Source organism: Saccharopolyspora sp. NPDC045941, assembly GCF_056431445.1.
Genome location: NZ_JBWKKU010000010.1, coordinates 56,214 through 112,100 on the forward strand (window position 1 = coordinate 56,214; position 55,887 = coordinate 112,100).

Consider the following 55,887-nt stretch of genomic DNA (forward strand, 5'->3'; position numbering starts at 1 on the left):
CGACGACCCGCTGTACGCGATGATGGCCGCGCTCGACGACGCCGGGTACACCTCGGTCGTCGCGACCAACTGCGAGCAGACCTACCACCGGTACCTGCGGCACGGCGAGCAGCTCACCGTCACCACCCGGCTGGACGGCGTCGTCGGGCCGAAGAAGACCGGGCTCGGGGAAGGCTGGTTCGTCACCACCCGCAACACCTGGTACGTCGGCGACGAGCCGGTGGCCGAGATGCTGTTCCGGGTCCTGAAGTTCCGCCCGCCGGAGCGGAAACCCGAAGCGCCGCAACAACGGTCCGGCGCCGACGTGATCCGGCCGGCGATCGACCGGGACACCGCGTACTTCTGGGAAGGCACGGCGGCCGGCGAGCTGCGTATCCAGCGCTGCGGGCAGTGCGGGCTGCTGCGGCACCCGCCGGGGCCGATGTGCCCCGAGTGCGGCGCCACCAAGCGGACCTACCTGGTTTCCGAGGGCCTCGGCGAGGTCTACAGCTACATCGTGCACCACCACCCGCCGGTGCCGGGCAAGGAACTGCCGCTGGTCGTCGCGCTGGTCGAGCTCGACGAGGGCGTGCGGATGCTCGGCGAGCTGCGCGGCGTCGACCCGGCGGCGGTCGAGATCGGCCAGCGGGTCGTGGCCGACTTCCAGCGGATCGACGACGAACTGGTGCTACCCGGATGGAGGCCGAAGGCGTCATGACACTGGCTCGAACGCGGTCGCTCGCCGAAGTGGCCATCGGCGACGCGCTGCCGGAGGAACGCATCGAGGTCTCGCCGACCTTCGTGGTCAGCACCGCCATCGCCACCCGCGACTTCCAGGACGTGCACCACGATCGCGACCTCGCGGTGGCCAAGGGCTCCAAGGACATCTTCGTCAACATCCTCACCACCACCGGCCTGGTGCAGCGCTACGTCACCGACTGGGCCGGGCCGGAGGCCCTGGTGCGCGGGGTGGCGATCAAGCTGGGCGTGCCGTGCTACGCCTACGACGTGCTGACCATGCACGGCCAGGTCCTGGAGCGGGACGGCGACGTGCTCGTCGTGGAGGTGCTGGGCCGCAACAGCCTCGGCACGCACGTCACCGGCACGGTCCGGGTGGAACTTCCGGAGGTGGCGCGATGATCTCGGGTGAAGCGGCGATCGTCGGGATCGGCGCGACGGAGTTCTCCAAGGAATCCGGGCGCAGCGAGTTGCAGCTGGCCGCCGAGGCCGTCCGGGCCGCCCTCGCGGACGCCGGGCTGGAACCGTCCGATGTGGATGGCCTGGTGACCTTCACCATGGACAACAACACCGAGACGGCCGTCGCCCGGGAGCTGGGCATCCCGGAGCTGAGCTTCTTCAGCCGCATCCACTACGGCGGCGGCGCGGCGTGCGCCACGGTGCAGCAGGCCGCGATGGCCGTCGCCACCGGCGTGGCGGAGGTCGTGGTCTGCTACCGGGCGTTCAACGAGCGCTCCGGGAGCCGGTTCGGGCAGGTGCAGGCCGCGGCCGCCGCGGCACCGACCTCGTCGGGGCTGGACAACAGCTGGTCGTACCCGGTCGGCGTGGCCACTCCCGGCGCGCAGGTCGCGATGTTCGCCCGCCGCTACATGCACGACTACGGCGCCACCAGCGAGGACTTCGGCCGCGTCGCGGTGGCCGACCGCAAGCACGCGGCGACCAACCCCCACGCCTGGTTCTACCAGCGGCCGATCACCCTGGCCGACCACCAGGCGTCGCGCTGGATCACCGAGCCGCTGCGGTTGCTGGACTGCTGCCAGGAAAGCGACGGCGGGGTGGCGATCGTGGTGACGAGCCGGGCGCGGGCCGCGGACCTGCCGCACCCGCCGGCCGTCGTGGCCGCGGCCGCGCAGGGCAGCGGCGCCGACCAGTTCACCATGACCAGCTACTACCGCGACGACCTGGCGGCGCTGCCGGAGATGGGCGTGGTGGCCCGGCAGTTGTGGCGGCAGGCGGGGATCGGGCCGCAGGACGTCCAGGTCGGCATCCTCTACGACCACTTCACGCCGTTCGTCCTGGTGCAGCTGGAGGAACTGGGCTTCTGCGGGCGCGGCGAGGCGAAGGACTTCATCGCCGGCGGCGCGATCGAGCTCGGCGGGCGGCTGCCGCTGAACACCCACGGCGGCCAGCTCGGCGAGGCCTACATCCACGGCATGAACGGCATCGCCGAGGCGGTCCGGCAGGTCCGGGGCTCGGCGGTGAACCAGGTCGACGACGTCGAGCACGTCGTGGTCACGGCCGGAACGGGCGTCCCGACCAGCGGCCTGGTGCTATCGACGGCGTGAGCTTCGCAGTTGCGCCGTTTCCGCGCGAAAACGGCGTGGTCCGCGCCTGCGCTTTCACGCGAGAACGCCGCCCCGGGCGCCCTGCTAGCAGGACTCGCCGCACTTGGCGCAGATGCGGCCGCCGCCGCCCTGCTTCGGGACCGGCGCATGGCCGCCGCCGGCCGGGCATTCGTCCATGTTCGGGACGTGCGGGGGTCTGCATCGGAGTGCGATCCGGCCTCGGTACTGCGTGAGTTTGGCTCGGATTGCGCCGCCGACACCCATGGTTCACTCCTGATCTTCGTGCCCTCGGACTTCACGTCGGCCGAGATCGCGTCGAGGAAAAGGTGCAAACGGTCGGTTTCCCGGGGGAAATTCGGGCACTCACCGTGGTCGGCTACCCGGACAGCACGTCGAGCAATCGCCCGAGACGTGATCGCAGGTGATCGCGCAGGTCGTCCGGGGCGTCGATGGTGAAGTCGGCGTCGAGGACGGCCAGGTCGAGGACACGGCGGGTGATCGCGGGCAGCGCGTCCTCGCCGAGCCGCACGGTGCAGCTGTGCTCGTCGATCGGGGTGACCCGGTCCGGCAGCAGCGGGTGCAGGTGCTCGCGCACGGTCTCGGCGGGGGCCTGCACCGTGACCCGGGCGGAGTAGCGGTAGGGCGCGTCGATGATCGAGCGCCGGATGTGCGCGGCCGGGCTTTCCGCAGGTAGGGCTTGCGGTTCGAAGCGGCGGCCGGTGGCCAGCGGCCGGATCAGGCGGTCGGCGCGGAAGGTGCGCCAGTCCTCGCGATCGCGGTCGAAGGCGATCAAGTACCACAGGCCGCGCACCGCGACCAGGCTGTGCGGTTCGACCCGACGGGATTCCGTTGCGCCACCGCGCTTCTCGTAGTCGAAGGACAGCATCTCGTGATCGCGGCAGGCCGCCCCGATGAGCGCCAGCGTCCCGGCGTCGACCTGCGGGCCGTCGCGCACCACCACCGGCACCGTCGCGCCCGCGAGGGCTCCCACCCGGCCGCGCAGCCGGGCCGGGAGCACCTGCTCCAGCTTGGCCAGCGCGCGGATCGAGCTCTCCTCGATGCCGGTCACGCTGCCGCTCGCGGCGGTGAGCAGCCCGGCCGCCACCGCGACGGCTTCGTCGTCGTCGAGCAGCAGCGGCGGCAGGTTCTTGCCCGAGGCCAGGCGGTAGCCGCCCGCGGTGCCGGTGGTGCTCTCGACGGGGTAGCCGAGCTCGCGGAGCCGGTCGATGTCGCGGCGCACGGTGCGGCCGGTGACCTCCAGCCGGTCGGCGAGCTCGCCGCCGGACCACTCGCGGCGGCTCTGCAGCAGTGACAGCAGGCGGAGCAACCGGGCGGGCAGCGTCGTCGTCATGTTTTCAGGATCGCACACCCTTTAGGACAAGAACTGTCCTCAAGGACGGTTAGTGTTCCTGGCATGGCACCAAACGAATTCGCCGCGCTGACCGACCGCGTGCAGGGACCGGTGTTCCTGCCGGGAGACACCGACTACGACGCCGAACGTGCCGGATTCCTGGCCTTCGACCAGCGCCGACCGCAGGTCGTGGTGGGCGCGGTCGACGCGGAAGATGTGCGGGCGGCGGTCGAGTTCGCGGCGGCGCGGGACCTCCCGGTGGCGGTGCTGAGCACTGGTCACGGCATCGCCTCCGAAGTCGAGGGCGGGCTGCTGATCACGACCGGTCGCATGTCGGAGGTCCGGATCGACGCCGAGCGGCGCACCGCGTGGTTCGCCGCGGGCGTGCGCTGGGGCCAGGTGGTCGAGGCCGCGGCGGAGTTCGGGCTGGCGCCGCTGTCCGGCAGCGCACCGCACGTCGGCGCGGTGTCCTACACCCTCGGCGGCGGCCTCGGGCACCTCGGGCGGCGCTACGGCTACGCCGCCGACCACGTGCGCGCCATCGAGATCGTCACCGCCGACGGGCGGCTCCGCCGCGTCACCGCCGAATCCGACGCCGAGCTGTTCTGGGCGCTGCGCGGCGCGGGCGGCAACTTCGGCGTGGTGACCGGCATGGAGGTGGACCTGATGCCGGTCGCGAGCCTCTACGGCGGCGGCCTGTACTTCGACTCGCACCTGATCGGCGACGTGCTGCGGACCTGGCAGCAGTGGACCCGCGACCTGCCGGAGGAGATGACCTCTTCGGTCGCGCTGGTCCCGTTCCCGGACGTTCCGGCCCTGCCGGAACCGCTGCGCGGCCGCCACGTCGTGCACGTGCGCATCGCGTACGCCGGTGATCCGGCGGAGGGGGAGCGGCTGACCGAGCCGCTGCGGGCGGTCGGGCCGCGGCTGATCGACTCGGTGCGCGAGATGCCGTACCGGGAGGTCGGCTCGATCAACAACGACCCGGTCCAGCCGATGGGTTACGTCACGGACAACGCGATGCTGCGCGACTTCGACGACGCGGCGATCAAGACGCTGCTGGACCTGGTCGGCCCGGACGCGCCGCAGCGGTGCGTGGTCGAGGTCCGTCACCTCGGCGGCGCGCTGTCCCGGCCGGCGGGCAACTGCGTCGGGCACCGCGACGCGCCGTACGTCTTCGGCGTCAACTCCAAGGTCGACGAAGCCACCGTCGACGCGGCCCGCGAGCTGCAGAGCCGCGTCATGCGCGAGATGTCCCCGTGGTCGACGGGCGGCCGCAACCTGAACTTCCTGGCGGGCGGCAGCGCCAATCCGGAAGGCGTCCGCGCGGCCTACGATCCGGCCGACTACGAGCGGCTCGCTGCGATGAAGGCGAGCCACGATCCGAAGAACCTCTTCCGCCTGAACCACAACATCCCGCCGACCGCATGAGCACGGCTCGTGCGTGTTTTGCGTTGCTATAGCGATCCGAAACACGCACGAGCCGTGCTGGTCGGTTGAGGTCACCGCTCGCCGTGGCGGGCGCGGTAGTCGCTGGGCGACATCCCGCACTCCCGCCGGAAGTGCTCTACCGCAGCTACTGCGCGGAAGCGGAATCCGAGCTGGGCACCGGCGTCCAGGAGGTCCTCGGGCGGCCGCCGCGCTCGGCGTCGGACTTCGCCTCGGACGTGCTCACCGGAGCACTCACTCGTAGGTGATGTGGACCTCGTCGGTGATCGGGAGGGACTGGCAGGCCAGGATGATCCCGTCGTCGAGGTCTTCCTGGTCGAGGACCGAGTTCTGGAGCATCTTCACCTCGCCGCTCCGGATCCGGCAGGCGCAGGCGCTGCACGCGCCTTCGCGGCAGGAGAACGGCGCGTCCAGGCCCTTTTCCAGGAGCAGGTCCAGCAGGCGCTTCTGGCGTGGCCACGCGAACCGGTGGTGTTCGCCGTCGAGCTCGACCGCGATCGTCGCGGCGTCCTCGGCCGGTTCGGGCGCTTTGGGCCGCTTCTTCTCGAAGGGGTTGCGCTTCAGCGAGACGAAGCGTTCGACGTGGGTCCGAGCGCGCGGGACTTCCAGGTCCTTCAGCGCTTCCGCGGCGGCGTCCATGAAACCGCCCGGGCCGCACACGAAGCACTCGCGGTCCGCGAACGGCCTGATCAGCTCGCGGAGTGCGGGCACCGTCGGGCGGCCTTGCACCGATTCCAGCCAGTGCACCACGACGAGCCGGTCGGGATGCCGGGCGATCAGATCCCGGAGCTCGGCGGCGAAGATGACCGAATCCTCGTCCTGGTTGGCGTAGACGATCACCACGCGCCCGGTCCCGGCCGCCAGCACCGACTTCGCGATGGACATCACCGGCGTGATCCCGCTGCCCGCCGCGAGCAGCAGGAAGTCCTCGTCCAGCGAACCCGGCGTGAACGCCCCGCCGGGCGGCAGAACGTCCACAGTGGTCCCTGCGACGACGTTGTCGCACAACCAGTTCGAGCCGTAGCCGGCTCGCTTCACCGTGACCTGCCACGCCTCGTCGACGTGCGGCGAGCTGGACAGGGAGTAGCTGCGCGCCACCGAACCGGTGCGGTCGCTGGGGATTCGCAGGGTGAGGAACTGGCCGGGCCGGTAGGACCACTCCGGCGGCGGCTCGAACACCAGCGACCGGCTGTCCCGGGTCTCGTCGATGACCGCGGCGACCCGCAGTCGGGCGGGTTCGGGCATCACTGGCTCCTGGCGTCTGGTCCGCAATTTCCATTGAAATCGAACCTTCGATTTCAATGGAAATTGCGGTTCTGGGCTCCATCGGAATCCTGCGGCGACGTGGTGAGGTGGCCGTCGCGGGCCGCGGCGTCGACGCTCGCCAGCACGTCGGCGCAGGACTCGGCGACCTCACCCGGACGGTCGGCGAACGTCGCGCACCGGCGAGCGCCTTCGGCGGTCCACTGGATGCTGGTGTGCTGCGGGCTGTTCTTCTTCGCCAGCACCTGCACGCCGCAGCGCCCGCACTCCACCGGGCACAGCCCCGACCGCAGGTAGTCGGCCCGGTCGGCGGCCGTGTCCTCGCGCACCCTGGCCAGCGCCGCGGACCGGTCGGCCAGGTCCGGTGCCTTCGCCCAGGTCATGAGCTCTCCGCCTGCTTGCGCGCGAGGTTCTCCGCGACTTCCCGCTCCCACACCTCGTTCGCGCGGCTGGTGTCCACTTCGAACTCGAACCGCGCCACCATGTCCTCGCTGACGTCCTCGACGTCCACGTAGAACTGCTCGTACCAGCGGCGCAGCTGGTAGACCGGGCCGTCCTCCTCGCACAGCAGCGGGTTGTCGATCCGCGTCTTGTTCCGCCAGATCTCCACGTCCTGCAGGAACCCGACGCCGGTGTTCTTGGCGATCTTGGCCGCCAGCTTGTCCGCCTGCTCGTCGGAGAGCCCCGGCAGCTTCTTGACCAGCACGCCCCACTGCAGCACGAACGAGTCGGCAGTGATCGGGTAGTGGCAGTTGATCAGGATCGTCTCGATGGTGTAGCCGTGGTACTCGTTCCACAGCCGGTCGATCATGTACGACGGCCCGTAGTACGACGCCTCCGAGCGCACCTGGTTGTCGCTGCCGGAGTAGGTGCCCGCGCCGATGTCCGGGCGGCCCTTGGTGGTCAGGTACTGGCTGGCGATGTGGCCTTCGAAGACGTTCTTGAAGTACGTCGGGAACGCGAAGTGGATGTAGAAGAAGTGCGCCATGTCCACCACGTTGTCGACGATCTCGCGGCAGTTGGAGCCCTCGATGCGCACGGTGTCCCAGGTCCAGTTGCTCCACTCGTCGGAGAACGACTCCGGCAGGTGCGGGATCGTCACGTCCGCCGGGGGCGGGTTGCCCTGCGGGTCGTTCCACACGAAAAGCTGCTTGTTCTCCTCCATCGCGGGCCACGCCTTGGTGCGGGCGCGCAGCGGAATCCGCTTCGCGTAGGGGATTCCGGTGCAGCGGCCGTTGCCCGCCCAGCGCCAGTCGTGGAATGGGCAGGCGACCGCGTTGCCCTTGATGGTGCCCTGCGTGAGGTCGCCGCCCATGTGCCTGCAGTAGCCGTCGAGCACGTTGAGGCCGCCATCCTCGCCCTGGAACACGACGAGTTTGGTGCCGAACGCCTCCACGGCGTGCGGCCGACCGCCCTTGAACTGCTCGACCGGTCCGAGGCAGTGCCAGCCGCGCGCGAACCGGGTCGGTGGGGTCCCGACGTCGATGGTGCGCACCTCGTCGTTGTTTGCCGCCGTCATCTCGTCCCTTTCGCTCGTACCGCCTCGGTTGCCAGGTGTTGCGCGGCGAGATATCCGAAGGTCATCGCTGGGCCGAGGGTCGCGCCCGGCCCCGCGTAGGTTCGGCCCATCACGGCGGCGCTGGTGTTGCCAGCCGCGTAAAGGCCTTCGATGGGCGTGCCGTCTTCACGCAGCACCCGAGCGTGCACGTCGGTGCGCAGGCCGCCCTTGGTGCCGAGGTCGCCCGGCACGATCTTCACGGCGTAGAACGGCGCTACCTCCAGCGCGCCCAGGCTCGGGTTCGGCTTGTTGCGCGGATCGCCGTAGTAGCGGTCGTATCCGGAGCCGCCGCGCTGGAAGTCGGCGTCCACCCCGTTGCGCGCGAAGCCGTTGAACCGATCGATCGTGCGGCGCAGCGCATCGGCGGGCACGTCGATGCGCTCGGCCAGCGCTTCGACCGTCGCCGCCCGCTGGATGGCCCCCGTCTTGTACCAGCGGCCCGGGAACGGCTGCCGCGGGCCCAGGCCCGCGAACATGTACCGGTTGCGGTAGCGCTGATCGGCGATGAGCCAGGTGGGCATGTGCCGCCCGGGCCCGTCGCCAGGGCCGTACATGGCGTGCACCGCGTCGACGTACGGCGCGGCCTCGTTGACGAACCGCTCTCCGTCGCCGTTGACCAGGATGCAGCCGGGCAGGGTTCGTTCGGCGAGGCAGAACCACGGTCCGCCGGGCAGCGGGATCGACGGCCCCCACCACGCGTCGTCCATCAGCTCCGTCGCGGCACCGAGCCGCTGGGCGGAGACGATCGCGTCTCCGGTGTTGGCCTTCGCGCCCACAGTCCACTGCGTGCCGATCGGCTCGCGCTGGTGCTGCTTCCGCAGTTGTTCGTTGTGCTCGAAACCGCCTGCGGCCAGCACGACTCCGCGCCGTGCCGACAAGGTCCGGCGCTCACCGTCGTGCTCGACGACGACACCGGTGACCCGGCCGTCGTCGTGCTCCAGGTCGATCAGCGGGGTGTTCAGCCACACCGGCACGCCGGCGTCCCGCAGCGCGACCCGCAGGCCCGCGGACAGCGCTTGGCCGAGCGCAAGCAGACGCTGCCCGCGGATCCGGGCGATCAGCCAGCGCGTTCCCACCCGCAGGGCGCGCAGCGGGCCGCGCGGGTGGCGGGCGAGCAGGTTCAGCCACCGGAAGTCGGCCTGCGTGACGACCAGGTTCGCCGGGGACTTGCCGTAGCCGGGTTCGAGGTCGGCGAGCAGGTCGCCGAGCACCCGGCCGTCCAGCGGTGCGGCCTCGATGGATCGCCCGCGCACCCGGCCGCCGGGGGCTTCCGGGTAGTAGTCCGCGTATTCGGGCACCCACCGCATGTGCAGCGGCGTGCTCGGCAGGACCTCGGCGAGCATCCGCGGGCCGGCGGCCAGGAAGGCCGCCTGCAGTTCGGGGTCGACCGTGTCGCCGACGATGTGGGCGAGGTAGGTGCTCGCGGCTTCCGGGCTGTCGGTGATGCCGGCCTCGGCGAGCACGTGGTTGTTCGGCACCCACACGCCGCCGCCGGAGCGGGCCGTGGAGCCGCCGAACTTCGCCGCCTTCTCGACGAGCACGACGTCGAGTCCCTGCCGGGCCGCCGTGAGCGCCGCCGTCATCCCGGCGGCGCCGCTGCCGACCACGACGACGTCGAACTCGGAGCGGGCATCGGGTGTCCCTGCGGTCATCGCACCTCCCTCGCGCCAACCTCGCGGTCAATACTGAAACATGTTATAGATTTCTGCGCCAGTGGCGCTATGGTGTAGCCAGAAAACGGGCACTTGCCTCGGTTAACTCACGAAGAGAACCTGTTCCAAACTTGTGAGGGTGCGATGGTCCAGCGCAGCGCGTTGCACGCCGACGTGGTGATCGTCGGCTTCGGCGTCGCCGGGGCCTGCGCCGCGCTCGAAGCGGCCCGCGCGGGCGCCCGCGTCATGCTGATCGACCGGTTCGGCGGCGGCGGTGCCAGTGCCCTGTCCGGTGGCGTCGTCTACGCCGGTGGCGGCACCCGGCAGCAGCGCGCGGCCGGCGTGTCGGACACGCCCGAGGCGATGTACGCATACCTGCGGGAAGAGGTCGGCGACGCGGTCGGCGCGGACACGCTCCGCCGGTTCTGCGACTCCAGCGCCGACATGATCACCTGGTTGGAGCAGCAGGGCGTGCCGTTCGAGGGAAGCCTCTGCCCGTACAAGACGTCGTACCCGAGCAACCGGCACTACCTCTACTACTCCGGCAGCGAAGCGGCGGGCGGTTTCCGCGACGTCGCCGCGCCCGCCCCGCGCGGACACCGCACGAAGGGCCGTGGCACGTCGGGGAAAGTGCTGTTCGCGGCGCTGGCGGAAGCGGTGCGCCGGGCCGGGGTTCAGGTGCTCACCGAGACCCGGGCGCGAGAGCTGGTGCTGGACGCCGATGGCCGGGTCTGCGCGGTCGACTGCGAGCGCGTCGGCGGAGCTGCTCGCCGCGTGCACCGGGCGTTGAGCCGCGTCGCGGCGAAACCCGGGCTGTACGTGCCGAAACTGGCGCGGCTGCTGCACGGCCGGGTCGAGCGGCTGGAGCGGCGCGGCGAAGCCGTGCGGATCCACGCGGACCGAGCGGTGGTCCTGGCTGCAGGCGGATTCGTGGCCAACCGGGAGATGATGCGGCGTTTCGCGCCCGCCTACCGGGGCGGGCTGCCGCTGGGCACGCAGGGCGACGACGGCAGCGGCATCCGGCTCGGGCAGGACGCCGGTGGCGCGGTCGGCAAGCTGGACCGGATCTCGGCGTGGCGTTTCATCAGCCCGCCCAGCGCGATGCTCAGCGGCGTCCTCGTCGACCGGGACGGCCGGCGGATCGGCGACGAATCCCGCTACGGCGCCGCGCACGGGCAGGCGCTCGTCGAGCGGCACGGCGGTCGGGGCTGGCTGCTGGTCGACCAGCGGTTGCAGCGGCTCGCGAAGCAGCAGCTGCGCAGTCAGACGGTGTGGTTCCAGCGGCTGCAAACGCAATACCTGCTCTCGACCGCGGCGACCGGGGACACGCTCGAATCGGTCGCCCGCGCCGCCGGTGTCGACGCGGCGGGACTAAAGACCACAGTGGACAGCCACAACATGGCGGCGCACGAAGGGAAACCCGATCCGGCGGGCAAACCCGCGGAGTTCGTCCAGGTCCTGGATCGGCCGCCGTTCGCGCTGCTGGACGTCTCGATCCGGCCGAGCCTGGCCTACCCGTGCCCGATGCTCACCCTCGGCGGGCTGCTCGTCGACGAGGGCACCGGGCAGGTGCGGGACGAGCACGGCGGCGCCGTTCCCGGCCTGTTCGCGGCCGGTCGCTCGGCGGTCGGCGTGTGCTCGGAGTCCTACATCAGCGGGCTGTCGCTGGCCGACTGCGTGTTCTCCGGCCGCCGGGCCGGGCTCAACTCGGCGAAGGGGTGAACGGATGCTGGCAGCTGACGCGCGCGCCGAGGTGGCGCAGCAGCTTTGGGACGCGGAGCGCGATCGCGCGCCGATACCGCCGCTGGTGGAGGCGATCCCGCGGCTGGACGCGGTCGACGCCTACGAGATCCAGCTGCTGAACGTGCGCCGGCGCGACGAGCCGGTCGTCGGCCACAAGGTCGGGCTGACCTCGCCGGTCATGCAGCAGATGATGGGCGTGTCCGAGCCCGACTACGGGCACCTGCTGGCGAGCATGCGGCTGCCCGAGGGCGAGCCGGTCGACCCGCGGCGGTACTGCGTGCCGCGGGTGGAGGTCGAGGTCGGGTTCCTGCTGGGCGCGGACCTGCCCGCGGAGTGCACCGAGGCCGACGTGCTGGCCGGGACCGAGGCGCTGGTGCCGGCGATCGAGCTGATCGACAGCCGGATCGCGGACTGGCGGATCAGCCTCGTGGACACGATCGCGGACAACGCGTCCTCGGCGGGCTTCGCGCTCGGCGCGGCGCGGATCGATCCGAATTCCGTTGACCTGAAACGGATCGGCGCGGTGCTGTGGCGCAACGACGAGGCCATCGAGCACGGCCGGTCCGACGCGGTGCTGGGCAACCCCGCCACCGCCGTCGCCTGGCTGGCGCGCAAGGTCGCCGCCTTCGGCGTGCGGCTGCGGGCCGGCAATGTCGTGCTGCCCGGCTCCTGCACCCGTGCGATCGACGTGTCGCCCGGTGACGAGTTCCGCGCCGACTTCCGGTGCGAAGGAGCCGAACTGGGCTCCGTGTCGGTGTCGTTCGGGTCGTGAGCGGCTGTGGTCGCCCTGGCGACCATTTCCACGCACGACAACTGACCTGCAGAAAGGAGGCGGAATGGGCAAGGCGACCGCGGCGATCGTCGGATCCGGCAACATCGGCACCGACCTGCTGCACAAGCTGAGCCGCTCCGCGCACCTCGAACCCCGGTGGATGATCGGCATCGACCCGGCCAGCGCTGGGCTGCGCCGGGCGGCGGACCTGGGGGTCGCGGCGAGCGCGGACGGCGTGGACTGGCTGCTGGAGCACCACCGCCCCGACGTGGTCTTCGAAGCCACCTCGGCGAAGGTGCACCAGGCCAACGCGCCCCGCTACGCCGAGGCGGGCATCCGGGCCATCGACCTCACGCCCGCCGCCGTCGGGCCCTACGTGGTGCCGCCGGTGAACCTCGACGAGCACCTCGACGCGCCGAACCTGAACCTGATCACCTGCGGCGGCCAGGCCACCATCCCGATGGTGCACGCGGTGTCGCGGGTGGTGCCGGTCGCCTACGCCGAGATCGTCGCGTCGGTCGCGTCGGTGTCGGCCGGGCCGGGCACCCGCGCCAACATCGACGAGTTCACCCGCACCACCAGCACCGGCATCGAGGTGCTGGGCGGCGCGGAGCGCGGCAAGGCGATCATCGTGCTGAACCCGGCGGACCCGCCGGTGATCATGCGCGACACGATCTTCTGTGCCATCCCGGCCGACGCCGACACCGACGCGATCGGCGCGTCCATCACCAAGATGGCCGCCGAGATCGCCGAGTACGTGCCCGGCTACCGGCTGCTCGCCGAGCCGCAGTTCGACCCGCCGTCGCCGGCCACCGGCGGCATGGCGCGCGCGGCGATCTTCGTCGAAGTCGAGGGCGCGGGCGACTTCCTGCCGCCGTACTCCGGGAACCTGGACATCATGACCGCCGCCGCGGTGCGGGTGGGGGAGCAATTGGTCAGCAAGGAGGCAGTGGCATGAGTAGTCCTGTGTCAACACCGGTCCTCCTCAACCGCACCTCAGGGGAACGTGACGAGAACCAGCCACAAGAAACCGCGAAGCGCGAGATTGAGCCGCACGCAACCACAACTGTGAAACGCGGAGAGGCGGAACTGGCATGACCGGCCTGCCGAACACCTACTCCGACGCCCTGGACGTGCGGATCACCGACACGTCGCTGCGCGACGGCTCGCACCACAAGCGCCACCAGTTCACCGCGGCGGAGGTGCGCGACATCGTCACCGCGCTCGACGGCGCGGGAGTGCCGGTCATCGAGGTGACGCACGGCGACGGGCTGGGCGGCTCGTCGTTCAACTACGGGTTTTCCCGCACGCCCGAACAAGAACTCATCACCATCGCCGCCGAGACGGCGCGCAACGCCAAGATCGCCGTGCTGATGCTGCCGGGAGTCGGCGTCACCGACGACATCGTCATCGCCCGCGACAACGGCGCTTCGGTGTGCCGGATCGCCACGCACTGCACCGAAGCCGACGTGTCGGAGCAGCACTTCGGCCTCGCGCGCGAGCTGGGCCTGGAGACCGTCGGCTTCCTGATGATGGCGCACTCCCAGCCGCCGGAGTCGCTGGCGGAGCAAGCGCGGATCATGGTCGACGCGGGCTGCCAGTGCGTCTACGTGGTCGACTCGGCGGGCGCGCTGGTGCTGGAGCAGGTGGCCGAGCGGGTGTCGGCGCTCGTCGCGGAGGTCGGCGGCGAGGCGCAGGTCGGCTTCCACGGGCACGAGAACCTCGGCGTCGCCGTCGCCAACTCCGTCGCAGCGGCACGGGCCGGCGCGGTGCAGATCGACGGCAGCGCAAGGCGTTTCGGCGCCGGGGCGGGGAACACTCCGGTGGAGGCGTTCGTCGGCGTGTGCGACAAGCTCGGCATCCGCACCGGGATCGACTTCTTCGCCATCGCCGACGCGGCCGAGGACGTGGTGCGCCCGGCGATGCCCGAGGAATGCCTGCTGGACCGCTCGGCGCTGATGATGGGCTACGCCGGGGTGTACTCCAGCTTCCTCAAGCACGCCGCCCGGCAGGCCGAGCGCTACGGCGTCAGCGAGGCTGCGCTGCTGGTTCGCGCGGGCGAGCGCAAGCTCGTCGGCGGCCAGGAGGACCAGCTCATCGACATCGCGCTGGAACTCCAGCGGGATCGACACAAATAAGAACATGTTCTAGCCTGTGATCACTCGGGAAACGGGAGCGGCCGATGAAGGACAGTCGAGCAGTCGTCGAACGGGTGCGGGAACTCCTGCCGGTCCTGCGGGACCGCGCGCAGAAGGCCGAGGACGGCCGGAAGATCCCGGACGAGACCATCGCGGCCCTGCAGGAGGCGGGTTTCTTCGCACTGCTGCAACCGGAGCGCTACGGCGGCTACGAGGCCGACCCGCTGGAGTTCTACGGCGCGGTCCGGCTCATCGGCAGCGCGTGCGGCTCGACCGGCTGGGTGGCGTCGATCCTCGGCGTGCACCCGTGGCACCTGGCCCTGTTCCCGGAGCAGGCCCAGGACGATGTCTGGGGCGAGGACCCGGCGACGCGGGTCTCGTCGTCGTACGCGCCGATGGGCAAGGCGACCGTCGTCGACGGCGGCTACCGGCTCAGCGGGCGGTGGAGCTTCTCCTCCGGCTGCGATCACGCGTCGTGGGTGTTCCTCGGCGGGCCGGTGCTGGGCGATGACGGCAAGCCGGTCGACTTCTGCACGTACCTGCTGCCGCTGGGCGACTACCGGATCGAAGACGTGTGGGACACCGTCGGCCTGCGCGGCACCGGCAGCAACGACATCGTCGTGGAGGACGTCTTCGTCCCGCAGCACCGGGCGCTGAGCTTCGTGTCGATGTCCAAGGCGCAATGCCCGGGACACCAGGTCAACACCGCGCCGCTGTACAAGCTCCCCTGGGGGACGGTGCATCCGTCGACGATCACCGCCCCGATCATCGGCATGGCCCAAGGTGCCTACGACGCCCACGTGGCGCACCAGGCCAAGCGGGTGCGGGCGGCGTACGCGGGGGAGAAGGCCAAGGAAGACCCGTTCGCGAAGGTGCGGATCGCGGAGGCGGCCAGCGAGATCGACGCGGCGTGGCTGCAGCTGACGAACAACCTCGCCGAGGAGTACGCGCTGGTGCAGGCGGGCGAGGAGGTCCCGATGTCGCTGCGGCTGCGGGCCCGGCGAGACCAGGTGCGCGGCACGGCGCGGGCGATCTCGGCGATCGACCGGCTCTTCGAGAACTCCGGCGGTCGGGCGCTGTGGTCGGGCACGCCGATCCAGCGGTTCTGGCGCGACGCGCACGCGGGCCGGGTGCACGCCGCCAACGACCTGGAGCGCGCCTACCTGATGTTCGGTTCCGGAGAATTCGGCATCCCAGTGAAGGATTCGATGGTATGACGGTCGATTTCGAGACGACGAGCCGGACCGCGAAGCTGCCGTCCGGATTGACCCTGCACTACCACGAGGCCGGCGACCCGTCGGCGTCCACAGTGGTCATGTTGCACGGCGGGGGACCGGGGGCTTCCTCGTGGAGCAACTTCTCCCGCAACATCGGTGTTTTCGCCGAGGACTTCCACGCCATCGCGGTCGACCAGCCCGGATTCGGCCGCTCCGACAAGCCGACCGAGCACGGCCAGTACTTCACGCACAGCGCGACCGCGCTGCTGGAGCTGCTCGACGAGCTCGGCATCGAGCGCGCCCACCTGCTGGGCAACTCGCTGGGCGGCGGCACGGCGGTGCGCTTCGCGCTGAACCACCCGGACCGCGCCGGGCGGCTGGTGCTGATGGGCCCCGGCGGCCTGAGCCTGAACGCGTTCGCGCCGGACCCGACCGAGGGCGTCCGCAAGCTCAGCGCCTTCGGCGCGCCGCCGGGCCCCAGCAAGGAGAAGCTCGCCGACTTCCTGCGGGCCATGGTCTACGACCAGTCGCTGATCACCGACGAGCTCGTCGACGAGCGCTACGCCGCCGCGTCGAGCCCCGAATCGCTGGCCGCGATGCGGGCGATGGGCGCGTCGTTCATGCACCCGGACACCTTCGAGGAAGGCATGCTGTGGCGGGAGGCGTACCGCCTGCGGCAGCGCGTCCTGCTGATCTGGGGTCGCGAGGACCGGGTCAACCCGCTGGACGGCGCGCTGGTCGCGCTGAAGCTGATCCCGCGCGCGCAGCTGCACGTGTTCGGCCGCTGCGGGCACTGGGCGCAGGTGGAGAAGTTCGCCGAATTCAACCGGATCGCCAAGGATTTCCTGCTCGACTGACTTGAGGGAGGCCCGCGGTGGGCATTCGTTCGCTCGGCTACTTGCGCATCGAGGCGGCCGACGTCGAGGCGTGGCGGGTGTTCGGCCTGAAGGTGCTCGGCATGGTCGAAGGCACCGGAGGCGACCCGGACGCGCTGTACCTGCGGATGGACGACTTCCCGGCACGCCTGGTGATCCTGCCCGGCGAGCAGGACCGGCTCGCCGCGTCCGGCTGGGAGGTCGCCAATTCCGGGGAGTTGGACGAGGTCCGGGCCCGGCTGGAGAGCGCGGGGGTGCCGTACAAGGAAGGCACGGCCGACGAGCTCGCCGACCGCCGGGTCAACGGGCTGATCAGCTTCAACGACCCGTCCGGCAACGGGCTGGAGGTCTTCCACGGGGTGGCGCTGCAGCACCGCCGCGTGGTCAGCCCGTACGGGCACCGGTTCGTCACCGAGGAGCAGGGCCTCGGGCACGTGGTGCTGTCCACCCACGACGACGAGGCGGCGCTGCGGTTCTACCGGGACGTGCTGGGCTTCCGGCTGCGCGACTCGATGCGGCTGGCGCCGGAACTGGTCGGCCGGCCCGCGGACGGGGATCCGGCCTGGCTGCGGTTCTTCGGCTGCAACCCGCGCCACCACAGCCTGGCGTTCCTGCCGATGCCGACGCCGAGCGGGATCGTGCACCTGATGGTGGAGGTCGCCGACGTCGACGACGTCGGGCTGACCCTGGACCGCGCGCAGCGGCGGAAGGTGCCGATGTCGGCGACGCTGGGGCGGCACGTCAACGACCTGATGCTGTCGTTCTACATGAAGACGCCCGGCGGCTTCGACGTCGAATTCGGTTGCGAGGGCAGGCAGGTCGAGGACGAGGACTGGATCGCCCGCGAGAGCACGGCGGTCAGCCTGTGGGGCCACGACTTCAGCGTCGGCGCCCGCCCATGACCGGCGACGAGGCACGGGTGTCACTAGCCCCGGAGCCGGCGGTGTTCCGGCGGGTCCTGGGGCACTTCGGCACCGGCGTCACGGTGGTGACGGGGACGGACGGCGAGCGGCCGGTGGGCTTCGCCTGCCAGTCGTTCGCGGCGCTGTCCCTGGACCCGCCACTGGTCTTGTTCTGCCCGGCCCGGACGTCCCGGGCCTGGCCGGTGCTGGAGAGGGCGGGGCGGTTCTGCGTCAACGTCCTGGCGGAGTCGCAACGACCGGTCAGCACGGTGTTCGGCCGCAGCGGCGACGACAAGTTCGCCGGCCTCCGCTGGCACCCGGCCCCGTCGGGCGCCCCGATCCTCGACGGCGTGTTGACCTGGATCGACTGCGACATCGAGGCGGTGCACGAGGCGGGCGACCACTACATCGCGATCGGCCGCGTCCGGTCCCTCGGCGAAACCGACGCCGGCGCACCACTGCTGTTCTACCGGGGTGCCTACGCGGGCCTGGCCCCGACGCCGCAGTCCCCGCCAACGGATCTCGACCTGTTCCTCACCACGATCCACCCCGACGACTGGCTGTAACACCAGAAGCGAACGCCCCGCCCACTCCGCCTATCGAGACGAACGGTCCGTTCACCCCGATTCGTGCGGGCGGTGTTGGATGAAGTGAACGGCCCGTTCACCTCGGCTATCGAGGTGAACAGGCCGTTCGCTTCGGCGTCTTCAGCGCAGCCGTTCGATGATCGTGCCCGTGGCCAGGGCTCCGCCGGCGCACATCGTGATCAGCGCCGTTGTGGCGTCGCGGCGCTCCAGCTCGTGCAGGGCCGTGGTGATCAGCCTGGCTCCGGTGCTGCCGACCGGGTGGCCGAGCGCGATCGCGCCGCCGTTGACGTTGACCCGGTCCAGGTCCGGTTCGTGCACCGCCGCCCACGACAGGACCACCGAGGCGAACGCCTCGTTCACCTCGAAGACGTCGATGTCCCCGAGCTTCATGCCGCTGAGCTCCAGCACCCGCTGGGTGGCCTGCACCGGCCCGTCCAGGTGGTAGTACGGCTCGCCGCCCACCAGGCACTGCGCGACGATCCGGGCGCGCGGCCGCAGGCCGAGCTCGGCGGCCCGGTCGGAGTCGGCCAGCAGCACGGCCGCCGCGCCGTCGGAGATCTGCGACGACGTCCCGGCCGTGTGCATCCCGTTCTCCAGAACGGGTTTCAGGCCGCCGAGGGCCTGCATGCTGGTTTCGCGCAGGCCCTCGTCGCGGGTCACCGGGTCGCCGCCGGGAACGCCGACCGGGACGATCTCGCGGTCGAAGCGCCCCTCCCGCCACGCCGCCTGCGCTCGGTCCTGGGAGCGCAGGCCGAAGGCGTCCAGGTCCTCGCGGGTGATGCCGCGGCGCGCGGCGATGCGGTCCGCCGCCTCGTACTGGTTCGGCAGGTCGATGTCCCAGGTGTCCGGCCGCGGCATGCCCACGTCGGTGCCGAGGTTGCTGCGCAGCGGCACGCGGCTCATCGCCTCGACGCCGCAGGAGATGCCGACCCGCACCGCGTCGACGGCGATCAAGCCCGCGACGAGGTGCGTGGCCTGCTGCGCCGACCCGCATTGCGCGTCGACCGTGGTGCACCCGACCTGGTGCGGCAGGCCGGCGTTCAGCCACGCCGTGCGGGTGACGTTGTTCGACTGCTCGCCGGCCTGGGTCACGCAGCCGCCGATCACCTGGTCGGCCTCGGCGGCGTCGATGCCGGCGCGGTCGAGCAGGCCGCGTTGCGCGGCGCCGAGGATCTCGGCGGCGTGCAGCCCCGAGAGCCGGCCGCGGCGCTTGCCGATCGGCGTGCGGACCGCTTCCACGATCACCGGATTGCCCACCTGGATCTCCTCTCGCACGGTCTCCGACCTTAAAATTAGAACACGTTCTGATTCCTTTGCAAGTGTTCGAATCAAGCCTGGTCGAAAGTGCGTTCTCTTGCACGATTCAAGGTTAGTTACAGGGGTTTACTGAATCTTGGAAGTGTGGTTCTCTTGCTTAGAACTCGTTCCAATTCTTCGGTCGGATCTCGCGCTGCTGTAGGAGGTATCCGTGGTCGCACCGCGCATTCCGGAGGGCTTCGACTTCACCGATCCCGACCTGCTCGCCGAACGGCTGCCGCTGGCCGAGTTCGCCGAGCTCCGCCGCACCTCGCCGGTGTGGTGGAACCAGCAGCCCGACCGTCGAAGCGGGTTCGACGACGGTGGGTTCTGGGTGGTCAGCAGGCACGCCGACGTCAAGGAGGTCTCCCGGCGCAGCGACGTGTTCTCCACCTGGGAGAACACCGCCGTGATCCGGTTCAACGAGGGCATGAGCCGCGAGCAGATCGAGCTGCAGCGGTTCATCATGATCAACATGGATCCGCCGCAGCACACCAAGCTGCGCAAGATCGTGCAGCGGGGCTTCACCCCGCGGGCCATCAACAGCCTGGAGGCCGCGCTGCGCGACCGGGCGCAGCACATCGCCACCGAGGCGCGCAAGCGCGGCACCGGCGATTTCGTCACCGACGTGGCCTGCGAGCTGCCGCTGCAGGCGATCGCGGAACTGCTCGGGCTGCCGCAGGAGCACCGCAGGGAGATCTTCGACTGGTCGAACCAGATGATCGGCTACGACGACCCGGAGTACGACATCCAGCCGGAGGTCGCCGCCGCCGAGATGCTCGGCTACTTCGCGAACATGGCCGAGGAGCGCCGCGGCTGCCCGATGGACGACATCGTGACCAAGCTCGTGCAGGCCGACATCGACGGCAACGCGCTGACCGCGGACGAGTTCGGCTTCTTCGTGATCCTGCTGGCGGTGGCGGGCAACGAGACCACCCGCAACGCCATCACCCACGGCATGCTCGCGTTCATGGACAACCCGGACCAGTGGGAGCTCTACAAGGAGCAGCGCCCGTCGACGGCGGCCGACGAGATCGTGCGCTGGGCGACGCCGGTGGTCGCGTTCCAGCGCACCGCGACGGCGGACGTCGAGCTCGGCGGCGTGGAGATCAAGAAGGGCCAGCGGGTCGGGATGTTCTACAGCTCGGCGAACTTCGACCCGGAGGTCTTCGACGAGCCGGAGCGCTTCGACATCACCCGCGACCCGAACCCGCACGTCGGCTTCGGCGGCAACGGCGCGCACTACTGCCTCGGCGCGAACCTGGCGCGCCTGGAGATCGACCTGATCTTCAACGCGATCGCGGACCACATGCCGGACATCAAGCGGGTGGGCGACCCGCGTCGCCTCCGCTCCGGCTGGCTCAACGGCATCAAGGAAGTCCAGGTCCAGTACACCTGATCGAACGCGCGACACCCCCGGCCGGGAAGTTCCGGCCGGGGGTGCCGCGCGTTCGAGGGGGTCCGCTTTCGCCTGGAATCGGGAACTCCGGTGCTCGGGCCAACCGGTCAGGTCTTGGGCCCACCGGGTGAAGTCGGCGAGCGCGTCTCCGGGAATCGGGCCGCGCGCCGGCGTCAGTCCGCCTGGCGGATGGTGGCCATCGCGCGGTCGAATTCCCAGAACGCCCGCATCGAGCGGATCAGGCCGGCGTCGTCGACGTGGTAGACGAACACGCCTTCGGCGTCCATCGCGTTGCCGTCCGGGAGGAACGTGGTGACCCGGCCGACGTTGGCGGCCTCGCGGCCCGCCGCGAAGGAGTCGTCGATGTGGAACTCGATGCGGTCGGCCTGGGCGATCGCCAGGTCCCAGAAGGCGGCGATGCCTTCGCGGCCGTGGTGGCCGCGGCCTTCGGGATCGAAGACCGACGGGCCGACCGGGTCCTCCACGACGCCGTCCGGCGCGAACAGCGCCACCCACTCGTCCTTGGCGCCGCGCGCCACCGCGCTCATCGACGCCAGCGCCGCTTCGCGCGCCGGGTGCGGCTCGCGGGTCGCCGCCCAGTGCACGCCCTTGCTGTCCACGTCCACGTCCTGCCTCCTGATCCGGTGCGTGTCGGTCTCGCGCGAAAACAGCCGGGTGAACGCGAAATTGCGCCCGGGTCGCGGTCACACGTTGTTGATCACGTTACCGGCGAACTTGGCGATCGACGACTGCTTGGTGCTCAGGTCCGCGTCGAAGCCGTGGCCGTCGAACAGCCAGGGGACCACGATCGCGTCCGTCACGCCGATCTCCGCCTGCTCCCGGTAGCCGTCGACGCCGAAGCGGTCCACGCAGACCGCCTGGATCTCGAACGGCTCACCGGCTCGCCCGCACTCCGCGCGCAGCTCGGCGAGCCGGCCGATGGTGCTGCGCAGGTCGTCGATGCCCATCATCGCCGATGCCCAGCCGTCTCCCACCCGGGCCGCCCGGCGCAGCGCCGCATCCGTGTGCCCGCCGACGTAGATCGGCACCGGGTGCGCCGGTGCCGGGCTCATCTGCAGGCGGTCGAAGTCGAAGAATTCGCCGTGGTACTCCACCATTCCGCCACCGAGGATCAGCCGCAAGACCTCGATCGCCTCGTCCACCCGCGCGCCGCGCTTCGCGTACGGGGCGCCGCACCACTCGAACTCCTCCGGCGCCCAACCGAGCCCGATGCCCAGGCCGAACCGGTCGCCGGTGAGCACCGCGACCGACGCCAGCTGCCGCGCCAGCAGGACCGGATTGCGCGGCCCGAGCTTGAGGACCGAGGTGTAGAACCGCAGGCGCGAGGTCGCCGCGCCCATCGCCGCGGCGGCGATCAGCGGGTCCGCCCACGGCGTTTCCGCGGTCCACATCCGCGAGCCGTCCGGGGTGTACGGGTAGGCCGCCGAGACCTGTTCGGAGTAGAACAGCGAATCCGGCAGGGCGACCGAGTCGAAGCCGCATTCCTCGGCGGTGCGGGCCAGCTCGGTGAGCTGGTCGAGCGGGCTCATCGCGACGGACAGCGTGAACTTCATCGTTCCCCCGGTTTCTGGGCTCCGACGACCCACATCGAGAAGTACTGGGAGCCACCGCCGTAGGCGTGGCCGAGCGCGGTGCGGGCGCCGTCCACCTGGTGCTCGCCCGCCTTGCCGGTCACCTGCATCGCCGCCTCGGCGAACCGCAGCAGCCCGGACGCGCCGATCGGGTTCGACGACAGCACGCCGCCGGACGGGTTGACCGGCAGCCGCCCGCCCAGCGCGGTTTCCCCGGCCTCGGTGAGCTTCCAGCCCTCACCGGCGGCCGCGAAGCCGAGGTTCTCCAGCCACATCGGCTCGAACCAGGAGAACGGCACGTAGATCTCCGCGATGTCCACTTCGGACAGCGGATCGGTGATGCCCGCCTGCTTCCACAGCGCCGCGGCCGCGTCCCGGCCGGCCTGGGGGTTCACCTGGTCGCGCCCGGCGAAGGTGGTCGGCTCGGTGCGCATCGCGGTGGCGTGGATCCACGCGGCCGGGCCGCCCGCCGGTTCGTCGCCGATGACCACCGCGCACGCGCCGTCGGAGGACGGGCAGGTCTCGTCGTAGCGGATCGGATCCCACAGCACCTGCGATGCCAGCACCGATTCGAGCGTGATGTCGTCCTGCTTGAGGTGCGCGTACGGGTTCCGGGCGCCGTTGCGCCGGTCCTTCACCGCGACCATGGCGCCGATGTGCCCGGGCGCCCCGGAGCGGCGGATGTAGGAGCGGACGTGCGGGGCGAAGTAGCCGCCCGCGCCCGCGCCGACCGGCATGGTGAACGGCGGCACGATCGACAGCGCCCACATCGCGTTCGACTCGGACTGCTTCTCGAACGCCACCGCGAGCACCCGGCGGTGCACGCCGCCCTGCACGAGGCTGGCCGCGACGTTGCCGGTCGAGCCGCCCACCGATCCGGCGGTGTGCACTCGGAGCAGCGGTTTGCCGGTGGCGCCGAGGGAATCGGCGAGGTGCAGCTCCGGCATCATCACGCCCTCGAACAGGTCGGGCGCCTTGCCGACCACGACGGCGTCGATGTCCGGCCAGTCCAGGCCCGCATCGGCCAGCGCCCGCTCCGCGGCCTCCCGGCACAACCCGGCGATCGAGACGTCCAGCCGCTTGCTGGTGTGGTGCGTCTGGCCGGTCCCGAGGACCGCCGCCGACCGCTTGCCCATCAGGACCTTCCCTCCATCACGCAGACCAGGTTCTGCTGCAGCGCCGGTCCGCTGGTCGCGTGCGCCAGCACCCGCCCGGCCCGCCCGTCCATCACGCGCGCCGCGGCCTCGCCGATGCGGGCCAGGCCGGCCGCGAACATCGGATTGCCGCAGAGCGCGCCGCCGGAGGGGTTGATCGCGACCGAGTCGTCGAGCCCGATCGCCCGGCGCAGCAGGATTTCCTGATGGGTGAACGGCGCGTGCAGTTCCGCGACCTCGACGCCGTCGGCCCCGGCGGCTCGCGCCGCGGCGGTGGTCGAAGCAGACCGGCGCAGGTCGCGGGAGCCGAGGCTGCCCGACTCGACGCGGTGCTCCAAACCGGTAATCCAGGCGGGCCTTTCGCGGATCTCCCGGGCCCGGTCCGCGCTCGCCAGGACGACGACGGCGGCGCCGTCGGAGATCGGCGCGCAGTCGTGCGCGTGGAGCGGATCGGCGATGTAGGGCGCGCCGAGCAGATCCTCGGCGTCGACCGATCCGGACACCTGTGCTCTGGGGTTTTCCGTTGCCGCTGCGCGACTTCGAGCGGCCACGGCAGCCATGTCGCGCTCGGTCCAGTCGCCGGCGTCCAGGCCGAGCCGGGCCTGCAGCCCGGCGATGCTCACCGAGTCCGGCCACAGCGGCGCGACCGAGTAGGGATCGAGTTGCAGCGCGAGGGTCCGGCGCAGGTCGCCCGCCGAGGACTTGCCGAAGCCGTAGACCAGGGCCGTGTCGACCTCGCCGGTGCGGATCTTCACCCACGCCTCGTAGAGCGCCCACGCCGCGTCCATCTCCACGTGCGACTCGTTGATCGGCGGGAACGCGCCGATGGCGTCGACCGCGGCGATGAACGAGAACGCCCGGCCCGCGAGGTAGTCCGACGACCCCGAGCACCAGAACCCGATGTCCTCCTTGGCGAGCCCGGTTCCGGCCAGCACTTCGCGGAAGATCGGCACCAGCATCTCGACGCCGTTGGTGGTACCCCGGGTGGCGCGCACGTTCGGTGCCTGCGCGAACCCGACGACGGCTACGTCTGTCACGGCGTACTCCCGGAGGGTTCAGAGGTGTTGGGCGTAGGACTCGAACGGCGCATCGGGCTCGCCGGTCGGTTCGAAGTGGTCGATGTTCTGCAGCGTGTGGTCCCACTCCTCGCGGGGTTTCCACACCGCGCGCACCCGCATCCCCATCCGGACCTCGTCGGCCGCGCAGCCGAGCACGAGGTGCAGGAACGCGATGTCGGCGCCGTCGAGCAGCACGTACGCGGACACGTACGGCGGCTTGATGCGCTGGCCCAGGAAGGGGACGTTGACGATGCAGAAGGTGGTCACGATCCCGGTGTCGGGGAGCTCGACCTCTTCTTCTGTGGGCACCCCGTCCGTCGGGCACGCGCCGCGCGGCGGGATGTAGACCTTCGCGCACGCCGGGCAGCGCTGGCCGAGCAGCCGCCCTTCGGCGAGGCCGCGCAGGTACCTGCTTTCCTCGGGGGACGCCGAGTGCCGGTAGTGCAGGTGCACCGGGGAGGTCAGCGTGGTGACGGGTTCGGGTCGTGAGTGGTTTGGATCGTCATGGCGCTCCAAGTCACTCACGACGTCGTGCGCCGGTTCGAAGCAGGCGATGTCGCGGATGCCGTTGCCGAGTTCCTCGGCCCAGCGGACCTGCACGCGCATCCCGGTGCTGATCTGCTCCGGTGTTGGCACGTCGACGGCGTGCAGCATCGGCGTGTCCGCCCCGTCCAGCAGGACGAACGCCCAGGCGAACGGGCGCTGGAGCGGCTGGCCCTCCATCGGCTCCGGCATCCACGTCCAGCTGACGACGGTGCCCTGCGCGCCGACCGGCACGAATTCGTCGAGGACGGCGGCGGTTTCCGGGTCGTGCTCGACCGGCGGCACGTGCACCCGGCCGTCGCTGCCGCGGACTCCGACGATCCGGCGATCGCGCAGGGCGGTGGCGAACCGGCCGTGCACCGGCCCCAGGGATCGGGTGTAGTCGAAGCCGATTTCGAGAGGGGCGCTGAGTGGTTCCGGGAGCCCAGTCACGCACTGAAGTGAAACATGTTCTCGATTTTGGGGCAATATCCGGGCAGGATGACCCGGGACGATTCGGAGCAGTGCCGCCGGACGAGGAGGTTCGCGGATGAAGATAGGGCTGCAGCTCGGATACTGGGGTGCGCAACCGCCGTCGAATGCGGAAGAACTCGTTCTCGAAGCCGAGCGCGCGGGATTCGACGGGATCTTCGCGGCGGAGTCCTGGGGATCGGACGCGTTCACGCCGCTCGCCTGGTGGGGCTCCCGGACGAGCCGGGTCCGGCTGGGCACCTCGGTCGCGCAGCTCTCCGCGCGCTCGCCGGCCTCGTGCGCGATGCACGCGCTGACGCTGGACCACCTCTCCGGCGGGCGCTGCGTGCTGGGGCTCGGCGTGTCCGGCCCGCAGGTCGTCGAAGGCTGGTACGGCACGCCGTTCGCGAAACCCCTTGCCAGGACGCGGGAATACGTCTCGATCGTGCGGCAGGTGCTGGCCCGCGAGGCGCCGGTGCGCAACGCCGGCCCGCACCACCCGCTGCCCTACGACGGGCCCGGCTCGCTCGGCCTCGGCAAGTCGCTGCGCCCGATCACCCATCCGCTGCGCGCCGACCTGCCGATCTGGCTGGGCGCCGAGGGGCCGCGCAACGTCGCGCAGACCGCCGAGATCGCCGACGGGTGGCTGGCGGTGTACTACTCGCCGCGCATCGCCGCGACGTACGAGGACTGGCTGGCCGAGGGATTCGCCAGGCCGGGCGCGCGCCGCAGCCGCGAGGAGTTCGAGATCGCGGCCAGCTGCCAGGTGGTCGTCACCGACGACCCGGCGGCGGAGCGGGCGCGGCTGAAGCCCTCGCTGGCCCTCTACATCGGCGGGATGGGCGCGCCGGGCATGAACTTCCACGCCGAGCTGTTCCGGCGGATGGGCTACGGATCCGCCGTCGACGACGTGGAGCGGCTGTTCGCGGCCGGGCGGCGCGAGGAGGCGGTCGCGGCGGTGCCGGACGAGATGGTCGACGACATCGCGATCATCGGCGACGCCGAAACGGTGCGCAGCCGGGTGCGGGAGTGGGAGCGGGCCGGGGTGGACACGCTGCTGGTCGGCTGCCGCGAGACCGGGCACCTGCGCGGCGTCGCGGACGCGCTGGGGCTTGCTGAAAATCTGTAACGGGTTCTAGTTTGTAGGTCGCGCGGGTCGGCGTGCGGTGTCGTGAGTGCTGAGTCCGGTAAGAACCGGCTTCAGCGCTCACGACTCCTCGCCCACCGCCGCGCCTGCTCAGTACTCCGATTCCCGCGTCATCGTCGACAGGAGTCCGCCGTGTCCGACATCGGGCTGTGGAAGATCGCCGAGCAACAACCGAACCGGACGGCCGTGATCGCACCGGACGGAAGGGCGGTCGGCTACGCCGAACTCGCCGCCGCCGCGGACCGCTACGGACGCGGCCTGCAGAGCATGGGTCTCGAGGCCGGCGACAGCATCGTCCTGATGCTGCCCAACGGCGATGACCTGCTCGCCGCGTACTTCGCGGCGCTGCAATGCGGGCTGTACGCGGTGACGGTGAACTGGCACCTCGTCGGTGCCGAAGTCGCCTACATGATCGAGGACAGCGGCGCGAAGGCGTTCATGGCGCACGAACGGTTCGCCGAGGTGGCCGTGGATGCCGCCGCGCGCAGCGGGCTTCCCGCGTCGGCCCGCTTCGCGGTCGGCGAGATCCCGGGATTCCAGGCCCTTTCCGGGCTCGGCGCGCAGGAGCCGCCGAAACGCCCGGAGGTGCGGACGACCGGCTCGCCCATGCTGTACACGTCGGGAACCACCGGTCGCCCCAAGGGCGTTCGGCGCCCGCTGACCGGGGCCGACCCGGACGAGGTTCCGGCCGCGGCGAAGTGGTTCTTCGGCATCTTCGGCCTGCAGCCGTTCGACGACCACGTGCACCTGTGCGGCTCGCCGCTGTACCACGCAGCGGTGCTCAACTTCGTCAGCCACTCCGTCCAATTCGGACACACGGCGGTGCTGATGGACCGCTGGGACCCGGCGGAGATGTTGCGCCTGATCGAACTGCACCGCGTCACCCACACGCACATGGTGCCGACCCAGTTCCACCGGCTGCTGGCGCTGCCGCCGGAGGACCGCGCGCGCTACGACGTCTCGTCGCTGCGCGCGGCGATCCACGGGGCCGCGCCGTGCCCGCCCGAGGTCAAGCGGGCGATGCTGGAGTGGTGGGGGCCGGTGGTGGTGGAGTACTACGCGGCGACCGAGGGCGGCGGCACCTCGATCACCGCGCCGGAGTGGCTGGACAAGCCGGGTTCGGTCGGCAAGGCGTGGCCGGGCTCGACGGTCAAGGTGCTCGGTGACGACGGTGCGGAGCTGCCGACCGGCGAGATCGGCACCGTGTACATGCGGATGAGCGGCTCCAGCTTCGAGTACCACGGGGACGCGCAGAAGACGAAGCAGGCACGGGTGGGCGACCTGTTCACCATGGGCGACGTCGGCTACCTCGACGAGGACGGCTACCTGTACCTGTGCGACCGCAAGAGCGACATGATCATCTCCGGCGGGGTGAACATCTACCCGGCGGAGATCGAGAACGCCCTGTCGGTGCACCCGCAGGTCGCGGACGTGGCGGTGTTCGGCGTGCCGCACGCGGACTGGGGCGAGGAGGTCAAGGCCGTCGTGCAGCCGGCCGACGGCGTCGAGCCGGGGGAGGAGCTGGCGGCGGACCTCATCGCCTTCGCCCGAGACCGGCTGGCGAAGTTCAAGATCCCGCGCAGCATCGACTTCGCGGCGGAACTTCCCCGCGACCCCAACGGAAAGCTCTACAAGCGAAAGCTCCGGGAGCCCTACTGGACCGACCGCGACCGGGCGATCTGAGGGCGGTTGCCGTGAGTCCTCCGGCCTGCGAAGGACTCACGGCCCCGATGCCGACCGTCGTGAGTGCTTTGGAGTGCTACCGCGCTCCAAAGCACTCACGACGCTACTTGCCGCGGAAGTTCGGCTTGCGCTTCTCCGCGAAGGCCCTGGGGCCTTCCTTGGCGTCCTCGCTGCCGAAGACCGCCATGCCGAGGCGGGCGTCCACCTGGAACGCCTCGTTCTCCGGCATGCCTTCGGTTTCCCGCATCGTGCGGAGGATCGCCTGCACCGCGAGCGGGCCGTTGGCGGTGATGAGGCCGGCCAGTTCGAGGGCCTTGTCGAGGGCCTGGCCGTCCGGGACGACGTGGCCGATCAGGCCCAGTTCCTTGGCTTCGGGCGCGAAGATGTGCCTGCCGGTCAGGAGGATGTCCGCCGCGACCGTGTACGGGATCTGGCGCGGCAGGCGGACCGCCGAGCCGCCCAGCGGGAACAGGCCCCAGCGCGCCTCCGATACCCCGAACCGCGCGCTCTCGCCCGCCACCCGGATGTCGGTGGCCTGCAGGATTTCCGTGCCGCCCGCCACCGCGGGCCCTTCCACCGCCGCGATCAGCGGCTTGGTCAGCCGCCGGCCCTTGAGCAGCGGTTCGATCACGGACATGTCCATGCCGCGGGCGGTGTCGCCGGGATGCGCCTGCGTCATCGCCTTCAGGTCGGCGCCGGCGCAGAACGCGCCGCCCGCGCCGGTCAGCACGCACGCCCGGATGTCGTCGTCGCCGTCCACCTCGTCCCAGGCCTGCCGCATGATCTCCAGCATGGGCCCGGACAGGGCGTTGCGGACCTCGGGCCGGTTCATCGTCACCACGAGCACCGCGCCGCGCCGCTCGACCAGGCAGTGGGGTTGCTCGACGACCTCGGTTGTCGACGTCATGGGAACCTTTCCGGTCGGTGTTGGGAATCGGCTCGCCGGATCACCCGTTCGGCCGCAGGGGGAACCTGCCGGACGGCAAGCCGGATCACGCTCCGCGAGCGGCTGTCCGGGGCTTGCAGAACGTGACAATGATTCGGCTTTTCGGGTTCTTGCCCAGAACGATAACACGTTCTACTTTCTCTGAGGTGGCATACAACATCGCAGATCTTTTCGAGCACGCCGTCGATCTGGTGCCAGATCGCGTCGCCGTGGTCTGCGGCGAGCGGCGGTTGACCTTCGCGCAGCTGGACCGGCGGGCCAACCGGCTCGCGCACCACCTCACGGCCCGCGGCCTCGGGCCGGGCTCCCACATCGGGGTCTACTCCCGGAATTCCATCGAGGCACTGGAAACCATGCTCGCGGCCTACAAGATCCGCGCGGTGCCCATCAACATCAACTTCCGCTACGTGCCGAACGAACTGCGCTACATCTTCGGCAACGCCGACCTCGCCGCCCTGGTGCACGAGCGCCGCTACAGCGACAACGTGGCCAAGGTCCGGCCGGATTTCCCGGAGCTGCGAGAGGTTCTCGTCATCGAGGACGGCAGCGACGCCGACTACGCGGGGTACGGCGGCATCGAGTACGAGTCGGTGCTGGCCGGCCGGTCCGGCGAGCGGGACTTCCCGGAACGCAGCGCCGACGACCTCTACCTGCTCTACACCGGCGGCACTACGGGCATGCCGAAGGGCGTGATGTGGCGCCACGAGGACGTCTGGCGGGTGCTCGGCGGCGGCATCGATTTCATGACCGGTGAGGCGATGCGCGACGAGTGGCAGCAGGCCCGCGCCGGCGCCGAGAGCGGTGGCCTGATCCGGCTGCCCGCCGCGCCGTTCATCCACGGCGCGGCCCAGTGGGCCAGCTTCGGCAACCTCTTCGCTTGCAGCGCAGTGGTTTTCGTGCCGCAGTTCGACGCGCACGAGGTGTGGCGGGCGGTCGAGCGGGAGCGGGTCAACGTGCTGGCGATCGTGGGCGATGCGATGGCCCGGCCCCTCATCGAGGCGTTCCACGAGGGCAACTACGACGCCTCGTCGCTGGTGGCGATCTCCAGCAGCGCCGCGCTGTTCTCGCCATCGGTGCAGCGCCAGTACCTCGACGCGTTGCCCAACGTGGTGATCACCGACTCGATCGGCTCTTCGGAGACCGGGTTCAGCGGCATCGGCGTCATCGGGCGCGACAGCGCGCAGACCGGCGGCCCGCGGGTCAACGCCGATGCCGACACCACGGTGATCAGGGACGACGGGAGCTTCGCGGATCCCGGCGAGATCGGGTGGCTGGCCCGCAGCGGGCACGTGCCGCTGGGCTACTACAAGGACGAGGAGAAGTCGCGGTCGGTGTTCGTCGAGATCGACGGCACCCGCTACGTCGTCCCGGGCGACTACGCGCGGATCGAGGACGACGGCACCGTGACGATGCTGGGACGCGGCTCGGTGTCGATCAACACCGGCGGCGAGAAGGTCTTCCCGGAGGAGGTCGAGGCCGCCCTCAAGTCGCATCCCGACGTGTTCGACGCGCTGGTCGTCGGGGTGCCCGACGAGCGGCTCGGCCAGCGGGTCGCGGCCGTGGTCCAGCCGAGGGCCGGCGCGACGCCGGGGCTCGCGGACCTCGACGCGCACGTCCGGGAGTGGATCGCGGGTTACAAGGTGCCGCGCAGCCTGTGGCTGGTGGACCAGGTCACCCGCTCGCCCAGCGGAAAGCCCGACTACACCTGGGCGAAGCGGCACACCGAGACGCACGAGCCGGCCGACGTGCGCAAGCCGTCGCGGCGCGAGACAGCCACCGAACCGAGCTGAGGGCAGCTGAACTTGGCTTTCCTTTGTTCTTGAAGCGGCGCAGCCGCTTAGCCCACCTAAGCGACTTGCACCGCCGCGGGTTCTCAGACGGTGCCCGCCCCTTCCGGGCTACTGGGCGAGGCCAGTCCCCGATGCCGCGTATTGGACATACGTAAGTCGGGGCTCCCACAGACCAGGCGGCGTCTGTAACTCCCGCAGGGGGACCGCCACCCGCACCGCCACGCAAAATGAGTTCGGAGACGAGATCTGCTATGCGAACGAAGATCTGCGACACCTTGGGTATCGAGCATCCGATCGTCGGCTTCACGCCTTCTGAGCACGTTGCGGCCGCTATCAGCCGGGCCGGTGGGATGGGCGTGCTCGGCTGCGTCCGGTTCAACGACGCCGACGAGCTGGACGCCGTGCTGGACTGGATGAACGAGAACACCGACGGCAGGCCCTACGGCGTGGACGTCGTGATGCCCGCGAAGATCCCCACCGAGGGCGCGGCCGTCGACCTGCAGGCCCTGATCCCGCCGGAGCACCGGGAGTTCGTGCAGCGGACGCTGGCGGACCTCGGCGTGCCGGAGCTCGCCGATGGCGAGCAGCAGGCGGACGGCGTGCTCGGCTGGCTGCACTCGGTCGCGCGGTCCCATGTGGATGTTGCGCTGCGGCATCCCATCCGGCTGATCGCCAACGCCCTCGGCTCGCCGCCGGTGGACGTCATCCGGCAGGCCCACGATCACGACGTGCTGGTCGCCGCGCTGGCCGGGAAGGCCGAGCACGCCAGTCGCCACGTCGACAACGGCGTGGACATCGTCGTGGCGCAAGGGCACGAGGCCGGCGGGCACACCGGCGAGATCGCCACGATGGTGCTGGTGCCGGAGATCGTCGACGCGGTCGGCGACCGGGCTCCGGTGCTGGCGGCCGGGGGAATCGGGTCCGGCCGCCAGATCGCGGCGGCGCTAGCGCTCGGCGCCGGCGGCGCGTGGCTGGGCTCGTACTGGCTGACGACCAGCGAATACCAGCAGATGCCGGGCAACACGGCGACGCAGCAGGCGCTGCTGGCGGCGGGCTCCAGCGACACCGTGCGCTCCCGGATCTACACCGGGAAACCGGCCCGGCTGCTCAAGACCCGCTGGACGGACTCGTGGGCGGCCGACGACGCCCCCGAGCCGTTGCCGATGCCGCTGCAGAACATCCTGGTCAGCGAGGCGCACCAGCGCATCATGCGCTCCGGCGATCCGGGAGTGGTCTCGATGCCGGTGGGTCAGATCGTCGGCCGGATGAACCAGATCCGCCCGGTCGCCGACGTCATCGCAGACCTCCTCGCCGAGCTGGACGAGACGATCGCAGCCCTCAACAAGCTCCGCTGAGCCTCAGGAATCGCGGCGCAGCGCCCAGAATCCCTCGTCCTCCGACAGGACGTGGAAGCTGGCCCCGCCGTATTCCCTGGCGTAGTCGCGCATCTCCTCGGCCGTCTTGTCCGGCTCGTAGACGGCGACGTAGTCCGGGACGAAACCCTCGGTGTTGCCGGGGAAGAAGACCCGGCAGCGGTCGGTGAGGTGCGCGATCGTGGGGCTGTTGGCCAGAACCGTGGCGCCGTCCGGGATCTGGCTCAGCACGCTCTCCGCGGCGACCGGGTCCTGGTCGAAGCGCTCGTCGTTGCTCTTGGTCAGCTGCCCGATCGGAAGCATCAAGCTGAGTGCGGCCGCCGCCGCCAGGACCAGTCCCGGCAGGTGCGAGGCGTAGCCCCGCAACCAGGACGGATGCGTCTCGTGCAGCCGGGCGATCGCGTCGACCATCGCGAGCGTGACGATCGGCATCAGCACGGCGTTGTAGTGCCAGTCCGTGCTCCAGTAGTGCTCCTCGACGGACGCGAACCGCCAGCCGAGCGTCGGGAGGATGACCAGCAGCACCGGCGAGCGGAGCGCGATCAGGCCCGTCGTCGGGATCAGGAGCCACAGCGTGGTGCTGAACTTCTCGTCCACGCCCTCCAGCAGCGAGGCGGGGAAGGGGGTGTCGCCGGAGATCTTGTCCCAGTACCGGTACGCGCCCGTCGGGCTGAACGACGGGATGACCAGCAGCGTGACGCAGGCCCAGATCACGCCGAACAGCACGGCGCTGGCCACGGCGACCCGGGCGAACCGCTTGTCGTGCCTGGCGCACCAGGCCAGCACCAGCGCCATCGCCGCCGCGGTGAGGGCGAGATCGTCCTTGACCAGCACGAGCGGCGCGGTGAGCGCGAGCGCGCGCCACCACCGTTGCGCCAGCATCGCCTCCAGGGCGAAGGCGACGAGCGGGACGGCGAAGCAGATCTCGTGGAAGTCGAAGTCGACGGCCCGCTGCACGCCCCAGGACAGGCCGTAGGCGACGCCCACGGTCCGCCCCCGGGCGCCGCCGAGCAGGCGGGTGGCGGCCCGGGTGACCGGCACGACCGAGAGCGCGAACAGGGCCGCCTGCGCGACGAGCAACGTCTGGGCGGAGGGGACCAGGTAGTACAGCGGCGCGAGCAGGACCAGCACCGGGCTGAAGTGGTCGCCGAAGATCACGAACCCGGGGCCCAGCAGGTCCGCGACCGGCATCCGGCCCTCGGCGTAGGAGCGCACGACCTGTTCGAAGATGCCCAGGTCGAACGACATCGAGCCGTAGCTGTTGTAGCGGGACAACGACAGCCAGGCGTAGCAGCCGAAGAACACCGCCCACAGCAGGAACAGGACCGCCTGGTTCGACACCGCGCGGTGGCTGCGGGCCGCGGCGGTGGTGGGAACGGCGGTGGTGGTGCTCATCGGGACTCCGTCGTGATCGGGGTGCTGGGCGTGATGGGCGGGTTCGAGGCGGACGAGGACGGGACGACCGCCGTCACGGCGGACGTGGTGAGCGTCGGCGCCGGGCCGGCGGGGACCACGGGCTGCTGCTCGCGGCCGTCGGTGGCCACCGTGATCGCGACGGCTATCGCCACCACGGCGGCCGCGCCGGTGACCCCGGCGGCGATCTGCTGGCGCAGCAGCCGCCGCCCGCCGCGCTTGGTGATCTCGCCGGCGGGCAACGGAGACGCGTGCCGCTCGGCTTCGGCGGCGGCGCGGCGGAATGCCGCGCGCACCTGGTCTTCCGCCGCTTCGGCGGGCTCGAAGTGGTGGTCAGGCACCGTGGTCCTCCGCGCGCAACATGTCGTCCATCCGCGCCGCCACCGCGGCCCTGCCCCGTGCCAGGTGGGTCTTCACGGTTCCGGTGGACATCCCGGCCTCCTCGGCGATCTGCGCGACGGACAGGTCGCAGACGTAGTGCAGCGCCATCACGAGCCGCTGCCTCGGCGGTAGCTGCCGCAGGATCGCGGACAGCGTGAGGAGCCCTCCCGGGTCCGGCTCGTCCGCGACGGCCGGGCGCTGGCCGGCGAGCCGGGCCCACGCCTGCGTCGCGCGCTTGGCGCGGTGCCACCGGCTGATGGCCACCCGGGTGGCGGTGACGCGCACCCACGCCTCCGGCGCGCCGTCGTGGAGCAGCGCGCTCCGGTGCGCCCACGCCCGCGCGAATGCCTCGTGCACCACGTCCTGGGCTTCGTGGACATCACCGGTGACCAGGCACAGCTGACCGATCAGCCGCCTTGCCGACAGCGCGTAGAACTCCTCGAACTCTTCGACCGTCAAGACTCGCGTAACCCCCGTGCGGTGTCCCTCATGAACCCTGTACTCGGCTAGGACGTTCCGGGGTTGACATCGCGGGAGGATTTCCGCCCCGATGTGATCACCATCACGTCGACGCTCGTCCGGCGCCTTGGAAGTCCACTTGGGACACCAGGTCGGCGCCGGGCGCGGCTAGTCGCGGGGCTCGACGAGCGCTTGCAGCAGCTCGCGCAGGGTTTCCTGCTGCTCCGGGGAGAGCGGGGTGAGCGGGGACCGGGTGCTCAGCCGCCGGACCACGGTGGTCCGGCTGCGCCGGCCTGCCGGGGTGAGCACGATCTGCTTGGCGCGCCGGTCGGTCGGGTGCGGCCGGCGCTCGACCAGGCCCTGCTGTTCGAGCCGGTCCAGCACGAACGTGGCGTTGGAGGCCTCGCAGGACATCCTGGCGGCGAGCTCTCGCGCCGTGATCGGTTCAGAGAGCTCGCGGAGCGCGACGACCTGCGATGCGGTCAGGCCCAGCTCCTCGGCGACGCGGCGCACGTGGACGTCGAGGGTCTGCGCGAACTGGTGCACCAGCTTGCAGACGTCCCGGTCGATCTGGCTGCTCGTCGACGGATCCCTCGCCATGGGTCGAGTCTAGCGGCGATGATTCGAACTGTGGTAGTTCTAATTCACATCATGTGAGTTCGAACTAGTTGGGGGTTCCGTGCCGCTTCCCTTGTTGTCCCTGATGCTGGTCGTTTTCGGCTTCACCACCGGGGAATTCGTGATCGCGGGCATCCTGCCGGACGTCGCCGCAGACCTGTCGGTGTCGCTCCCCGCGGCGGGCCTGCTGGTGACGGCCTACGCGCTGGGCATGATCGTCGGGGGGCCGGTGGTCACCGTCCTGACCGCGCGACTGGCCCGCAAACCGCTCATCGTCGGCCTCATCGCCGTGTCCCTCGCCGGGAACCTCGGCTCGGCGGTGGCGCCGAACTACCCGGTGCTCCTGGTGGCGCGGTTCGTCGCCGGCCTGGTCGTGGCCACGTTCTTCGCCGTCGCGATCGCCACCGCCGTCTCGATGGCCCCGGCGGACAAGCAGGCCTCGACCGTGGCGAAGGTGGCCCTCGGCATGAACCTGGGCATCATCCTGGGCACGCCGATCGGCACCTTCATCGGTCACGACTTCGGCTGGCGGGCGACGTTCGCGGCCGTCGCCGCGCTCGTCGGCGTCGCCTTGCTGCTGGTGCTGCGCTTCGTGCCCGCCCAGCCCGCGATCGCCACCGGTCCGGTCCTCGCCGAGCTGCGCGTGCTCGTGCGCCGCGACGTCCAGTTGGCGATCGCCCTCACCGCGGTGGGCAACGTGGGCGTGGTGACCGTCTTCTCGTTCATCACCCCGCTGCTCACCGACGTCAGCGGCTTCGCTGCCGGGGCGGTCCCGGTGCTGCTGCTGGTCTACGGGGCGGGCGCGGTGGTCGGGAACTTCCTCGGCGGCTGGCTGGCGGACAAGGCCCTGATGCCCTCGGTGGCCGGTCTGCTCGCCGTGCTGGCCGGGACCTTGGCGCTGTTCTGGCTGGTCGGCGGCATGCAGGTGCCCGCGGCGGTGCTGACGTTCGTGATCGGCGTGCTGGCCTTCGCGATCATCCCGGGCATGCAGGCCCGCGTGCTGGCCGCGGCCGGTTCCGCGCCCACGCTGGCGGTGGCGGTCAACGCCGCGGGCTTCCAGGTCGCCGCCGCGTTCGCCGGATGGCTGGGCGGGCAGGTCATCGACAGCGGCCTCGGCCTGCGGTCGATCTACCTCGTCGGCGCCCTGCTCACGGTGGCCGGGCTGGGCATCGCGGGCTTCATGCTGCAGCGCGACCGCCAGCCGGCCCACCGCTCCTGACACCGAGAGACGAGGAATTTCCCATGGAAGGCAAGAAGTTGAGCGGCAAGGTCGCGCTGGTGACCGGCGGATCGCGCGGCATCGGGGCGGCGACCGCCCGGGCGCTGGCGGCCGAGGGGGCGACGGTGGCGATCAGCTACGCCACGTCCGGCGACCGGGCCGAGGAAGTGGTGGCGGAGCTCGACGGGGCTGCCGCGTACCGGGCCGACCAGGGCGATCCGCGGCAGGTGGCCGATCTCGTCGGAGCCGTGGCCGCCGGCTTCGGGCGGCTGGACATCATGGTGAACAACGCCGCGAGCTTCGTCCCCGGCCGGGTCGACGCCGACGGCGATCCGGCCGCCCTGGAGCGCCAGTTCGCCGTCAACGTCGGTGGGGTCACCGCGGCCATCCGGGCCGCCGCGCGGACGATGGGCGAAGGCGGCCGGATCATCACGGTCGGCTCCATGCAGGCCACCCGCGCCGGGTTCCCGGGCGTCGCCGACTACGTGTCGACGAAGGCCGCGATCACCGGCTACAGCAGGGGCGCGGCCCGGGACCTGGGGCCGCGCGGCATCACCGTCAACGTCGTCCAACCCGGCTCGGTGGCGACCGAGATGAACCCCGACGAAGGGCCGTTCGCCGACGTCCAGCGCTCGGCGAACGCGTTGGGCCGGTTCGGGAGGCCGGCGGAGGTCGCGGCGGCCATCGCGTTCCTGGCCGGACCCGGCGCGTCGTTCATCACCGGCGCGGTCCTCGACGTCGACGGCGGCTACCTGGCCTGATCGGGCGCCGGGGAGTAGCGGGTGGTCGAACGGTGCCAGACCGGGTCCGCGGTTTCGCGGCCCTCCGCGGCGAGTTGGCGCTTGACGACCTTGAAGGTCGCGGTGCGGGGGAGTTCCGCCGCGAGCCGGACGTAGCGGGGCCACTGCTTGGGCCGAGATCGGATTGGGCGGTGAGGAAGTCGTGGAGGGTCGCGGGGTCGAACCCGGGCGTCGCGACCAGCGCGGCCATCACCTGGTCGCCCACCTGCGGGTCCGGGATGCCGTACACGGCGGCCTCGGTGATCTCGGGGTGGCGCAACAGGATTCGTTCGATCGGCGCGGTGCCGAGGTTCTCGCCGTCCACCCGCAGCCAGTCGGCCGAACGGCCCGCGAAGTGGCAGAAGCCGTCCGCGTCCAGGTAGGCGAGGTCGCCGCTCCAGTACATGCCGTCGCGCATCCGCTCCGCGTCGGCCTCCGGGGCGTTGTAGTAGCCCGCGAACCAGCCCGAACCGGCGGTGTTGACCAGCTCGCCGATCGCCTCACCGGGATTGAGCAGGCGGCCGTCGGCGGAGAATTCCGCCCGGGCACAGGGTTTTCCGGTGTCCGGGTCGAGCACCGCGACTCCGTCGGGGAGCCTGCCCAGCGCACCGGGCGGCGTGTCGGGAGTGCGGGCCACCGCGACGCCGCCCTCCGAGGAGCCGAAACCGTCGACGACGCGGCAGCCGAACCGCTCGCCGAACCGCGCCAGGTCCCGTTCGTTGCCCTCGTTGCCGTACACCACGCGCAGCGGGTTCTCGGCGTCGTCCGGCCGTTCCGGGGTGGCGAGGATGTGCGAGAGCGGTTTGCCGACGTAGTTGGCGTAGGTCGCGCCGAAGCGCCGCACGTCGGGCAGGAAGCCGGAGGCCGAGAAGCGGCTGCGCAGCGGATGCCCGCCCCGGCGGCCAGGCCGGCCGCCCAGCCCGCCATCAGGGCGTTCGAGTGGAACAGCGGCATCGACACGTAGGTCACGTCGTCGCCGGTCAGGCCGAACCGGTCGGCCAGCATCCGGCCGGGCGCGGCGATCTTGCCGTGCGTGCAACGGACCGCCTTCGGCTCGCCGCCGGTGCCGGAGGTGAACACCAGCACGAGCAGGTCATCGGGCGTCGCGGGCACGGGATCGACCGCGCTGCCGGCGTGCTCGACGAGCAGCGCCTGCCACCGCGGCTCGTCGATGACCAGCAGCTCCGCCGTCCCGAGGTCGAGGCCGTCCAGCAGCTCCGCGTGCGCGCTGTCGGTGACGACCAGCTGGCAGTCCGCCAGCCGGACATCGCGCGCCAGCGCCGCCCCGCGTCGCGTCGGGTTCAGGCCCACGACCACCGCGCCGGATAGGGCCGCGCCGCCGAGCAGGAACGCGAACTCCGGGACGTTGCCGAGCAGGACGCCGACGTGGAAGGGGCCAGGGCGGCGCAGGGATTCCAGCAGCGAGGCGTACTGGGCGCAGGCGCGGACCTTCGCCGACCACGTCCAGGCGCGGTCCTCGAACCGCAGCCCGCAGCTGTCGTCGTCGGCGCGGGCGAGCAGGAGTTCGGTCACCGTCGGCGTCATGTCAGACCGCCAGGGCGTCGCCGAGCCGGCCCAGCTGGTCGGCCGCGCCGCCGAAGGAGAACTCGTTGCGCTTGGCCGCGACGAAGTAGCGGTGCAGCGGGTGGTCGACGTCGATGCCGACGCCGCCGTGCACGTGGACCGCGGTGTGGGCCACTCGGTGCCCGGCGTCGGCCGCCCAGAACTTCGCGGTGGCCACCTCGGTCGCGCACGGCAGTCCCTCGTCGACCCGCCACGCCGCCTGCCACAGCGTCAGCCGCACGGCCTCCACGTCGATGAACGCGTCGGCCAGCCGCTGCGCGACGGCCTGGAAGCTGCCGATCGGCCGCCCGAACTGCACGCGTTCGCGGGCGTACGCGGCGGTCAGCTCCAGCGCCCGCTCGAGGACGCCGACCTGGTGCGCGCAGGTGCCGATGGTGGCCCGGGTGAGCAGCCAGTCCAGCGCCGCCGGATCGTCGCCCAGCACCCGGTCGTCGCCGACCCGCGCGCCGTCGAGCTCCAGCCAAGCTTCGCTGTCGGCGTCCACGATGCGCTGCCGTTCCACCGACAGTTGCGCCGGTTCGACGAGGAAGACCCTCGGTCCGTCCGATGTGGACGCGGGAACCAGCACGAGATCGGCGACCATGCCGGCCGGGACCGTGGTCTTGGTGCCGGTGAGCACCCAGCCGTCGCCGGAGCGCTCGGCGCGGCAGGCGGGACGGCGCGGGTCGGGGTTGTGCTCCTCGGCGAGCGCGGCGGTCAGCACCAGCTCGCCCTTCGCCGCCGGGACGCCCCAGCGCTGCTGCTGATCGGGGTCGCCGAAGCGGGCCAACGCCGCCGTGGCCGTGGTGATCGAGGCGAGGTAGGGCACCGGGGCGACCGCGCGTCCCAGTTCGATCAGCACGGAGCACTGCTCCAGCAGCCCGAAACCGCCGCCGCCGACGGAACCCGGCAAGGCCGCCGACAGCACCTCCGCCCGCGCCAGATCGGTCCACAGTGAACGGTCGAACCGGTCCGGTCCGCGCTCGACCTCGCGCAGCCGCTCGTTCGTCACGCGATCGTCGAGGATCTCCCTGGCCAGCCCGCCCAGATCGAGCTGCGCCTCGGTGCACGAGAAGTCCATGAACCCTCCCTAGGGGCCTTCACCGCGGCGAACGGTGATTCCGGATTTACCGGAGTGATCGCTCACGAGTGTGGTGAGTGGGTCGTGCGTGCCGGTTCCTACCGGCACGATCGCTCACGACTAGCGCTTCGACGGGGGCAGGCCGAGGCCCACCGCGGCGACGATGTCCCGCTGCACCTCGTTGGTCCCGCCGCCGAAGGTCAGGATCAGCGACGAGCGGTGCATTCGTTCGATCCGGCCGCGCAGCGCCGCGCCCCGGGAGCCCTGCCGCACGTACGCGGCGCTGCCCAGCACCTCCATCAGCAGGTGGTAGGCCTCGGTGGCGAACTCCGTGCCGTACACCTTGGTCGCCGACGCCGTGGCCGGCGCGGGCTGCTGCTCCGCGGTCGTCGCGATCTTCCAGTTGACCAGCTTGAGGAACTCCGCCCCGGCGTGCACGCGCGCCAGGTGCCGCCGCACCCACTCCTGGTCCAGCACCCGGCGCCCATCGGTGAGCCGCGTTTCCCGCGCCCACTCCTGCACCTCGTCCAGCGCGAGCCGCAGCGGGGCGGCGGAGGTGAGCGCGACGCGCTCGTGGTTGAGCTGGTTGGTGATCAGCGGCCAGCCCTCGTTCTCGGCGCCCACCAGAGCGGACGTGGGCACGCGGAGATCCTGGTAGTAGGTGGCGCTGGTGGACGGCCCGGCGACGGTGTGCACCGGCGTCCAGGAGAAGCCGGGCGCGGCCGTGGGCACGATCAGGATGCTCAAGCCGCGGTGCTTCTTCGCGTCGCGGTCGGTGCGGCAGGCCAGCCACACGTAGTCCGCGTACTGGATCAGGCTGGTCCACATCTTCTGGCCGTTGATCACGTACTCGGCATCATCGCGGTCGGCGGTGGTGCGCAGCGAGGCGAGGTCGGTGCCCGCCTCCGGCTCGGAGTAGCCGATCGCGAAGTGGATCTCGCCGCTCGCGATCTTCGGCAGGTAGTGCGACTTCTGCTCCGGGGTGCCGAAGCGCATGATGGTCGGCGCGATGCTGTTGAGCGTCAGGAACGGCACCGGGGCACCGGCGATCGCCGCCTCGTCGGTGAAGATCAGCTGGTCCAGCATGCTCCGGTTCTGCCCGCCGTACTCCTCCGGCCAGCCCAGCGCGAGCCAGCAGTCCGCGCCCATCTGCCGGACCAGCTGCTTGTAGGCCGCGCCGTCGCCGTAGTCGCCGTGCGCGGTCAGTTCGTCGCGGAGCTCCGGTGTCATGAGCTTGCCGAAGTAGCGGCGCAGCTCCTTGCGCAGCTGCTCCTGCTCGGGCGTGTAGGCGATGCGCATGCATCCCTCCTGCGTCGACGGGAGAGCGTGTGGAACATGTTTCACCTACCATAGTCCGGATCTGGCGAGGCGGTCGATACATCGCGCTGCCACGAGTGATTTTTCGCTAGCGGCGCGCCGCGTGAGGTCGTGAAAACCGGTTCTATGCGGGCCCGGCGTTCGGATCGGTCCCCGAATGGAGCAGTCACCCGGGGCCGGGTGGCTCGTTGTGCGGGCTGGATGACCGGTCGGCGTGGCCCGGATGGCGGTTCTGCGCGAATCGGTAGAACTGGTTGCAACGTCGGATATCAGCGCATTCGGCGAATATTCCCCGATCTGCTCTCCGGCCCTTGATTGCAAGCGAGAACACGTTCTACTGTGTCTTGGGTAACAGTGCGGGCGATCATGGTGAGGTGGCCAACCGGTGGAGGCAGCGGTGCTCAAGGGGAAGCGAAATGGTCCGCCAGATCGTGACCTTCGACTGAGCCGGGAGGCGCGGTGAGCTTGGACGGGAAAGTCGCGATCGTCACCGGAGCAGGTGCGGGGCTCGGTCGCGCGGAGGCGCTGGCCCTGGCCCGGGCCGGTGCGAACGTCGTGGTCAACGACGTGTCCGATGGCGCGGCGGCGGTGGTGGCCGAGATCGAGGAGCTCGGCGTCAAGGCCGTGGCGGTCGCCGGGGACATCTCCGACAGCGCCGTCGCCGACGAGCTGGTCGGCACCGCGGTGCAGCGCTTCGGCGGCTTGCACGTGGTGGTGAACAACGCCGGCGTGTTGCGGGACCGGATGTTGTTCAAGATGACCGAGCAGGAGTGGGACGACGTCATCCGCGTCCACCTGCGCGGCCACTTCCTGGTGTCCCGCAACGCCGCAGCGCACTGGCGGGACGAGTACAAGCAGACCGGATCGACCTGCGGCAGCGTGATCAACACCGCTTCGGAGGCGTTCCTGCTCGGCTCTGCGGGGCAGCCGAACTACGCGGCGGCCAAGGCGGGCATCGCGGCGCTGACCGTGTCCACGGCGCGCGCGTTGGGGCGGATGGGTGTGCGGGCGAACGCCATCTGCCCGCGGGCGCGCACGGCGATGACGGAGGAAGTCTTCGGCCCGGCACCGGAAACCGGCGTCGACCCGCTGTCGACCGATCACGTCGCGCCGTTGGTCGCCTACCTGGCCGGCCCCGGCGCGCAGGCGATCAACGGCCAGGTCTTCGTGGTGCACAGCGGGATGATCGCGCTGATGGCGGCGCCCGTCGTCGAGCAGCGCTTCGACACCGGCGGTCCGCTGTGGACGGAGGACGAGCTGGCCGGCACCGTCGGCGCCTACTTCGCGCAGCGCGACCCGGAACGCAACTTCGCCAGCGCCGAGCTGCTTGCCCTGCCCTAGCCATACCCACAGCCAAGAGAGTCCCCAGGCGAGGAGGAGCCAGATGGCCCTGACCGTGCGGCAGCATCTCGACGCCGCGGCGCTCAAAGACGGATTGCTGCTGGTCGACGGCGAGTGGCGGCAGGCCCGCGCGGGCCGGACCTGGATGCACCACCACCCGGCGACCGGCGAGGCGATCGGCGACTTCGCCATCGCCGATGCCGACGACGTCGACGACGCGGTCCGCGCCGCGCGCCGGGCGTTCGACGAAGGCCCGTGGCCGACCATCCGCGCCGGCGAGCGGGTGCGGCTGCTGCGCCGCTGCGCCGACCTGCTGCGCGAGAACGCCGACGACCTGCGGGCCCGCCAGGCGCTGGACAACAGCGTGCCGCTGTCGTTCGGCACCGTCTACGCGGGATCGGTGGACGTGGCGGCCGACGTCTTCGACCACCACGCCGGGTGGATCGACAAGGCGGGCGGCGAGACGCTGCCGCCGTACCAGGGCGGCGACCACCTGGCGATGACCTTCCGCGAGCCGGTCGGCGTGGTGGCCGCGGTGCTGCCGTGGAACGCGCCGTTCCTGCTGTTCGCGCAGAAGATCGCGCCCGCGCTGGCCGCTGGGTGCACCGTGGTGCTGAAGCCGTCGGAGTACGCGACGTTCAGCGTGCTGCGGATGGTGGAACTGCTGCTGGAGGCCGGTATCCCGGATGGCGTGGTCAACGTCGTCACCGGCCCCGGCGACCCGACCGGCGAAGCGCTGATCACGCATCCGCAGGTGGACAAGGTGAGCTTCACCGGCAGCCGCGAGGTCGGCCGCCGCATCGTCGAGGCCTCCGCGGGCACCATGAAGCGCGTGTCGCTGGAACTCGGCGGCAAGAGCCCGGCCATCGTCTTCCCGGACGCCGACGTGGGCTTGGCGGGCATGACCGCGATGGGCATGGTCACCCTCGGGCTCTCCGGGCAGGCCTGCGTCGCGCACACCCGCGCGCTCGTGCACCGGGACGCCTACGACGAGTTCGTCGGCGCCGCCGAGCTGATCGCCGGCTCGGTCACCTACGGCGACCCGTTCGACGCGGGCGTGCTGTCCAGCCCGCTGATCAACCAGCGGCAGCTGGACCGGGTGCTGGGCTTCATCGACAAGGGCCGCGAGGAAGGCGCGCGGCTAGTCACCGGCGGCGGACGGCCGGACGGCGACCTGAGCGCCGGGAACTTCGTGCAGCCGACGATCTTCGCCGACGTCGACAACGCGATGACGGTCGCGCAGCAGGAGATCTTCGGCCCGGTGCTGACGGTCGTGCCGTTCACCGACGAGGACGAGGCGGTGCGGATGGCCAACGACTCCGAGTACGGCCTCGGCGCCGGGGTGTACACATCGGACGTCCGGCGGGCGTTCCGGGTGGCGAAGCGGATCCGCACCGGCACGGTCGGGATCAACGGGTTCCAGGTAGAGCCGCACCTGCCCTTCGGCGGCTACAAGCAGTCCGGGCTCGGCCGGGAGGGCGGCCGCTCCGCGTTCGAGGCGTACACCGAGCTCAAGACCGTGCTGCTGCCGCTGACAGACGAGTTGATGTGACATGCGGTTAGCGGACAAGGTCGCGATCGTCACGGGCGCCGCGCGCGGCCAGGGCGCGGCGACGGTGCGCCGCTTCGTCGCCGAGGGCGCCAAGGTGCTGCTGGCGGACGTGGCCGACGAGGCGGGTAAGGAACTCGCCGACGAACTCGGCCCGGCCGCGGTGTACCAGCACCTCGACGTCGGCTCGGAGGACGACTGGGTCGACGCGGTGCGGGCGGCGCGCGAACTCGGGCCGGTCGGCGTGCTGGTCAACAACGCCGGGGTGCTGCACTTCTCGGAGCTCGCGGACACCAGCCTGACCGACTACGAGCGGGTCATCCGGGTCAACCAGATCGGCACGTTCCTGGGCATGCGGGAGGTGATCCCGGCGATGCGCGAGGCGGGCGGCTCGATCATCAACGTGTCCTCCGTGGAGGGTCTGGGTGGCATGCCGCTGCTGGTGGCGTACTCGGCCAGCAAGTTCGCCATCCGCGGGATGACGAAGGTGGCCGCGATGGAGCTCGGCAAGCTGGGCATCCGGGTCAACTCGGTGCATCCCGGGGCGATCGACACCCAGATGATCCACGACGCGGCGGGCGGCCAGGTCCCGATGGACCACGTCGGCAAGCGCGTCGCGCTGGGCCGGGTCGGGCAACCGGAGGAGATCGCGTCCCTCGCGGTCTTCCTGGCCAGCGACGAGAGCTCTTACTGCACCGGCGCGGAGTTCACGGCCGACGGCGGCGCAACGGCAACGCACGCACTCGCCTGACCAGGCGAGAGGCAAGGACATCCCTGACGGTTCCACACCCGATGGGGTGGGTTCTTCCGCAATTTCAATGGAAATCGGACCTTCGATTTCCATTGAAATTGCGGGGACCCCGGATCAGCGCGGATCGGGAGGTGAGCTGGTGGCAGTGCGGAGTGCTGGGGCGTTCGCGCAGGTCGGGCGGATGGCCACGCTCGGGTGGGAGGTGCTGCGGGCCGTGCCGCGGCGGCCCTTCCAGGTCCGGGAGTGCATCCAGCAGGCCTGGTTCTTCGCCAGCGTCACGATCCTGCCGACCGCGCTGGTGGCGATCCCGTTCGGCGCCGTCATCGCGATGCAGCTCGGGTCGCTGACGCAGCAGATCGGGGCCCAGTCGTTCACCGGCGCCGCCAGCGCGCTGGCCATCCTCCAGCAGGCCAGCCCGCTGATCACCGCGCTGCTGGTGGCCGGGGCCGGCGGGTCGGCGATGTGCGCCGACATCGGTGCGCGCACCATCCGCGAGGAGATCGACGCGCTGGAGGTGCTCGGGATCTCGCCGATCCAGCGGCTGATCGTGCCCCGCGTCATCGGCGCGGTGCTGGTCGCCCTGCTGCTCAACGGCATGGTCAGCGTCGTCGGCGTGCTCGGCGGCTACTTCTTCAACGTGATCCTGCAGGGCGGCACGCCCGGCGCGTACCTGGCCAGCTTCAACGCCCTCGCGCAGCTGCCCGACCTGTGGATCAGCGAGTTCAAGGCGCTGCTCTACGGGTTCGTCGCCGGCGTCGTCGCCGCCTACCGCGGCCTCAACCCGGCCGGCGGGCCGAAGGGCGTGGGCGACGCGGTCAACCAGGCCGTGGTGATCACGTTCCTGCTGCTGTTCCTGATCAACCTGGTGCTCACCGGGATCTACCTGCAACTCGTGCCCCCGAAGGGATTGTGAGCCGATGGCCGTCGTCGACCCGGTCGCCGCCCCGTTGCGGCGGCGGATCACCCGCGGGCCCGGCGACGCGCTCGCCGAACTGGGCTGGCAGCTGTCGTTCTACCTGCGCGCCCTCGCCCTGGCGCCCGTCGCGCTGCGCCGCTACTACCGCGAAACCGCCCGGCTGCTCACCGAGGTCGTGTTCGGCAGCGGCGCGCTGGCCGTCATCGGCGGCACGCTCGGCGTGATGATCGGCATGACCGTCGCGACCGGCGCGATCGTCGGCCTGCAGGGCTATTCCTCGCTGAACCAGCTCGGCACCTCGGCGCTGACCGGGTTCGTCGCCGCCTACTTCGACACCCGCGAGGTCGCGCCGCTGTCGGCGGGCCTGGCGCTGTCGGCGACCGTCGGCTGCGGGTTCACCGCGCAGCTGGGCGCGATGCGGATCTCCGACGAGATCGACGCCCTGGAGGTGATGGGCGTGCGGACGCTGCCGTACCTGGTGACCAGCCGGGTGCTGGCCGGGGTCGCGGCCGTCATCCCGCTGTACGTGGTGGGGCTGCTGGGCTCGTACTTCGCGTCCCGGCAGATCACCGTGTGGTTCTACGGCCAGTCCGCGGGCACCTACGACCACTACTTCCACCTGTTCCTGCCGCCGGAGGACGTCCTGTGGTCCTTCGGCAAGGTGATCGTGTTCAGCATCGCGGTGATCCTGACGCACTGCTACTACGGCTACACCGCGCGCGGCGGCCCGGCTGGTGTCGGCGTCGCGGTGGGACGAGCGGTGCGCACCTCGATCGTGCTGGTCGCGGTGCTGGACTTCTTCCTCAGCCTGGCCATCTGGGGCTCCACCACGACGGTTCGGATCTCGGGATGAGCGGCCGGCGGAGCAGGCGCCGCTACCAGGCGCTCGGAGTGGTGTTCCTGGTCGCGGCCGGGATGTTCGTCGCGGGCACGATCGCCATGTACCGCAAGGCGTTCACGCCGGTCGTGGCGGTCAGCCTCGAAACCGACCGGATCGGCAACCAGATGCGGGTGGGCGCCGACGTCAAGGCGCGCGGCGTGGTGGTCGGAGACGTGCGCGGCGTGCGCGCCGAGGGCGACCACGCGGTGCTCGACCTGGCGCTGCGGCCGGACCAGGCGGAGCTGATCCCGGCGAGCGCGTCGGCGCGGCTGCTGCCCAAGACGCTGTTCGGGGAGCGCTACGTCTCCTTGCACATCCCGGAGAACGCCGGCTCGCGGGCGCTGGCCTCCGGCGACGTCATCCCGCAGGACCGCAGCGGGTCGGCGATCGAGATCGAGAAGGTGCTCGGCGACCTGCTGCCGGTTCTGCAAGCGGTGCAACCGGAAAAGCTCTCGACGACGCTGACCGCGGTGTCGCAGGCGCTGGACGGCCGCGGCGAGCAGCTCGGCGACACGCTCGTGCAGCTGGACGGCTACCTGGAGCGGCTGAACCCGTCGCTGCCGAAGCTGGAGTCGGTCATCGCGCGCATCGACGACGTGGCCGACACCTACGCCGAGGCCGCGCCCGACCTCGCGCAGGCGCTGTCCGACCTGACCACCACCAGCAAGACCATCGCCGAGCAGCGGCAAGCGCTGAACACCATGCTGGGCACCGTCACCGGCAGCGCGAACGACCTGAACCGGTTCCTGGCGCTGAACGAGGACAACCTGATCAACCTCACCGGCACATCGAGGTCCACTTTGGAACTCCTCGCCGAATACGCCCCGGAGTACCCCTGCATGCTCAAGCAGTTCGCGGACTCGATCCCGAACGCCGAGCGATCCTTCGGCAAGGGCACCGAGAACCCCGAGATCGCCAAGTTCACCATCGAGATCACCGGCAGCCGCGGCAAGTACCTGCCGGGCGTGGACACGCCGAAGTACCTGGACCAGCGCGGGCCGCGCTGCTACCCGTGGGTCGAGGCGCCGGACACCTTCCCGCAGTATCCGCCGGGCGGGCCGGTGCAGGACGGTTCCGTGTTCCCGGAGCCGCCGCGCGACCGCGACGAAGTGTTCCCGTGGAAGCGGAAACCGGCGTCCACCACGTCGCAGTCGGTGGCGAACACGCCCGCCGAGCGGGACCTGCTGTCGACGCTGCTGGCGCCGCAGATGGGCGTGCCGCGCTCGGACGTGCCGGACTGGAGCGGGCTGCTGGTCGGCCCGGTCTACCGCGGGGCGGAGGTGACGGTGAAATGAGGTCGATAGCCGCGCCGCTGGTCAAGCTGCTGATCTTCGCGGCGGTCACGATCACGCTCACCGGGGTGCTCGCGATGACCATCGCCGCCTCCACCTCCAGCTCCGCCGGCTCCTACCACGCGCGGTTCGCCGACGCCTCCGGCCTGGACGTCGGCGACGACGTGCGGATGGCGGGCGTGAAGGTGGGCCGGGTGACCGGGCTGGAGGTCGTCGACGGCAAGCACGCCCTGATCCGCTTCGACCTCGACGCCGGCCGGCGCCTCCCGCGCGACGCCGCCGCGACCGTGAAGTTCCGCAACCTCGCCGGCCAGCGCTACCTGGCGCTGGACGCGGCGCTGCGCGATCCGGCGGACGTGCTGCCGCCCGGTGGCGAGATCCCGCTGGAGCGGACCCATCCGGCGCTGAACCTCACCGCGCTGTTCAACGGGTTCAAGCCGCTGTTCCAGGCGCTTTCGCCGCAGGACGTCAACCAGCTCTCGGGCGAGATCGTCCAGGTGCTGCAGGGCGAGGCGGGCACGGTGGACAGCCTGCTCGCCCACACCGCGTCGCTGACGTCCACCATCGCCCGCAAGGACGAGGTGATCGGCCAGGTCATCGACAACCTCAACGCCGTGCTGACCACCGTCAACGCGCGCGGCCCGCAGCTGGGCGAGCTGATCACCTCGATGCAGCAGCTGACCAGCGGATTCGCCGAGCAGCGGAAGCCGGTGGGGGAGGCCGTCGCCGCGCTCGGCGAGCTCTCCAACACCACCGCCGGAATGCTGGAGGAAGCGCGGCCGCCGCTGCAGAGCAGCATCGGCGAGCTGAACCGGGTCGCCGGCATCCTCAACGCCGAGCAGCCGAAGCTGGAAGCCGACCTGCAGAACATCCCGGAGCGGCTCAACGCGCTGACCAGGACCGTCAGCTACGGAAGCTGGTTCAACTTCTACCTGTGCCGGATCTCGGGCACGGTCGGGATCTCCGAGCTCAACATCTCGATCCCGATCCTGCCGCTGCCGGCCTCGGAGATGCCGGAGAGGTGCAAGCCGTCATGAAGCCGTTGCGGGAGCGGAACCAGGCCGTCGTCGGCCTGGTCGCCGTCGTGCTCATCATCTGCGCCACGCTGGGCGCGTTCTTCGCCAAGGACCTGCCGGTGATCGGCGGCGGCACCACCTACGAGGCGTACTTCTCCGAGTCGGCCGGGCTCGCGGCGGGCAACGACGTGCAGATCGCCGGGGTCAAGTCCGGCGAGGTCACCGACGTCTCGCTGGCGGGCGACCGGGTCCTGGTGTCGTTCCGCGTCGACGGCGCGCAGATCGGCGACCGCAGCCGGGCGAGCATCGAGATCAAGACGCTGCTCGGCGAGAAGTACCTGGCGCTGCAACCGGAAGGCGCCGAGGAGCTCGCGGAGCCGATCCCGGTCGAGCGGACCGCCGCGCCGTTCGACATCCCGGACGCGCTCGACCAGCTGACCCGCACCGCCGACCAGGTCGACACCCAGCAGCTCGCGCAGAGCTTCCGCGTCCTGGCGGACACCTTCCGCGGCGCGCCGCAGCACATGGGCCAGGCCATCGACGGGCTTTCGCAGCTGTCGCAGACCATCGCCTCGCGCGACCAGCAGCTCACCGAACTGCTGCGCAACACCAGCGGCGTGAGCAAGATCGTCGCGGACCGCGACGATCAGGTGCAGCGGCTCATCTCGGACGGGAACCTGCTGCTGACCGAGCTGCAGCACCGCCGGGAGGCGATTTCGGCGCTGCTGATCGGAACCCAGCGGCTCTCCGACGAACTGCGCGGCCTGGTCGCCGACAACCAGCAGCAGCTGCGGCCGACGCTGGAGCAGCTCAACCAGCTGACCGAGATGCTGCAGCGCAACCAGGACGACCTGGGCCGCGTCGTGGCGGCGATGGCGCCCTACGTGCGCGGCTTCAACAACACGGTGGGCAACGGCCGGTGGTTCGACGGCTACCTGTGCGGTCTGTTCCCGCCCGCGATCAACGCCGGGCCGCTGCAGACGAACACGACGTCCTGCGAGATCCCGGTGCCGACCCGGCCCGTCGGAGGTGGCTGATGTCCAAAGTGGTCGGAATCGGATGCGTGCTGGCGCTGCTCGTGAGCGCGGGATTGTGGTGGCTGTTCACCGATCCCGGCAAGCAGATCACCGCGTACTTCGACCGCACCGTCGGGGTCTACGCCGGATCCACCGTGCGGGTGCTGGGCGTCGAGGTGGGCAGGATCGACGGCGTCGTGCCGCAGGGCGACGTGGTGCGGGTGGACATGCACGTCGACGACGACGTGCAGATCCCGGCCGACGTGAAGGCCGTGGTGGTCGCGCCGAGCCTGGTCAGCGACCGGTACGTGCAGCTCACCCCGGCCTATTCCGGTGGCGCGGAGCTGGTTTCGGGCGCGGTGCTGGCCAAGGACCGCACCGCGACGCCCGCCGAGCTCGACGACCTCTACCGCAGCGCCAACGCGCTCGCGCAGGCCCTCGGCCCGGACGGCGCGAACAGCACCGGAGCGCTGTCCGAGGTGCTGTCCACCTCGGCCGCCGCGCTGGAGGGCAACGGCAAGGACCTCAACGCCACGGTGAAGCAGCTCGGCGACCTCGCGGGCACCCTGCAGGAGAACCAGGGCGACCTGTTCGCCACGATCGACAACCTGAACACCTTCACCGCGACGCTCGCCGCCAGCGACCGGCAGATCCAGGAGTTCTACGGGCGGGTCGACGACGTCACCGGATTCCTGGCCGGTGAGCAGCAGCAGATGGGTGCCGCGCTGAGCTCGCTGGCGGTCGCGCTGGACGACGTCTCCCGGTTCATCCGCGACAACCGGGAACTCATGACGTCCAATGTGGACAACCTGACGGGCGTGACGCAGCAGCTGGTGGATCAGCGCCAGGCGCTGGCGGAGGTGCTCGACGTCGCACCGCTGGGCGCGACGAACTTCATCAACTCCTACGACGCGGCCTCCGGCAGCGTCACGGTCCGCGGCCACCTCAACGAGCTCACCCACCCGCCGGTGCTGATGGTGTGCAAGCTGATCCAGCACAGCATGCCCGAGCCGGTGCCGCAGGGCCTCAAGGACGCCTGCGACAAGCTCGCGCCGTACCTGGACGGCAAGCTGCAGCTGCCGTCGATCGGCGAAACCCTGCACCACCTGCAGCAGGGCGAACTGCCGCCGCTGCCGCTGGTGGACGCCGCCCAGCAAGGAGGCCCCCGATGAAGCGGTTCGCGCCGGTCCTGCTGGCGGCGCTGCTGGTTTCCGGTTGCGGCACGGCGGGATTCACCGGTCTCTACAACGCCCCGCTGCCCGGCGGCGCGGAGCTGGGCTCGAACCCGTACCGGGTGACCGCGCACTTCGCCGACGTGCTCGACCTGGTGCCGCAGTCCAGCGTGAAGGTCAACGACGTCGCGGTCGGGCGGGTGGAGCGGATCGAGCTGAGCCCCGACAACACCACCGCGCTGGTGCACATGTCGGTCAACGGCGACGTCCGGCTGCCCGCCAACGCCGACGCCCAGCTGCGGCAATCGAGCCTGCTGGGGGAGAAGTTCGTCGAGCTCGCGGCACCCACCGGCGCGGCCGAGGGCGCGCTGGCCGACGGCGCGGTGATCCCGCTGGAGCGCACCAACCGCAACCCGCAGGTCGAAGAGGTGCTCGGCGCGCTGTCGATGCTGCTCAACGGCGGCGGCGTGGCGCAGCTGCAGGACATCGTGCGCGAGCTCAACGGCGCGTTCACCGGCAACGAGGCGGAAATCCGTTCGCTGCTGGGAAATCTCAACGAAACGGTCACCCGGCTGGATGGGCAGAAGGAGAACATCACCCGCGCCATCGACGGCCTCAACCGGCTCTCGTCGACGCTGCGCGGGCAGACCGACCAGATCGCGGGCGCGATCGACGGCTTGGGCCCCGGCCTGCGAACCCTGGAGGAGCAGCGCGGCCAGCTCGTCACCATGCTGCAGTCGCTGGACCAGCTTTCCGGCGTGGCGGTGCAGACCGTCAACCGCAGCAAGGACGACATGGTCGCCGACCTGCATGCGCTTGCGCCGACGCTGCAGAAGCTCGCCGAGACCGGCGACGCGTTGCCGGACGCCATCGCCTACCTCGCGACCTACCCGTTCCCGGAGTACGTCATGAAGCCGCTCAAGGGCGACTTCGTCAACGCAGACGTGCGGTTCGACCTGGACCTGAGCACGATCATGGAGAACCTCACCCGATCCTCCGGCCCGCTGATCCCGATCCCCGGTCTCAGCGACGCGGGCCAGCCGGGACTGCGGCCGCCACCGCCGGCCCCGGCCCTGCCGCCGCTGCCGATTCCGGCGCCGCAGTCGATGCCGCCGGTCCCGGCCCCGATCCAGTTGGGAGGACGCTGATGTTCGCGCGGAAGACCAAGATCCGGCTGGGGCTGTTCATGGTGCTGGCGGTTGTGGGCATCGGCTACGCGGGCGGGCAGTACGCCGGGCTGGACCGCTACTTCGGCGGCAGCGGCTACACCGTGACGGTGCGGATGGCGGACTCGGGCGGGCTGTTCACCAATTCCGAGGTGACCTACCGAGGCGTCGCGGTCGGCCGGGTCACCGAGATGCGGCTCACCGACGCGGGCATCGACGTCGACCTGCACATCGACGACGCCGCGCCGCCGATCCCGGCGGGCGCCCGGGTCGCGGTGGCCAACCGCTCGGCGGTGGGGGAGCAGTACCTCGACCTGCGCCCGGAGCGCGACGGCGGCCCGTACCTGGCGTCGGGATCGGTGATCGAGCAGGAGCGCACCGAGTTGCCGCCGGCGCCGGAATCACTGCTGGTCGACCTGGACCGGCTGGTCGGCAGCGTCCCGGTCGACGACCTGCGCACGGTCGTCGACGAGGTCGGCACGGCGTTCGACGGCACCGGTGGTCACCTGCAGCGCATGCTGGACGCGACGAGTTCGGTGACGGCCGCCGCCGACCAGCACCTCCCGCAGACCACCGGGCTGCTGGCCAACAGCGACGTGGTGCTGCGCACCCAGCAGCAGCAGTCGGAGCAGATCGTGTCGTTCAGCAGCGGGCTGCGCGAGATCTCCGGGCGGCTGAAGGAATCCGACCCGGACCTGCGGCGGATCATCAACGGCGCGCCGGCGGCGAGCCAGGAGGTCGACGCGCTGCTGCGCAGCGCGGGCACGGATTTCGGCGTGGTGGTGGCGAACATGCTGACCACGATGCAGATCACCGACGTGCGCGGCCCGGCGATGGAGCAGATGCTGGTGGCGCTGCCGGTGATCTCGGCGTTCTCCCACACGCTGTCGCCGGACGGCACGGGACACCTCGGCCTGGTGCTGAACTTCTTCAACCCGATCGCCTGCACCAGGGGCTACGAGGGCACGCCCCGCCGCCCGGGAAGCGAAACGGCGCCGGGCCCGACGAACGAAGACCTGCACTGCGCGGAACCCCCGGGCAGCGTGATCAGCGTCCGAGGCTCCCAGAACGCCCCCCGAGCCCCGGTCCCGGACCCGGTAGCCCCACCACCCCCGTTCGACCAATGACGGCCACCCGCGCGCACTTCGTGCCGCTACAGCAGCACAAAGTACACACGGGCCGGTCGGAGCCCTCGTGGTCAGGCGTTCGTTGGCACGCCTGCGTTGGTGAGGATCTCGCGGGCCGAGAGGGCCGTGCTCTCGGCCGCCGTGAGGCCGGAGGCCGCCAGGTGCGCGTCGACGATGCGCAAGCCCGCCGCGTAGCCCGCGAAGTCCGGTAGCCCCACCGGTTGCAGTCCCATGCGCTGGGCCGTGGCGTCGCCGAAGACGTACGGAGGCAGGTTCTCCATCCCCGCCACGTCGATCCCGGCCGTGATCTTCCGGTACGCCGAGTCCAGTTCCGCGCCGGTCAGCGTTTGAGACCACGGGCCCATGGCCTGCTCACCGGACAGCTCGCGCACGAACGCCTCGGCCAGGCCCTCCGCGATGACCTGTTCCCCGACCGTGACGGCAGTGGGGTTCCAGACGACGTTCGCGTAGCGCACGTTGTGGTGCAGCTCGTGCGCGGCGGCGTGGTCGATCTTCGCCAGGCTCGTCTCGGTGGGCCACATGTAGAGCTGGATCGCGCCCGGGAACCCGCCCAGGCCGAAGTACCCGGCACTGCGCGCCATCAGCTGCTCGTCATCGGGATTGCCGAGCAGCAAGACGACGTGCACGGTGTCGGCGTGCCCGATGCCGGGCACCGCGCCGCTGATCCGCTCCCACGCGGTGGTGAGAGATTCCTCGATCCGGCGCCACACTTCGGCTTCCTGCATCTGGTGCAGCGCGGGCACGTATCGCGGGTCGTCGCAGTCGAGCCGGAAGCCGCTGCCACCCATTTCGTACATCTGGACCAGGTCCACATCCCCCATCACGGACATCGCGGACTCCAGCGGGCTGAGCGTCTCCCGCATGGCGTCGCGCCGCTCCGCCTGCGGTCGCCGGAGGAGGTCGAGCATGGCGGACGCCGTGTCATGAACAACGATCTTCATGGTCCGGGACCGTAGGGTCTCCAGTCGCTGGAGGGTCAAATCTCCCGGTGTCAGCCGGGCTGGAGACCGGCGTCGTGGGCCAGGATGGCGGCCTGGACCCGGTTCGCGCAGTCGAGCTTGGTGAGGATCCGGCTGATGTGCGCCTTCGCCGTGCCCGTGCCCATGTGCAGGCGTTGGGCGATCTCCGCGTTCGACAATCCCGCCGAGACCAGCCGGAGCACGTCCCGTTCGGTGTCGGTGAGCTGGTCGATGCGGCGCTTGGCCGCCTCCGCTCCGTCGTCGCCGGACAGCAGGTGGCGCTCGATGAGCCGGCGGGTGATCTGCGGCGCCAGGATCGACTCGCCGGTCGCGGCCACCCGCACGGCCCGGATGAGCTCGGTCGGCCCGGTGTCCTTGAGCAGGAATCCGACGGCTCCCGCCCGGAGCGCCCTGGCGACGTTCTGGTCGTCGCCGAACGCGGTGAGCATGGCCACGTTGGTGCGCGGCGATTCGCGGGCGATGTCGGCGACCGCGGTGATCCCGTCGCCGCCGGGCATCTGCACGTCCAGCAGGGCGACGTCGACCTCGTGCTCGCGGCACGCGCGGACGGCGGCGCGCCCGTCCGCCACCTCGGCCACCACCTCGACGTCTTCGGCGTTCGCCAGGATGAGGCGGATACCCGCTCGCATGAGCGTTTCGTCGTCGGCGATGAGGGTCCGGATCACCGGGTCATCCTATGGCGAGCAGGATGATCAGCATGATCAAGCCGGTGGCGACCGGCACGAGCGCCAGCAACCCCAGGCACCCGGCGCCCACCGCGCGGGGCAGCGTGAGCACCTCGGCGTCGAGCGGCTCCCGCACCTCAGGGAGCGGGCGGTTGGCGACCGGCGCGGGCACGGCCGGGTGCGCGGCGAGTTCGGCCGAGATCCGGAAGCCGCCCTCGGGCGTGGGGCCGGCGGTGAACGCGCCGCGGAGCAGCTCGATCCGCTCTTCCAAGCCGACCAGCCCGTGCCGGGTGCCCGAAGGGCGGTGCGCGCCGTGCGCCGCGCCGTTGATCACGCGCACCCGGATGCGGCCGGCCTCGTAGGCGACCTCGACCCTGGTCGGCGCGGTGGGGGCGTGCTTGTGCACGTTGGTCAGCCCCTCCCGCACCACGCGGTGCACGGCGTGACGGGCCCGCACATCGGCGTCGTCGACGTCCGCCCCGGACCAGATCAGCTCGACGGCGATGCCGGCGCGGCGGGATTCGGCCACGAGATCGGCGATGTCGGCACGGGTTCCGCTGTGCTCGCCGACGGTTTCGGGCGACGTGCCCTGGGTGTCGTTGAGGACTCCCAGGATCTCGCGCAGTTCTGCCATCGCCGTCGCGGCCGTGGTGCGCAGGAGCTCGGCCTGACCGCTGAAGCGGGGCGCGTCCTCGGCCGCGGTGATCTCCAGCGCCCCGGCGTGCATCGAGATCAGGCTGAGCCGGTGCCCGAGCATGTCGTGCATCTCGGTGGCGATGTGCGCGCGTTCCTTCAGGCGAGCCTTCTCGGCGGTGAGCTCCTGCGCCCGCTCCAGGTACTGGTTGCGTTCCCGGAGAAGCCGGACGAGCGGCTGACGCCGGCCTAGGACGCCGCCGGACAGCGCCGGGAGCAGCAGCAGGAACGCGACCGTGAGCGCGAAACCGG

The 55,887-nt window shown here is 70.9% G+C and carries 53 protein-coding genes and 1 pseudogene (2 of these 54 running past the window's edge); 31 read left to right on the forward strand and 23 right to left on the reverse strand.

The genetic code is table 11. From position 1 onward, the window contains the following. The 3 genes in view from AC07FN_RS10510 to AC07FN_RS10520 are tightly spaced (each overlapping or abutting the next) and all read left to right on the forward strand, a layout consistent with a single transcriptional unit that may run on beyond the window. Nucleotides 1-697, forward strand: the 3' portion of a protein-coding gene (locus AC07FN_RS10510; protein ID WP_478395381.1) for a bifunctional MaoC family dehydratase N-terminal/OB-fold nucleic acid binding domain-containing protein. Its footprint begins 260 nt before the window's first position; 697 of the gene's 957 nt are visible here — the last part of the coding sequence; its start codon lies beyond the left edge, outside the window; the stop codon is at nt 695-697. Beyond that, nucleotides 694-1,119, forward strand: coding sequence for a MaoC family dehydratase (locus AC07FN_RS10515; protein ID WP_452615814.1), 426 nt, complete (start codon nt 694-696; stop codon nt 1,117-1,119). Before AC07FN_RS10510 ends, AC07FN_RS10515 begins: the two co-directional genes overlap by 4 nt. After that, on the forward strand, nt 1,116-2,282 hold the full coding sequence (locus AC07FN_RS10520; protein WP_452615815.1) for a lipid-transfer protein: 1,167 nt from the start codon (nt 1,116-1,118) through the stop codon (nt 2,280-2,282). Before AC07FN_RS10515 ends, AC07FN_RS10520 begins: the two co-directional genes overlap by 4 nt. 376 nt (nt 2,283-2,658) lie before the next feature. Here the strand turns inward: AC07FN_RS10520 and AC07FN_RS10525 are convergent, their stop codons facing one another. Continuing rightward, a complete protein-coding gene (locus AC07FN_RS10525; protein WP_478395382.1) occupies nt 2,659-3,633 on the reverse strand; it encodes a helix-turn-helix transcriptional regulator in 975 nt (324 codons plus the stop codon). A 63-nt stretch (nt 3,634-3,696) separates the two neighbouring features. Between AC07FN_RS10525 and AC07FN_RS10530 the strand changes: the two genes are divergently transcribed. Together AC07FN_RS10530 and AC07FN_RS10535 are read left to right on the forward strand one after the other, a co-directional pair. Beyond that, a complete protein-coding gene (locus AC07FN_RS10530) occupies nt 3,697-5,064 on the forward strand; it encodes an FAD-binding oxidoreductase (protein WP_478395383.1) in 1,368 nt (455 codons plus the stop codon). A 65-nt stretch (nt 5,065-5,129) separates the two neighbouring features. Next, nucleotides 5,130-5,330, forward strand: a complete 201-nt coding sequence (locus AC07FN_RS10535; RefSeq protein ID WP_478395384.1) for a hypothetical protein — start codon at nt 5,130-5,132, stop codon at nt 5,328-5,330. On the opposite strand, the gene AC07FN_RS10540 is transcribed toward AC07FN_RS10535, so the two are convergent. Genes AC07FN_RS10540 through kstD form a run of 4 tightly spaced genes read right to left on the reverse strand, consistent with a single transcriptional unit; the run spans nt 5,317 to nt 9,555 of the window. Beyond that, nucleotides 5,317-6,327: a 2Fe-2S iron-sulfur cluster-binding protein gene (locus tag AC07FN_RS10540; protein WP_478395385.1), complete on the reverse strand. Its 1,011-nt coding sequence runs from the start codon at nt 6,325-6,327 to the stop codon at nt 5,317-5,319. The genes AC07FN_RS10535 and AC07FN_RS10540 overlap by 14 nt on opposite strands. A gap of 53 nt (nt 6,328-6,380) precedes the next feature. Then, the gene (locus AC07FN_RS10545; protein ID WP_478395386.1) at nt 6,381-6,728 is read right to left on the reverse strand and encodes a hypothetical protein; all 348 of its coding nucleotides are present in this window, start codon (nt 6,726-6,728) and stop codon (nt 6,381-6,383) included. Further along, on the reverse strand, nt 6,725-7,864 hold the full coding sequence (locus AC07FN_RS10550; RefSeq protein WP_478395387.1) for a 3-ketosteroid-9-alpha-monooxygenase, oxygenase component: 1,140 nt from the start codon (nt 7,862-7,864) through the stop codon (nt 6,725-6,727). The genes AC07FN_RS10545 and AC07FN_RS10550 overlap by 4 nt, the downstream gene beginning before the upstream one ends. After that, nucleotides 7,861-9,555: a 3-oxosteroid 1-dehydrogenase gene (gene kstD / locus AC07FN_RS10555; protein ID WP_478395388.1), complete on the reverse strand. Its 1,695-nt coding sequence runs from the start codon at nt 9,553-9,555 to the stop codon at nt 7,861-7,863. The genes AC07FN_RS10550 and kstD overlap by 4 nt, the downstream gene beginning before the upstream one ends. Before the next feature lie 144 nt (nt 9,556-9,699). Here kstD and AC07FN_RS10560 point away from each other — a divergent pair, with 144 nt between their 5' ends. From AC07FN_RS10560 to hsaB, 8 genes are all read left to right on the forward strand, one after another. After that, nucleotides 9,700-11,277 (forward strand): FAD-binding protein, encoded by a 1,578-nt coding sequence (locus AC07FN_RS10560; RefSeq protein WP_478395389.1) that lies wholly within the window; start codon nt 9,700-9,702, stop codon nt 11,275-11,277. A 4-nt stretch (nt 11,278-11,281) separates the two neighbouring features. Beyond that, nucleotides 11,282-12,070 (forward strand): 2-keto-4-pentenoate hydratase, encoded by a 789-nt coding sequence (locus AC07FN_RS10565; RefSeq protein ID WP_478395390.1) that lies wholly within the window; start codon nt 11,282-11,284, stop codon nt 12,068-12,070. Nucleotides 12,071-12,134: 64 nt separating this feature from the next. Continuing rightward, nucleotides 12,135-13,028, forward strand: coding sequence for an acetaldehyde dehydrogenase (acetylating) (locus AC07FN_RS10570; protein WP_478395391.1), 894 nt, complete (start codon nt 12,135-12,137; stop codon nt 13,026-13,028). A 136-nt stretch (nt 13,029-13,164) separates the two neighbouring features. Continuing rightward, nucleotides 13,165-14,208 (forward strand): 4-hydroxy-2-oxovalerate aldolase, encoded by a 1,044-nt coding sequence (dmpG, locus tag AC07FN_RS10575; RefSeq protein ID WP_478395392.1) that lies wholly within the window; start codon nt 13,165-13,167, stop codon nt 14,206-14,208. A gap of 44 nt (nt 14,209-14,252) precedes the next feature. Then, nucleotides 14,253-15,425 carry a 3-hydroxy-9,10-secoandrosta-1,3,5(10)-triene-9,17-dione monooxygenase oxygenase subunit gene (gene hsaA / locus AC07FN_RS10580; protein ID WP_478395393.1) on the forward strand — a complete coding sequence of 391 codons (1,173 nt, stop codon included), beginning with the start codon at nt 14,253-14,255 and terminating at the stop codon, nt 15,423-15,425. Further along, the gene (gene hsaD / locus AC07FN_RS10585; RefSeq protein ID WP_478395394.1) at nt 15,422-16,282 is read left to right on the forward strand and encodes a 4,5:9,10-diseco-3-hydroxy-5,9,17-trioxoandrosta-1(10),2-diene-4-oate hydrolase; all 861 of its coding nucleotides are present in this window, start codon (nt 15,422-15,424) and stop codon (nt 16,280-16,282) included. Before hsaA ends, hsaD begins: the two co-directional genes overlap by 4 nt. Nucleotides 16,283-16,299: 17 nt before the next feature. Next, entirely contained in the window at nt 16,300-17,202 is a 903-nt protein-coding gene (hsaC, locus tag AC07FN_RS10590) for an iron-dependent extradiol dioxygenase HsaC (protein WP_478395395.1), read from the forward strand. Beyond that, nucleotides 17,199-17,768, forward strand: coding sequence for a 3-hydroxy-9,10-secoandrosta-1,3,5(10)-triene-9,17-dione monooxygenase reductase subunit (hsaB, locus tag AC07FN_RS10595; RefSeq protein WP_478395396.1), 570 nt, complete (start codon nt 17,199-17,201; stop codon nt 17,766-17,768). The genes hsaC and hsaB overlap by 4 nt, the downstream gene beginning before the upstream one ends. 141 nt (nt 17,769-17,909) lie before the next feature. Here hsaB and AC07FN_RS10600 read toward each other — a convergent pair whose 3' ends face one another. Next, nucleotides 17,910-19,046 carry a steroid 3-ketoacyl-CoA thiolase gene (locus tag AC07FN_RS10600; protein ID WP_478395498.1) on the reverse strand — a complete coding sequence of 379 codons (1,137 nt, stop codon included), beginning with the start codon at nt 19,044-19,046 and terminating at the stop codon, nt 17,910-17,912. 211 nt (nt 19,047-19,257) lie between these two features. On the opposite strand from AC07FN_RS10600, the gene AC07FN_RS10605 reads away from it, so the two are divergent. Next, entirely contained in the window at nt 19,258-20,484 is a 1,227-nt protein-coding gene (locus tag AC07FN_RS10605; protein WP_478395397.1) for a cytochrome P450, read from the forward strand. Between the two features lie 173 nt (nt 20,485-20,657). On the opposite strand, the gene AC07FN_RS10610 is transcribed toward AC07FN_RS10605, so the two are convergent. The 5 genes from AC07FN_RS10610 to AC07FN_RS10630 all read right to left on the reverse strand — a co-directional run bounded on the left by AC07FN_RS10610 (nt 20,658) and on the right by AC07FN_RS10630 (nt 25,263). After that, entirely contained in the window at nt 20,658-21,110 is a 453-nt protein-coding gene (locus AC07FN_RS10610) for a nuclear transport factor 2 family protein (RefSeq protein WP_478395398.1), read from the reverse strand. Between the two features lie 78 nt (nt 21,111-21,188). After that, complete coding sequence (locus tag AC07FN_RS10615) at nt 21,189-22,058, reverse strand: TIGR03619 family F420-dependent LLM class oxidoreductase (protein ID WP_478395399.1); 870 nt, start codon at nt 22,056-22,058, stop codon at nt 21,189-21,191. Further along, complete coding sequence (locus tag AC07FN_RS10620; RefSeq protein ID WP_478395400.1) at nt 22,055-23,212, reverse strand: thiolase domain-containing protein; 1,158 nt, start codon at nt 23,210-23,212, stop codon at nt 22,055-22,057. Before AC07FN_RS10620 ends, AC07FN_RS10615 begins: the two co-directional genes overlap by 4 nt. After that, nucleotides 23,212-24,267: a thiolase domain-containing protein gene (locus AC07FN_RS10625; protein WP_478395401.1), complete on the reverse strand. Its 1,056-nt coding sequence runs from the start codon at nt 24,265-24,267 to the stop codon at nt 23,212-23,214. Before AC07FN_RS10625 ends, AC07FN_RS10620 begins: the two co-directional genes overlap by 1 nt. Before the next feature lie 18 nt (nt 24,268-24,285). Further along, nucleotides 24,286-25,263, reverse strand: a complete 978-nt coding sequence (locus AC07FN_RS10630) for a Zn-ribbon domain-containing OB-fold protein (RefSeq protein WP_478395402.1) — start codon at nt 25,261-25,263, stop codon at nt 24,286-24,288. Nucleotides 25,264-25,360: 97 nt separating this feature from the next. On the opposite strand from AC07FN_RS10630, the gene AC07FN_RS10635 reads away from it, so the two are divergent. Next, nucleotides 25,361-26,410 carry an LLM class F420-dependent oxidoreductase gene (locus AC07FN_RS10635; protein ID WP_478395403.1) on the forward strand — a complete coding sequence of 350 codons (1,050 nt, stop codon included), beginning with the start codon at nt 25,361-25,363 and terminating at the stop codon, nt 26,408-26,410. A gap of 150 nt (nt 26,411-26,560) precedes the next feature. Further along, nucleotides 26,561-28,111: an acyl-CoA synthetase gene (locus AC07FN_RS10640; protein ID WP_478395404.1), complete on the forward strand. Its 1,551-nt coding sequence runs from the start codon at nt 26,561-26,563 to the stop codon at nt 28,109-28,111. Nucleotides 28,112-28,214: 103 nt separating this feature from the next. On the opposite strand, the gene AC07FN_RS10645 is transcribed toward AC07FN_RS10640, so the two are convergent. Then, complete coding sequence (locus AC07FN_RS10645) at nt 28,215-29,018, reverse strand: crotonase/enoyl-CoA hydratase family protein (protein ID WP_478395405.1); 804 nt, start codon at nt 29,016-29,018, stop codon at nt 28,215-28,217. Between the two features lie 185 nt (nt 29,019-29,203). Between AC07FN_RS10645 and AC07FN_RS10650 the strand changes: the two genes are divergently transcribed. Further along, nucleotides 29,204-30,847, forward strand: coding sequence for an acyl-CoA synthetase (locus AC07FN_RS10650; protein WP_478395406.1), 1,644 nt, complete (start codon nt 29,204-29,206; stop codon nt 30,845-30,847). 251 nt (nt 30,848-31,098) lie between these two features. Next, entirely contained in the window at nt 31,099-32,202 is a 1,104-nt protein-coding gene (locus AC07FN_RS10655) for an NAD(P)H-dependent flavin oxidoreductase (RefSeq protein ID WP_478395407.1), read from the forward strand. 3 nt (nt 32,203-32,205) lie between these two features. On the opposite strand, the gene AC07FN_RS10660 is transcribed toward AC07FN_RS10655, so the two are convergent. The 4 genes from AC07FN_RS10660 to AC07FN_RS10675 form a co-directional block, all read right to left on the reverse strand. Next, nucleotides 32,206-33,615, reverse strand: a complete 1,410-nt coding sequence (locus AC07FN_RS10660; RefSeq protein WP_478395408.1) for a DUF2079 domain-containing protein — start codon at nt 33,613-33,615, stop codon at nt 32,206-32,208. Further along, nucleotides 33,612-33,974 carry a hypothetical protein gene (locus AC07FN_RS10665; RefSeq protein WP_478395409.1) on the reverse strand — a complete coding sequence of 121 codons (363 nt, stop codon included), beginning with the start codon at nt 33,972-33,974 and terminating at the stop codon, nt 33,612-33,614. The genes AC07FN_RS10660 and AC07FN_RS10665 overlap by 4 nt, the downstream gene beginning before the upstream one ends. Beyond that, nucleotides 33,967-34,473: a SigE family RNA polymerase sigma factor gene (locus tag AC07FN_RS10670; RefSeq protein WP_452615841.1), complete on the reverse strand. Its 507-nt coding sequence runs from the start codon at nt 34,471-34,473 to the stop codon at nt 33,967-33,969. The genes AC07FN_RS10665 and AC07FN_RS10670 overlap by 8 nt, the downstream gene beginning before the upstream one ends. 168 nt (nt 34,474-34,641) lie before the next feature. Continuing rightward, complete coding sequence (locus AC07FN_RS10675) at nt 34,642-35,073, reverse strand: MarR family winged helix-turn-helix transcriptional regulator (protein WP_358572809.1); 432 nt, start codon at nt 35,071-35,073, stop codon at nt 34,642-34,644. 79 nt (nt 35,074-35,152) lie between these two features. On the opposite strand from AC07FN_RS10675, the gene AC07FN_RS10680 reads away from it, so the two are divergent. Both AC07FN_RS10680 and AC07FN_RS10685 read left to right on the forward strand, forming a co-directional pair. Continuing rightward, a complete protein-coding gene (locus AC07FN_RS10680; protein ID WP_478395410.1) occupies nt 35,153-36,310 on the forward strand; it encodes an MFS transporter in 1,158 nt (385 codons plus the stop codon). Between the two features lie 23 nt (nt 36,311-36,333). Beyond that, complete coding sequence (locus AC07FN_RS10685; RefSeq protein WP_478395411.1) at nt 36,334-37,071, forward strand: SDR family NAD(P)-dependent oxidoreductase; 738 nt, start codon at nt 36,334-36,336, stop codon at nt 37,069-37,071. On the opposite strand, the gene AC07FN_RS10690 is transcribed toward AC07FN_RS10685, so the two are convergent. From AC07FN_RS10690 to AC07FN_RS10705, 4 genes and pseudogenes are all read right to left on the reverse strand, one after another. Further along, complete coding sequence (locus tag AC07FN_RS10690) at nt 37,028-37,507, reverse strand: AMP-binding enzyme (RefSeq protein ID WP_478395499.1); 480 nt, start codon at nt 37,505-37,507, stop codon at nt 37,028-37,030. The genes AC07FN_RS10685 and AC07FN_RS10690 overlap by 44 nt on opposite strands. A gap of 87 nt (nt 37,508-37,594) precedes the next feature. Next, nucleotides 37,595-38,634: pseudogene (locus AC07FN_RS10695) on the reverse strand (AMP-binding protein); the annotation flags it as partial. Nucleotide 38,635: 1 nt separating this feature from the next. After that, complete coding sequence (locus tag AC07FN_RS10700) at nt 38,636-39,733, reverse strand: acyl-CoA dehydrogenase family protein (RefSeq protein WP_478395412.1); 1,098 nt, start codon at nt 39,731-39,733, stop codon at nt 38,636-38,638. A gap of 120 nt (nt 39,734-39,853) precedes the next feature. Continuing rightward, a complete protein-coding gene (locus tag AC07FN_RS10705; protein WP_478395413.1) occupies nt 39,854-41,032 on the reverse strand; it encodes an acyl-CoA dehydrogenase family protein in 1,179 nt (392 codons plus the stop codon). Between the two features lie 477 nt (nt 41,033-41,509). Here AC07FN_RS10705 and AC07FN_RS10710 point away from each other — a divergent pair, with 477 nt between their 5' ends. The 11 genes from AC07FN_RS10710 (at nt 41,510) to AC07FN_RS10760 (ending at nt 53,276) form a co-directional block, all read left to right on the forward strand. Beyond that, nucleotides 41,510-42,391, forward strand: a complete 882-nt coding sequence (locus tag AC07FN_RS10710; protein ID WP_478395414.1) for a 3-oxoacyl-ACP reductase — start codon at nt 41,510-41,512, stop codon at nt 42,389-42,391. Between the two features lie 43 nt (nt 42,392-42,434). Further along, a complete protein-coding gene (locus AC07FN_RS10715) occupies nt 42,435-43,943 on the forward strand; it encodes an aldehyde dehydrogenase family protein (protein ID WP_478395415.1) in 1,509 nt (502 codons plus the stop codon). Between the two features lies 1 nt (nt 43,944). Beyond that, a complete protein-coding gene (locus tag AC07FN_RS10720) occupies nt 43,945-44,691 on the forward strand; it encodes a glucose 1-dehydrogenase (protein WP_478395416.1) in 747 nt (248 codons plus the stop codon). Between the two features lie 181 nt (nt 44,692-44,872). Beyond that, nucleotides 44,873-45,604, forward strand: coding sequence for an MlaE family ABC transporter permease (locus tag AC07FN_RS10725; protein WP_132489696.1), 732 nt, complete (start codon nt 44,873-44,875; stop codon nt 45,602-45,604). 4 nt (nt 45,605-45,608) lie between these two features. Continuing rightward, nucleotides 45,609-46,460, forward strand: a complete 852-nt coding sequence (locus AC07FN_RS10730) for an MlaE family ABC transporter permease (RefSeq protein ID WP_358612852.1) — start codon at nt 45,609-45,611, stop codon at nt 46,458-46,460. Then, nucleotides 46,457-47,782 (forward strand): MCE family protein, encoded by a 1,326-nt coding sequence (locus tag AC07FN_RS10735; protein WP_478395417.1) that lies wholly within the window; start codon nt 46,457-46,459, stop codon nt 47,780-47,782. Before AC07FN_RS10730 ends, AC07FN_RS10735 begins: the two co-directional genes overlap by 4 nt. Then, the gene (locus AC07FN_RS10740; RefSeq protein ID WP_478395418.1) at nt 47,779-48,816 is read left to right on the forward strand and encodes an MCE family protein; all 1,038 of its coding nucleotides are present in this window, start codon (nt 47,779-47,781) and stop codon (nt 48,814-48,816) included. Before AC07FN_RS10735 ends, AC07FN_RS10740 begins: the two co-directional genes overlap by 4 nt. Further along, nucleotides 48,813-49,832: an MCE family protein gene (locus tag AC07FN_RS10745; RefSeq protein WP_478395419.1), complete on the forward strand. Its 1,020-nt coding sequence runs from the start codon at nt 48,813-48,815 to the stop codon at nt 49,830-49,832. The genes AC07FN_RS10740 and AC07FN_RS10745 overlap by 4 nt, the downstream gene beginning before the upstream one ends. Further along, nucleotides 49,832-50,983, forward strand: coding sequence for an MCE family protein (locus AC07FN_RS10750; RefSeq protein ID WP_478395420.1), 1,152 nt, complete (start codon nt 49,832-49,834; stop codon nt 50,981-50,983). Before AC07FN_RS10745 ends, AC07FN_RS10750 begins: the two co-directional genes overlap by 1 nt. Beyond that, nucleotides 50,980-52,131: an MCE family protein gene (locus AC07FN_RS10755; RefSeq protein ID WP_478395421.1), complete on the forward strand. Its 1,152-nt coding sequence runs from the start codon at nt 50,980-50,982 to the stop codon at nt 52,129-52,131. The genes AC07FN_RS10750 and AC07FN_RS10755 overlap by 4 nt, the downstream gene beginning before the upstream one ends. Continuing rightward, nucleotides 52,131-53,276 carry an MCE family protein gene (locus tag AC07FN_RS10760; RefSeq protein ID WP_478395422.1) on the forward strand — a complete coding sequence of 382 codons (1,146 nt, stop codon included), beginning with the start codon at nt 52,131-52,133 and terminating at the stop codon, nt 53,274-53,276. The genes AC07FN_RS10755 and AC07FN_RS10760 overlap by 1 nt, the downstream gene beginning before the upstream one ends. A 71-nt stretch (nt 53,277-53,347) precedes the next feature. Here AC07FN_RS10760 and AC07FN_RS10765 read toward each other — a convergent pair whose 3' ends face one another. The 3 genes in view from AC07FN_RS10765 to AC07FN_RS10775 are tightly spaced (at most 50 nt apart) and all read right to left on the reverse strand, a layout consistent with a single transcriptional unit that may run on beyond the window. Beyond that, the gene (locus AC07FN_RS10765; RefSeq protein ID WP_478395423.1) at nt 53,348-54,238 is read right to left on the reverse strand and encodes a DUF2268 domain-containing putative Zn-dependent protease; all 891 of its coding nucleotides are present in this window, start codon (nt 54,236-54,238) and stop codon (nt 53,348-53,350) included. A gap of 50 nt (nt 54,239-54,288) precedes the next feature. After that, nucleotides 54,289-54,942: a response regulator gene (locus AC07FN_RS10770; RefSeq protein ID WP_478395424.1), complete on the reverse strand. Its 654-nt coding sequence runs from the start codon at nt 54,940-54,942 to the stop codon at nt 54,289-54,291. A gap of 4 nt (nt 54,943-54,946) precedes the next feature. Further along, nucleotides 54,947-55,887 carry the 3' portion of a sensor histidine kinase gene (locus AC07FN_RS10775; protein ID WP_478395425.1) on the reverse strand. It continues 436 nt past the right edge of the window, so 941 of the gene's 1,377 nt are visible here — the last part of the coding sequence; its start codon lies off the right edge, out of view; the stop codon is at nt 54,947-54,949.

Bases quoted from the DNA above. Each gene is read 5' to 3' on its own strand.
- AC07FN_RS10525 (WP_478395382.1), bottom strand. From the start codon at position 3,633: ATGACGACGACGCTGCCCGCCCGGTTGCTCCGCCTGCTGTCACTGCTG.
- AC07FN_RS10685 (WP_478395411.1), top strand. From the start codon at position 36,334: ATGGAAGGCAAGAAGTTGAGCGGCAAGGTCGCGCTGGTGACCGGCGGA.
- AC07FN_RS10730 (WP_358612852.1), top strand. From the start codon at position 45,609: ATGGCCGTCGTCGACCCGGTCGCCGCCCCGTTGCGGCGGCGGATCACC.
- AC07FN_RS10765 (WP_478395423.1), bottom strand. From the start codon at position 54,238: ATGAAGATCGTTGTTCATGACACGGCGTCCGCCATGCTCGACCTCCTC.
- AC07FN_RS10715 (WP_478395415.1), top strand. From the start codon at position 42,435: ATGGCCCTGACCGTGCGGCAGCATCTCGACGCCGCGGCGCTCAAAGAC.
- AC07FN_RS10660 (WP_478395408.1), bottom strand. From the start codon at position 33,615: ATGAGCACCACCACCGCCGTTCCCACCACCGCCGCGGCCCGCAGCCAC.
- hsaB (WP_478395396.1), top strand. From the start codon at position 17,199: ATGACCGGCGACGAGGCACGGGTGTCACTAGCCCCGGAGCCGGCGGTG.
- AC07FN_RS10675 (WP_358572809.1), bottom strand. From the start codon at position 35,073: ATGGCGAGGGATCCGTCGACGAGCAGCCAGATCGACCGGGACGTCTGC.
- AC07FN_RS10515 (WP_452615814.1), top strand. From the start codon at position 694: ATGACACTGGCTCGAACGCGGTCGCTCGCCGAAGTGGCCATCGGCGAC.
- AC07FN_RS10645 (WP_478395405.1), bottom strand. From the start codon at position 29,018: ATGACGTCGACAACCGAGGTCGTCGAGCAACCCCACTGCCTGGTCGAG.
- AC07FN_RS10560 (WP_478395389.1), top strand. From the start codon at position 9,700: ATGGTCCAGCGCAGCGCGTTGCACGCCGACGTGGTGATCGTCGGCTTC.
- kstD (WP_478395388.1), bottom strand. From the start codon at position 9,555: ATGACCGCAGGGACACCCGATGCCCGCTCCGAGTTCGACGTCGTCGTG.
- AC07FN_RS10745 (WP_478395419.1), top strand. From the start codon at position 48,813: ATGAAGCCGTTGCGGGAGCGGAACCAGGCCGTCGTCGGCCTGGTCGCC.
- AC07FN_RS10655 (WP_478395407.1), top strand. From the start codon at position 31,099: ATGCGAACGAAGATCTGCGACACCTTGGGTATCGAGCATCCGATCGTC.
- AC07FN_RS10570 (WP_478395391.1), top strand. From the start codon at position 12,135: ATGGGCAAGGCGACCGCGGCGATCGTCGGATCCGGCAACATCGGCACC.
- AC07FN_RS10750 (WP_478395420.1), top strand. From the start codon at position 49,832: ATGTCCAAAGTGGTCGGAATCGGATGCGTGCTGGCGCTGCTCGTGAGC.
- AC07FN_RS10635 (WP_478395403.1), top strand. From the start codon at position 25,361: ATGAAGATAGGGCTGCAGCTCGGATACTGGGGTGCGCAACCGCCGTCG.
- AC07FN_RS10705 (WP_478395413.1), bottom strand. From the start codon at position 41,032: ATGCGCATCGCCTACACGCCCGAGCAGGAGCAGCTGCGCAAGGAGCTG.
- AC07FN_RS10545 (WP_478395386.1), bottom strand. From the start codon at position 6,728: ATGACCTGGGCGAAGGCACCGGACCTGGCCGACCGGTCCGCGGCGCTG.
- AC07FN_RS10520 (WP_452615815.1), top strand. From the start codon at position 1,116: ATGATCTCGGGTGAAGCGGCGATCGTCGGGATCGGCGCGACGGAGTTC.
- AC07FN_RS10530 (WP_478395383.1), top strand. From the start codon at position 3,697: ATGGCACCAAACGAATTCGCCGCGCTGACCGACCGCGTGCAGGGACCG.
- AC07FN_RS10725 (WP_132489696.1), top strand. From the start codon at position 44,873: ATGGCCACGCTCGGGTGGGAGGTGCTGCGGGCCGTGCCGCGGCGGCCC.
- AC07FN_RS10540 (WP_478395385.1), bottom strand. From the start codon at position 6,327: ATGCCCGAACCCGCCCGACTGCGGGTCGCCGCGGTCATCGACGAGACC.
- AC07FN_RS10755 (WP_478395421.1), top strand. From the start codon at position 50,980: ATGAAGCGGTTCGCGCCGGTCCTGCTGGCGGCGCTGCTGGTTTCCGGT.
- AC07FN_RS10620 (WP_478395400.1), bottom strand. From the start codon at position 23,212: ATGGGCAAGCGGTCGGCGGCGGTCCTCGGGACCGGCCAGACGCACCAC.
- AC07FN_RS10760 (WP_478395422.1), top strand. From the start codon at position 52,131: ATGTTCGCGCGGAAGACCAAGATCCGGCTGGGGCTGTTCATGGTGCTG.
- AC07FN_RS10615 (WP_478395399.1), bottom strand. From the start codon at position 22,058: ATGAAGTTCACGCTGTCCGTCGCGATGAGCCCGCTCGACCAGCTCACC.
- AC07FN_RS10550 (WP_478395387.1), bottom strand. From the start codon at position 7,864: ATGACGGCGGCAAACAACGACGAGGTGCGCACCATCGACGTCGGGACC.
- AC07FN_RS10690 (WP_478395499.1), bottom strand. From the start codon at position 37,507: ATGCGCGACGGCATGTACTGGAGCGGCGACCTCGCCTACCTGGACGCG.
- dmpG (WP_478395392.1), top strand. From the start codon at position 13,165: ATGACCGGCCTGCCGAACACCTACTCCGACGCCCTGGACGTGCGGATC.
- hsaA (WP_478395393.1), top strand. From the start codon at position 14,253: ATGAAGGACAGTCGAGCAGTCGTCGAACGGGTGCGGGAACTCCTGCCG.
- hsaD (WP_478395394.1), top strand. From the start codon at position 15,422: ATGACGGTCGATTTCGAGACGACGAGCCGGACCGCGAAGCTGCCGTCC.
- AC07FN_RS10565 (WP_478395390.1), top strand. From the start codon at position 11,282: ATGCTGGCAGCTGACGCGCGCGCCGAGGTGGCGCAGCAGCTTTGGGAC.
- AC07FN_RS10700 (WP_478395412.1), bottom strand. From the start codon at position 39,733: ATGGACTTCTCGTGCACCGAGGCGCAGCTCGATCTGGGCGGGCTGGCC.
- AC07FN_RS10735 (WP_478395417.1), top strand. From the start codon at position 46,457: ATGAGCGGCCGGCGGAGCAGGCGCCGCTACCAGGCGCTCGGAGTGGTG.
- AC07FN_RS10740 (WP_478395418.1), top strand. From the start codon at position 47,779: ATGAGGTCGATAGCCGCGCCGCTGGTCAAGCTGCTGATCTTCGCGGCG.
- AC07FN_RS10720 (WP_478395416.1), top strand. From the start codon at position 43,945: ATGCGGTTAGCGGACAAGGTCGCGATCGTCACGGGCGCCGCGCGCGGC.